Source organism: Chitinophaga oryziterrae, assembly GCF_009758125.1.
Classification (GTDB): domain Bacteria; phylum Bacteroidota; class Bacteroidia; order Chitinophagales; family Chitinophagaceae; genus Chitinophaga; species Chitinophaga oryziterrae.
On the sequence record NZ_WRXO01000017.1, the window covers coordinates 1 to 57671 of the forward strand.

Annotated in this window: 50 protein-coding genes (1 of these 50 running past the window's edge); 15 read left to right on the forward strand and 35 right to left on the reverse strand. The window is 42.3% G+C overall.

Annotation, left to right across the window (positions count from 1 at the left end):
- Positions 1-390 precede the first annotated feature (390 nt).
- Positions 391-756 carry a helix-turn-helix domain-containing protein gene (locus GO495_RS31430; protein ID WP_157303925.1) on the forward strand — a complete coding sequence of 122 codons (366 nt, stop codon included), beginning with the start codon at positions 391-393 and terminating at the stop codon, positions 754-756.
- A gap of 279 nt (positions 757-1035) precedes the next feature.
- Here GO495_RS31430 and GO495_RS31435 read toward each other — a convergent pair whose 3' ends face one another.
- The 9 genes from GO495_RS31435 to GO495_RS31470 all read right to left on the reverse strand — a co-directional run bounded on the left by GO495_RS31435 (position 1036) and on the right by GO495_RS31470 (position 8282).
- Positions 1036-1266, reverse strand: a complete 231-nt coding sequence (locus GO495_RS31435) for a DUF2283 domain-containing protein (protein WP_157303926.1) — start codon at positions 1264-1266, stop codon at positions 1036-1038.
- 313 nt (positions 1267-1579) lie between these two features.
- Positions 1580-2068: a hypothetical protein gene (locus tag GO495_RS31440; protein ID WP_157303927.1), complete on the reverse strand. Its 489-nt coding sequence runs from the start codon at positions 2066-2068 to the stop codon at positions 1580-1582.
- Between the two features lie 7 nt (positions 2069-2075).
- Positions 2076-5177 (reverse strand): RHS repeat-associated core domain-containing protein, encoded by a 3102-nt coding sequence (locus tag GO495_RS32570; RefSeq protein ID WP_157303928.1) that lies wholly within the window; start codon positions 5175-5177, stop codon positions 2076-2078.
- Positions 5177-5458, reverse strand: coding sequence for a HEPN domain-containing protein (locus tag GO495_RS31450; protein ID WP_157303929.1), 282 nt, complete (start codon positions 5456-5458; stop codon positions 5177-5179). The genes GO495_RS32570 and GO495_RS31450 overlap by 1 nt, the downstream gene beginning before the upstream one ends.
- 501 nt (positions 5459-5959) lie before the next feature.
- On the reverse strand, positions 5960-6391 hold the full coding sequence (locus GO495_RS31455) for a hypothetical protein (RefSeq protein ID WP_157303930.1): 432 nt from the start codon (positions 6389-6391) through the stop codon (positions 5960-5962).
- A 2-nt stretch (positions 6392-6393) separates the two neighbouring features.
- Positions 6394-6633, reverse strand: coding sequence for a hypothetical protein (locus tag GO495_RS31460; RefSeq protein ID WP_157303931.1), 240 nt, complete (start codon positions 6631-6633; stop codon positions 6394-6396).
- 16 nt (positions 6634-6649) lie between these two features.
- On the reverse strand, positions 6650-6775 hold the full coding sequence (locus GO495_RS32490; protein ID WP_276611848.1) for a hypothetical protein: 126 nt from the start codon (positions 6773-6775) through the stop codon (positions 6650-6652).
- 177 nt (positions 6776-6952) lie between these two features.
- Positions 6953-7186 (reverse strand): hypothetical protein, encoded by a 234-nt coding sequence (locus tag GO495_RS31465; protein ID WP_157303932.1) that lies wholly within the window; start codon positions 7184-7186, stop codon positions 6953-6955.
- Complete coding sequence (locus GO495_RS31470; RefSeq protein WP_157303933.1) at positions 7173-8282, reverse strand: RHS repeat-associated core domain-containing protein; 1110 nt, start codon at positions 8280-8282, stop codon at positions 7173-7175. The genes GO495_RS31465 and GO495_RS31470 overlap by 14 nt, the downstream gene beginning before the upstream one ends.
- Before the next feature lie 404 nt (positions 8283-8686).
- Between GO495_RS31470 and GO495_RS31475 the strand changes: the two genes are divergently transcribed.
- Positions 8687-9076, forward strand: coding sequence for a hypothetical protein (locus GO495_RS31475; RefSeq protein ID WP_157303934.1), 390 nt, complete (start codon positions 8687-8689; stop codon positions 9074-9076).
- Between the two features lie 366 nt (positions 9077-9442).
- On the opposite strand, the gene GO495_RS31480 is transcribed toward GO495_RS31475, so the two are convergent.
- The 9 genes from GO495_RS31480 to GO495_RS31520 form a co-directional block, all read right to left on the reverse strand.
- The gene (locus GO495_RS31480; RefSeq protein WP_157303935.1) at positions 9443-9796 is read right to left on the reverse strand and encodes a hypothetical protein; all 354 of its coding nucleotides are present in this window, start codon (positions 9794-9796) and stop codon (positions 9443-9445) included.
- Positions 9797-9800: 4 nt separating this feature from the next.
- The gene (locus GO495_RS31485; RefSeq protein ID WP_157303936.1) at positions 9801-10067 is read right to left on the reverse strand and encodes a hypothetical protein; all 267 of its coding nucleotides are present in this window, start codon (positions 10065-10067) and stop codon (positions 9801-9803) included.
- 2 nt (positions 10068-10069) lie between these two features.
- The gene (locus GO495_RS31490; protein WP_157303937.1) at positions 10070-12472 is read right to left on the reverse strand and encodes an RHS repeat domain-containing protein; all 2403 of its coding nucleotides are present in this window, start codon (positions 12470-12472) and stop codon (positions 10070-10072) included.
- A gap of 41 nt (positions 12473-12513) precedes the next feature.
- The gene (locus GO495_RS31495) at positions 12514-12885 is read right to left on the reverse strand and encodes a hypothetical protein (RefSeq protein ID WP_157303938.1); all 372 of its coding nucleotides are present in this window, start codon (positions 12883-12885) and stop codon (positions 12514-12516) included.
- 33 nt (positions 12886-12918) lie between these two features.
- Positions 12919-13398, reverse strand: a complete 480-nt coding sequence (locus GO495_RS31500) for a hypothetical protein (protein ID WP_157303939.1) — start codon at positions 13396-13398, stop codon at positions 12919-12921.
- Positions 13399-13559: 161 nt separating this feature from the next.
- Positions 13560-13979: a hypothetical protein gene (locus GO495_RS31505; RefSeq protein WP_157303940.1), complete on the reverse strand. Its 420-nt coding sequence runs from the start codon at positions 13977-13979 to the stop codon at positions 13560-13562.
- A gap of 368 nt (positions 13980-14347) precedes the next feature.
- On the reverse strand, positions 14348-14662 hold the full coding sequence (locus GO495_RS31510; protein ID WP_157303941.1) for a DUF6984 family protein: 315 nt from the start codon (positions 14660-14662) through the stop codon (positions 14348-14350).
- A gap of 117 nt (positions 14663-14779) precedes the next feature.
- Complete coding sequence (locus GO495_RS31515) at positions 14780-15142, reverse strand: hypothetical protein (protein WP_157303942.1); 363 nt, start codon at positions 15140-15142, stop codon at positions 14780-14782.
- The gene (locus GO495_RS31520) at positions 15123-15422 is read right to left on the reverse strand and encodes a hypothetical protein (protein WP_157303943.1); all 300 of its coding nucleotides are present in this window, start codon (positions 15420-15422) and stop codon (positions 15123-15125) included. Before GO495_RS31520 ends, GO495_RS31515 begins: the two co-directional genes overlap by 20 nt.
- A gap of 446 nt (positions 15423-15868) precedes the next feature.
- Here GO495_RS31520 and GO495_RS31525 point away from each other — a divergent pair, with 446 nt between their 5' ends.
- On the forward strand, positions 15869-16474 hold the full coding sequence (locus GO495_RS31525; RefSeq protein WP_157303944.1) for a TetR/AcrR family transcriptional regulator: 606 nt from the start codon (positions 15869-15871) through the stop codon (positions 16472-16474).
- Positions 16475-16496: 22 nt separating this feature from the next.
- Here GO495_RS31525 and GO495_RS31530 read toward each other — a convergent pair whose 3' ends face one another.
- A complete protein-coding gene (locus GO495_RS31530) occupies positions 16497-17321 on the reverse strand; it encodes a LamG domain-containing protein (RefSeq protein ID WP_157303945.1) in 825 nt (274 codons plus the stop codon).
- 131 nt (positions 17322-17452) lie between these two features.
- Between GO495_RS31530 and GO495_RS31535 the strand changes: the two genes are divergently transcribed.
- Positions 17453-17692, forward strand: coding sequence for a DUF6965 family protein (locus GO495_RS31535; protein WP_157303946.1), 240 nt, complete (start codon positions 17453-17455; stop codon positions 17690-17692).
- A 42-nt stretch (positions 17693-17734) separates the two neighbouring features.
- On the opposite strand, the gene GO495_RS31540 is transcribed toward GO495_RS31535, so the two are convergent.
- Positions 17735-18883 (reverse strand): putative sensor domain DACNV-containing protein, encoded by a 1149-nt coding sequence (locus GO495_RS31540; protein WP_205691369.1) that lies wholly within the window; start codon positions 18881-18883, stop codon positions 17735-17737.
- 141 nt (positions 18884-19024) lie between these two features.
- Here GO495_RS31540 and poxB point away from each other — a divergent pair, with 141 nt between their 5' ends.
- Positions 19025-20752 carry a ubiquinone-dependent pyruvate dehydrogenase gene (gene poxB, locus GO495_RS31545; RefSeq protein WP_157303947.1) on the forward strand — a complete coding sequence of 576 codons (1728 nt, stop codon included), beginning with the start codon at positions 19025-19027 and terminating at the stop codon, positions 20750-20752.
- A gap of 2 nt (positions 20753-20754) precedes the next feature.
- Here poxB and GO495_RS31550 read toward each other — a convergent pair whose 3' ends face one another.
- Positions 20755-21831, reverse strand: a complete 1077-nt coding sequence (locus tag GO495_RS31550) for a 3-oxoacyl-ACP synthase III family protein (RefSeq protein ID WP_157303948.1) — start codon at positions 21829-21831, stop codon at positions 20755-20757.
- 150 nt (positions 21832-21981) lie between these two features.
- Between GO495_RS31550 and GO495_RS31555 the strand changes: the two genes are divergently transcribed.
- Positions 21982-22422, forward strand: a complete 441-nt coding sequence (locus GO495_RS31555; protein ID WP_157303949.1) for a nucleoside deaminase — start codon at positions 21982-21984, stop codon at positions 22420-22422.
- 7 nt (positions 22423-22429) lie between these two features.
- Here the strand turns inward: GO495_RS31555 and GO495_RS31560 are convergent, their stop codons facing one another.
- The 3 genes from GO495_RS31560 to GO495_RS31570 form a co-directional block, all read right to left on the reverse strand.
- The gene (locus tag GO495_RS31560; protein WP_157303950.1) at positions 22430-22921 is read right to left on the reverse strand and encodes a sigma factor; all 492 of its coding nucleotides are present in this window, start codon (positions 22919-22921) and stop codon (positions 22430-22432) included.
- Positions 22922-22962: 41 nt separating this feature from the next.
- The gene (locus GO495_RS31565; protein ID WP_157303951.1) at positions 22963-23421 is read right to left on the reverse strand and encodes a NanQ anomerase/TabA/YiaL family protein; all 459 of its coding nucleotides are present in this window, start codon (positions 23419-23421) and stop codon (positions 22963-22965) included.
- Between the two features lie 75 nt (positions 23422-23496).
- Positions 23497-23766 (reverse strand): hypothetical protein, encoded by a 270-nt coding sequence (locus tag GO495_RS31570; RefSeq protein ID WP_157303952.1) that lies wholly within the window; start codon positions 23764-23766, stop codon positions 23497-23499.
- A 105-nt stretch (positions 23767-23871) separates the two neighbouring features.
- Here GO495_RS31570 and GO495_RS31575 point away from each other — a divergent pair, with 105 nt between their 5' ends.
- On the forward strand, positions 23872-25134 hold the full coding sequence (locus GO495_RS31575; RefSeq protein ID WP_157303953.1) for a cytochrome P460 family protein: 1263 nt from the start codon (positions 23872-23874) through the stop codon (positions 25132-25134).
- Positions 25135-25184: 50 nt separating this feature from the next.
- Here the strand turns inward: GO495_RS31575 and GO495_RS31580 are convergent, their stop codons facing one another.
- The 9 genes from GO495_RS31580 to GO495_RS31620 form a co-directional block, all read right to left on the reverse strand.
- Positions 25185-26354 (reverse strand): DUF5009 domain-containing protein, encoded by a 1170-nt coding sequence (locus tag GO495_RS31580; RefSeq protein WP_157303954.1) that lies wholly within the window; start codon positions 26352-26354, stop codon positions 25185-25187.
- Positions 26355-26456: 102 nt separating this feature from the next.
- Positions 26457-26753, reverse strand: a complete 297-nt coding sequence (gene trxA, locus GO495_RS31585; RefSeq protein WP_157303955.1) for a thioredoxin — start codon at positions 26751-26753, stop codon at positions 26457-26459.
- A 237-nt stretch (positions 26754-26990) separates the two neighbouring features.
- Positions 26991-29666 (reverse strand): alpha-L-rhamnosidase, encoded by a 2676-nt coding sequence (locus GO495_RS31590; RefSeq protein WP_157303956.1) that lies wholly within the window; start codon positions 29664-29666, stop codon positions 26991-26993.
- A 110-nt stretch (positions 29667-29776) separates the two neighbouring features.
- Positions 29777-31645: a hypothetical protein gene (locus tag GO495_RS31595; RefSeq protein ID WP_157303957.1), complete on the reverse strand. Its 1869-nt coding sequence runs from the start codon at positions 31643-31645 to the stop codon at positions 29777-29779.
- Positions 31642-37152 (reverse strand): hypothetical protein, encoded by a 5511-nt coding sequence (locus GO495_RS31600; RefSeq protein WP_157303958.1) that lies wholly within the window; start codon positions 37150-37152, stop codon positions 31642-31644. The genes GO495_RS31595 and GO495_RS31600 overlap by 4 nt, the downstream gene beginning before the upstream one ends.
- A gap of 11 nt (positions 37153-37163) precedes the next feature.
- Positions 37164-40478, reverse strand: a complete 3315-nt coding sequence (locus GO495_RS31605; RefSeq protein WP_157303959.1) for a hypothetical protein — start codon at positions 40476-40478, stop codon at positions 37164-37166.
- Complete coding sequence (locus GO495_RS31610; protein ID WP_157303960.1) at positions 40475-43858, reverse strand: DUF6603 domain-containing protein; 3384 nt, start codon at positions 43856-43858, stop codon at positions 40475-40477. The genes GO495_RS31605 and GO495_RS31610 overlap by 4 nt, the downstream gene beginning before the upstream one ends.
- A 14-nt stretch (positions 43859-43872) precedes the next feature.
- Positions 43873-45927: a S8 family serine peptidase gene (locus GO495_RS31615; RefSeq protein WP_157303961.1), complete on the reverse strand. Its 2055-nt coding sequence runs from the start codon at positions 45925-45927 to the stop codon at positions 43873-43875.
- A 283-nt stretch (positions 45928-46210) separates the two neighbouring features.
- Entirely contained in the window at positions 46211-46726 is a 516-nt protein-coding gene (locus GO495_RS31620) for an alpha-ketoglutarate-dependent dioxygenase AlkB (RefSeq protein WP_157303962.1), read from the reverse strand.
- A gap of 76 nt (positions 46727-46802) precedes the next feature.
- Here GO495_RS31620 and GO495_RS31625 point away from each other — a divergent pair, with 76 nt between their 5' ends.
- A complete protein-coding gene (locus GO495_RS31625; RefSeq protein WP_157303963.1) occupies positions 46803-47534 on the forward strand; it encodes a proline and serine-rich protein 1 family protein in 732 nt (243 codons plus the stop codon).
- Positions 47535-47621: 87 nt separating this feature from the next.
- Here GO495_RS31625 and GO495_RS31630 read toward each other — a convergent pair whose 3' ends face one another.
- The gene (locus GO495_RS31630; RefSeq protein WP_157303964.1) at positions 47622-47819 is read right to left on the reverse strand and encodes a hypothetical protein; all 198 of its coding nucleotides are present in this window, start codon (positions 47817-47819) and stop codon (positions 47622-47624) included.
- A gap of 188 nt (positions 47820-48007) precedes the next feature.
- Here GO495_RS31630 and GO495_RS31635 point away from each other — a divergent pair, with 188 nt between their 5' ends.
- The 5 genes from GO495_RS31635 to GO495_RS31655 all read left to right on the forward strand — a co-directional run bounded on the left by GO495_RS31635 (position 48008) and on the right by GO495_RS31655 (position 53993).
- On the forward strand, positions 48008-50212 hold the full coding sequence (locus GO495_RS31635) for a hypothetical protein (RefSeq protein ID WP_157303965.1): 2205 nt from the start codon (positions 48008-48010) through the stop codon (positions 50210-50212).
- A 101-nt stretch (positions 50213-50313) separates the two neighbouring features.
- On the forward strand, positions 50314-51129 hold the full coding sequence (locus GO495_RS31640) for an endo alpha-1,4 polygalactosaminidase (protein WP_157303966.1): 816 nt from the start codon (positions 50314-50316) through the stop codon (positions 51127-51129).
- A 382-nt stretch (positions 51130-51511) separates the two neighbouring features.
- The gene (locus GO495_RS31645) at positions 51512-52450 is read left to right on the forward strand and encodes a pentapeptide repeat-containing protein (RefSeq protein WP_157303967.1); all 939 of its coding nucleotides are present in this window, start codon (positions 51512-51514) and stop codon (positions 52448-52450) included.
- Between the two features lie 12 nt (positions 52451-52462).
- Positions 52463-53224 carry an ABC transporter ATP-binding protein gene (locus tag GO495_RS31650; protein WP_157303968.1) on the forward strand — a complete coding sequence of 254 codons (762 nt, stop codon included), beginning with the start codon at positions 52463-52465 and terminating at the stop codon, positions 53222-53224.
- 1 nt (position 53225) lies between these two features.
- Positions 53226-53993 carry an ABC transporter permease gene (locus GO495_RS31655; protein ID WP_157303969.1) on the forward strand — a complete coding sequence of 256 codons (768 nt, stop codon included), beginning with the start codon at positions 53226-53228 and terminating at the stop codon, positions 53991-53993.
- 97 nt (positions 53994-54090) lie between these two features.
- Here the strand turns inward: GO495_RS31655 and GO495_RS31660 are convergent, their stop codons facing one another.
- Positions 54091-55707, reverse strand: a complete 1617-nt coding sequence (locus tag GO495_RS31660) for a hypothetical protein (RefSeq protein WP_157303970.1) — start codon at positions 55705-55707, stop codon at positions 54091-54093.
- A gap of 106 nt (positions 55708-55813) precedes the next feature.
- Here GO495_RS31660 and GO495_RS31665 point away from each other — a divergent pair, with 106 nt between their 5' ends.
- Together GO495_RS31665 and GO495_RS31670 are read left to right on the forward strand one after the other, a co-directional pair.
- Positions 55814-56089: a DoxX family protein gene (locus tag GO495_RS31665; RefSeq protein ID WP_157303971.1), complete on the forward strand. Its 276-nt coding sequence runs from the start codon at positions 55814-55816 to the stop codon at positions 56087-56089.
- 154 nt (positions 56090-56243) lie between these two features.
- A protein-coding gene (locus GO495_RS31670; RefSeq protein WP_157303972.1) for a TIGR02556 family CRISPR-associated protein crosses the window boundary here: on the forward strand, positions 56244-57671 show its 5' portion. It continues 444 nt past the right edge of the window; 1428 of the gene's 1872 nt are visible here — the first part of the coding sequence; it begins with the start codon at positions 56244-56246; the stop codon falls past the right edge of the window.

Genomic DNA, 57671 nt, shown 5'->3' on the forward strand with positions numbered 1-57671 from the left:
AAGAAAAAACAGTTGAACTGATTAACTTAAACTCTTATTATTGCATATGGAAAGTGGCCCAATGACTCCCGAAATACCTGGCCCAGTATCCTCCGTTTTAACTGGCCCATCATCACCGTTATAGACATTAGATGCTAACATCAAAGCCATCCTCTCAAAGACCACCTGCAAAAGATGTCACTTTGCCTATCAGCGTGTATCAGAATAAAGACTCAGTATTTCCTGGTAACGTCCGTACTCTTTACCCAGCCTGATTCTTCACTTCCATTCAAAAATAAGTTTCTAATTTATCTACTGTAAATATATTAATTTGTTTCCTTTAAATCAACTTAAAAGTGTTTATTTTATCCACATATTGGCAATAGTTTCTTTTATCTATACTTTTAGAGCATGAATTTAGCTAACAACATTAAAACTATCCGCGAAGAAAAAGGCCTCATGCAAAAAGATGTTGCTAACCATATCGGCGTGGATAAATCAACATATAGCAAGATTGAAAAAGGATTGCGTGAGATCACTGTAGCTGAACTCCTGAAAATGTCGCAGCTATTTAATTGCTCCATCGATCAGATCGTTAACAATGAAGGGCAATTGCCGAGAGAAGTAATACTCGAAGATAAAAGTACTGTAGAACAGATGAGGCTTATTCAACAACTGGAAGAAGAAGACAAACAAATAATCTTACGCCTTATTGATAAAATGCTTACCAATAAAAAATTTAAAGACTTCTTTCAGAAAAATATTACTGCGTTATAATGAGAAAAGCGTGGCCTTTGAGACCACGCTTTGAGACCATAAAAAATAAGTAACCCTTCAAATACTGGATCAGCTGGATTTGGTTCTAATGTCTCTATGGCTGGTAATCATTGTGACCGTGGTTGATTAATTTTATAATATTCAATATTAAAGCTAAACCACTTACACTGATGTCCAAATCCACTTCCTACTCCATGATGTAAATATACTTTTAGTATTACCCTCATTATGTCTAGCAGGCCTTACATTCTTATTAAAAAGTATTATTTCTAACCGTTTCTACAAGTAGCTTTCTTTTGCTATTTGATTCAATTTTTCATCATCGAAATATTTAGATGCAGGTTGAATTTCCAGTCCCATAAGTTTGCCCCGATTATCAAATAACAACCCTATTTCGTCTTTTAATTCGCTAGGCCAAATTTCCTTTTCATAATTTATTTTATCTTTTTCAATATCATTTACAAACCAAATGTAAAGTCCATCAACTTCTTTGTCATATTCGTACTTCATATGTTTAAATTTTAAGGGAGGTGAAATCCTGTTTCAGGTCTAACACTCATTATTAATTTTCGGGTATCGTCGACAGCGACTTTAATGCCATTATAGTTAAATACCTTTATTATATTTCCAGCGAACTTACCTGTGCCAGTTTCATTAACTATAGTTCCTGCCTGTTGAGCACCATTACTTCTTTCCCAGCATTCATCAAGACAGTAAGCACAGACCATAAAGCATTTACTCATAAACGATAAATCCAGTCTACACAGACAGGGCTTATTCGTTTATGAGTAAATCAAATACTTTCAAATCTAATAAAGCTGAATTATTCTTTAGGAAAATGATCTACCCCTTCAATTATCCAATACTTTTCAGCATCCGGAATTAACGAATAGAAATCCTCATATAATCCTGTCCAATACTCTGGAACATATCTCTCAAAAGCCAGGCTTTCAGGAAAAAGAGAATAAAGTATGTTCTTATCAAAATCTAAAAAGAGCGCAGGAAATAATTCACCTTTTTCGTCCCAGCTTGTAATAGGCAAATTAAATTCAATGAGCCTTCTTAATTCCTCCCTATTTGTCGCTAATTCTACATTTCGTTCTTTAAACTCCAACCAATTATCCCTATTTAAAATATCAAGCCCTTCTCTTTCCGGAATTGTTGCTTTTTTGTTTGAAAAAGGATAAAAGATTTCCATCCATTTAGTATAATTCATGACCCAAATAGTCTTCTCACTTAGATACCAAAAGTATTCGTTATCATATCTAATTAACACTATAATATCATCTCCATATAGAGGATTTTTAATCATATAATTTTTATTGAGGTTTTATAACTTCGCCACTCCCTTTTACAGCATTTTCATTTATCCATTGTGTCCATATAGGTGGTAATTCGTATGAAGTACCAGGAGTAGTCGGATCCACTAATTTAGGTGCTAATCCACCTTGATTAGCAGGGTTTTTAGAATACTCGGCCTGCGGTATTGCATATTCTTTCAAAAAATCATCAAACCAGCCCGGTACTTTAAATTTAACAACGCTTGCTTCGGGCCTAAGTTTCAAGAAATGTTCCACATGCTCCCCATCTCCTGCACTAATATTTAAAGTAGTATTCTTCACTTTTACATTTCCAATTTCATTTACCGAAATGAGATTCCGGCTTGCTTTAGGAGGGGTGCCTCCTTGAACTCTAAAATATGTAACCTCACTACTTATCGCTTCATCTCTTGCTGCTATTTCATAAGTAGCAATCCCCACTCCTGTTGCGCCTGCTGCGCTTGGGCCAAATGCGGCAGATGCATCTCCTGTAGCCGCAGATACCATAGTATGCCCACCATTTACATACCATTTCCATCCAAATGATATGCCTCTACCTACAGCACTAAGCACTGCCGGCGCCTTCGCAACTACAAATACTGAACCCACAATAAACATTCCAGTCTGTGCACCATTTTGTGCACCGTATTCAGCGGCACCCAATGATGGTATATATGCATTTGCTGGAATCTGATGTCTCAAATTATCTGAAGACATCGATTCTGCCCATTTTCTCCCATTTTGGATTATATAATTAGCTTCTCCACCATCAAGATCTACTGCCTGCATAGGTGTATTACTTGCAAATTGGTATGGTGTTAACTCCGGATACTTAGGTGCCAGTGGATCCACACTAAAAAACCTCCCTAACCGCGGATCATACACCCGCAATCCATAATCCTGTTGGTTGCCTTCGCCTTTCACCTCATTGTCATTCTCCTTCCCGTTAAACCCATAGCGGTATTTACTACTACTGAATCCTCTCTCAGGCATCTGCATCCCAAACGGATAATACTCCTGAGAAGAAACAATTGCAGCGTCATAATGGTCGAATACACTTCCCGTAAAAATGCTGGTCTTCTTATCTGATACAGTTGCCAACACATTACCCAAATGGTTACTTAACTCAAAGAACTTCTTACCCCGAATAAAATTAATATTAAATCCTGAACCTAGCCCTGTTAAATTGACAGTCACTGGTGTTACACCGGATTCCATATTGGTATTCAATGTATTAATACCTAAACGGCTACTTCCATACAGGTGTGTTTCTGTTTGAGATAAAGTACCACTGTTAATTGCATTATCTCCCTTAGTATACACACTCATGACATTTCCGGAGGCATCACGCACATACCAGGTTTGTATGCCATTCACAGTTTTGCTAACACGGTTACCAGCCACATCGTAAGTATAGCTAATTGTTGTACCATCCGTTTTAGTGATAGCCGCTATCTTTCCATAAACATTCCATCTGATATTTTGAATACCTCCAGCACTGTCTTTTACAAGGTTTCCTACAGCATCATAGTCATAGTTACCAATTAACTGGTTATCAATGTCATTATCATAATTGGTAGCAGCAATATCATCTTTTATGAAATCAAGTTTATTCGTACCTGTCCTGTAGTTGTAACTCAGGCTATCCATTTGTTTGTTTGGAGCAGCCTTGTTACCGTAACGGTCATAAGTAAGAATATTACCATTCGCATCATAACTGATAGACTCTTTGTAATCAGATAAAGCGACGGGTGTCCATGTATTGGTAGCCTTATTCAACCCATTAGACGCCTGCATCTTTTTCAGCCTGTTAAGGACGTCGTAATTGTAGGAATACAGCAAAGGATTACCTAAAGAAGGCAGATTTTGACTGATAGCAGATATATTACCATTAAATAAAGAAGTTAAACCAGAGACAGCAGCAAATGGCGTTAATGTATTATTAACAGGTGAGTATTCATTGTTACCATAGTAGTGTAGTGCCAATCCAAACACATCTTTCGCTACCATACTTCCAGCAGCACCATCATGTCCCATGTCGAATGCTGACGTAACAGCGGTACTGTTTACGCCTTTTAACCAACCTTGTAATGTATATGCATAATCCAGTCCTTGTACCTGTTGCTGGCCTATTACCGCACGCGCCAGTGGTCCATGTTTATAGTATTGGTAAAATGCATCATTCTCCCAATAAATACTATCCTTGCTGGTCTCTACATTGGTTATTCTATTTTCTGCATCATAGCTATAACGGTGATAGAACGCATCCGGTTTTCCGGGTTGATAGGACACTGTATTTACTTTACCACTAATAAGATCATATTGATAAGCTATCTTTTTCCAACGGTTTCCATTGCCTGCATCGGCCATACCCCCTAGCTTGTAGTCCTGTAATAACAGGTTCACATTTCCATGGATATCATAGCTGTAGAAGGTACCTGCACTATAATAACCCGAAGCCTGTTCGGATGCTGAATTATAAATCGCTGACCAGGATACACGGTTGCGCAGATTTGTCGCATTCCATAACTCTCCTTCAAAAGGAGAAATAGATTCATCATACACGGTATGCGAGATCTCTCTTCTACTGCTACCGGCAGCATTCATCCAGGCAGTAAGTACAGATTCCTTTCGGCTAATGCTGTCTGATATGGGAGTTACACTAGTCAGTTCTCCTACTTCTGAAATACGCCCAAGAGGATCATACATCGAATAGCTATATGCATTTACTCCAGCTTGTTTAGCATTCTGCGAAACAGCCACCCTTCCTAATCGGTCATACCAGAACTTACTACCTCCTGCATCAGGCGTTTTTTGCGCTACTACCGCATTCAAAGTATTATATCTGTATTCCGTTGCCATTTTATGCTTAGGCACCAGCTTAACACCATTCAGCCTTGCTGTCTTCACACTGTCCAGCCACGATGCTGAACGGTTCTTGATCACACCAGCAGGTGGTATTGTTTTCACCAGGTTACCCGCCTGATCATAGTAGTAAAGTGTATAGTGATATTCGCTGGTACTATAAGTCACCGCAAACTTCTCTAAAGAAGCTGCTGTTAATGCAGTACGAATGTAATCCTCATTAAAAGTATTCTTCACTATACCAATACAACAGCATTATACGCACGCTCCGCGGCTTGGTACAGGTAAAAGACCGCGTTTTTCAGGCTGCCCCTGTTCAATACGTTTTGTGCATCTATGTAAAATTCCTGTGCGCTCCTATACCACTGGTCATAATATTTCTGCGCAATAACTTTGGCTTCTGCCGCACTTAAAGGCTTGCGCTCGGCCAGGGCTACGTTACCGCTGTCGTACAACAGGATACCTTCTTTTTCTATATCAGTAAAAAAGTATTGCCCCTCTGCATTCCTGACACACAAAACGAGTCTTTATCGTAAGTACGATACAGGCTTGTTTTGTGTGGTGGAGATTGTCAGTCGTTTAAGTGATCATCAGGGCCTTTATTTATTTTTAACACAACGTCCTCTAACTAACTGACATACTATTTTCTGAGAATTTTAATTGAATCGAATAATAATGATGCAAACATTACTCTTAAGGAAAACATTTCAGGCTGACGGTGTGCTTACCTTCAGGTTGTTTGATATATAAGTCTCCCGCTGCATGGTAATAACGTAAAAGCGTATTCGAAAAAACACTTTTTACATCATATAATTCATTCGACCTCTTTTATTATTCCTGCAATATGAAAATACTGCTTAAATTATGATACGCACTAATATCCAGCAAATTGGTCAATACCCCTTTCATTTAGCATCCGCCTTTATTTTATCTATTTCTGGTTGTCATAGTAATTCTCCAGCATTCTTAAATGCTTCTAATACATCCCCAATATTATATGGTTTTGTGGATCCATCCACTTATAAATATAAAGGCAGATTAATCTTTACAGGAACAGACTTATTAAGACAAGCGCCAGGTTTCCATTTAGGCATTTTACATAATACTTTTAATAATTCTTTTTCTACCAACGTTAATTCATTTTTATTCCGGCCCCTTACCCTTGCTGCGATAATAGAACCATCTATATCTACCACAAACTGAATTCTAAAGGATGCCTGAAAATCTGACTTATCAGGATACCTAAAGTTTTTAGCAATAAACTTTAACATTGCAGGATTTCCACCTGGATACTCAGGCATTTCATCTACATATGTAAACACATTCATCATGGCTAAAGAATCAAATTCATAAGGACAATTTAAATTCATATCCTTTTTGTAATCTACTCCTCTATTATAAGAAGATATAGATATTACCATTACACATAAAGCAATGTAAATCTCTTTCACAGTTATTTTTTAGTTGGAACAGCTTGTCTTGGTGGATTAAACCAATAATCATCATAATACTGCATAGCTCGTTTTTGATTAACTTCGTTGCTAGATTTACTGTCATATTTAGGTTGAACTCCATACCCTTGCATCTGCAATCGAATTTCATTCAGAAGAAACTTAACCTGATCACCCGTTACTAGAGTTGCCTTCTTACTTTTCCACAAATCACCTAAACGAGTCCCATTAATACTAATCATTCCATAATTCATTATATTATAGAAAAGTAGCGCCCGCACCGTCACCCTTGTATTCAACTTGTTTACCCACATAGTAATCACCCGTCTTTTTATCTTTTCCTATATCACCACCACCATGAAGCACCTTGTAAGCAAAAGCCATAAACTTAGACTTAAAATCACCATTAGGGTCATTGTAATAAATAGGAAAGCAAGAAAGAACAATAATGCCTTTCTTGCCTTCGCCCCTACAACATGGATATTTTAATCTGACTTTACAACCAAATCTCAATTTTTCAACTTATTCCTAATACGCCTAGTTAGAGTCAGACAACCTATCTTACTCTGGCTTATAGATAATAGGATCTTTATCAAAGCCATTCCAGAAGACATGTAATCTTCCACAAACCTTACACTTCGCTACTATATTAAATTTCTCATATAATTTATCTGGATCTATGCAATCAGCATAAACTTCGTCAAAATTCTCATCAGATATAATAAGTAATTGGTTGGGGCTAGGAATTTCGCTCAGCCCGATTATATTTCCACAAGTACATTCAATTTTTGGCATTTTTTGGCAATATTACAATGTCTTTAATATTTTTTGCTGTACTTCGAACTCTTTGCAAAACATTTCCTCCTAAATCCTCCGCGGTAACCGTAGTTTGAGACAAATCTAGTACAATACCTGTTGTTTGAGAGTTCTTCTTCCTCATATTTGTTATAATATTATTCACCTTATCTGACTTTGGAGTGAAAACATCATAGTTTGTTCCATCGACTACTAAATCTGAAGTCCCTCCTTGGGCCCGTGTCCCCTTTGGTGAACGTAACAACACATCATATCCTAATCCTTTCATATATTTAGCTGCATTAATCTCGCTTTCGGAAAATTGACCTCCCTCTTCAATCCTTAAAGTTCCTATACGCGGCGCCTGTACTCGTGAAACGAATGGAGTAGGCTCAACATTAACTCGTTCTGGAAAAACACTTGAATTTTTTTCAGGAATACCACCAAGCGACAAAGCAATATCATCTACCGCCCCCCACTTAATAGCTCCATTATCACCAGAAAGTTTATACCCTAGAGCTCCAAAAGGGCCTTTGGCTATACTTTCGCCAACAGCGGCATCATGCTGATTTTTAATATATGCAACCCTCTCTCTAACAACTGATGCTGGCCCCATGTAACCATTGCCATATATATCCGCCAATAGTATATGTCCCTCAGGTAACCTTGTACTTTCACTTGCAACCTTGTCTGCTTGCGCCATCTTTATTTCAGCCTTTCGCTTCAAGGCAGAAGCCTGAAGCTCTATCCACTGTTCAGCTCCATCAAGATCAATAGCTTGTATCGGCGTATTTCCTGCAAACTGATACGGCGTGTACCAGGCAAAATCCTTTGTCAATGGATCCACACTCAAAAATTTCCCACTCCTCGAATCATACACACGCATCCCATAATCCTGCTGATTTCCCTCTCCTTTCACCTCATTATCATTCTCTTTCCCATTAAACCCATAACGGTACTTACCGCTACTGAATCCTCTACCTGGCATCTGCATGCCAAACGGATAATACTCCTGAGCAGAAACAATATCAGCTTCATAATGATCAAATACACTTCCAGTGAAGATACTAGTTTTCTTATCTGATACTGTCGCCAATACATTACCCAGATGATTACTTAACTCAAAGAACTTCTTACCCCGAATAAAATTATATTAAATGCGGAACCTCGTCCAGCTAAATTAACCGTCACTAGTGTAATACTGGGTTCCATATTGGCATTCAGTGTATTATTATCAGAAAGAGTTAATAACAGAGAGCCTATACCCATTAGCCGTCCTTAAAACATTCCCGGCTATGATTTTATTACGTTAAGAATATATATATTTGAAGGAAGCACGGGATACTCTGAGTTGTATATTACATTATATTTCCAGAAAATAATTATACCTATGATCAAGTATGGTTTGGTATTGACGCATGAACTCAAGCTACCAGTACTTTGAGCTAAAGAAATGCAGGATTCGATATTTCGTCTTTGTGAAAAGATAAACCAGAATATATGATAGATGCATCTATTTTACCTTTTTTAATTGAAAAATTTGATAAACTAATTATCAAATATAATTTGGCGTTGGATGCTTATAAAAATGGAGGAGGAGCAACTTTAAGCAATAAGAATGTTAAAATTCATGTAATAATATATTCATGGCGGGATGAAGGAGGTGTGAGTATTGTTATTGACATTATTAAACCTGATAAAAAATATTATTTCTCCGATTTACTGGCAGAGATAGGAGTTGATACTGAAATCGAATACAACAATTTAGAGGAACAAGGCTTACTTAATTATGAAAATGATGAGAAGAAAATTATTGCGGGAGCGGCCATTATATTAGAAAAGTACTGCAGTAGGATTCTTACAGGTGAACTTGATTTAGCTACTGGTTAAAGGTTCTTTACCTAATTAACGACTGAGTGATTATGTATAATTGTTCCGATTGTCGCGAGTAAAATTTTAGACAGCTGGTGGTAAATTGTCCTGGTGTTTTTCTACAGCATTACCAGTTCATTTTTATCATACGAATAAATCGAACTATCAAGAAAAAGACGACTTTTTATCTTCTTGATTATCATATTTATTATTTCTTGTAGCATTATCCTTAAAAGCAATCAATCATACTTATATTCAATTAATTACAGTTTGTAAATTTATTTATGTCATAATTACCCAATAAAAAAGAAGGTGCATTGAAACACCTTCTTTTTTATTTAGATTGCTGATTGTTCTGGTTTGTCTGACTATCTGACCAACAGATTAAGAATTATAAATATCATGCATGAATTCTACATCCTGATTATTTAAAATATGAGCTTGCCCGTCATTGTCATTCTTGTACCATAATTCTAATCTGCCTTTATCTGGCCCATCTTCGATAGCCCTTACTCCATCTAAAACACAGAAAAAACCAAAGAGAGCACTTTGTGCTGATTCCGTAATTATTTCTTTTAAAACCTCTCTATCTTCCAGACTCAATTTATTATATAATAATGACATCCTTTTCAATTTTTCACTTGGAAGCGTGGTTTCATCTAATTCCTCCAATAGATTGCTTATTGTAGTATCCTCTACTACTTTTTTAATCGTGAGTATAAATTCTTCAGTATTCATTGATTTACTTTTTAAATGACTCAGGATATTTTTTTCTATTCAGTTCAATTATCTTCAACAAAACATTAATTGGAATCAGTGAATGTTGGCGTAAGTTCCAAATTTCTTTTGCCATCAGATCTCTTGCACTAAACACATCTTCAAATCTTGCCATCTTAAGGTTTTGGTGTGCTTTGAATCGTAGCGCAATGGCTACACCAGTTTTAACATTAAAATTTTTTATCAATCGCTTACTATCTCTAATATTAGGTATATGATGCAGATCGTACATATTTATGGTACTTTAGGTATTCTTGGAGGTCTAATATACGAATTAGGATGTTGCTTTTTAGCTAAATCTACTATCCATTGAATAACTTCTCTTGGCACTGCTACTTGTCGCATATTTTGGGCATCTCTGGCTAAAAGCTCTCTGGCAGAACCTAAATAAGACCCTTTTAAACGAGGTATTAATCTATGAACTTTTTCATTCAGGGCAACTGCTGTCCCAGTCGCTCTGGTATATCCTGGAATTATCTGATTTGCGGCATGCGCTTGTGGAACATGGTGCAAATCCAGTTTATCACCTGATACAGAATTCTTTTCCAAATCTTTAAACTCTCCTACGTCATATTCTTGGACAGGAGCAGCAGGAGGCTTAGTTGCCTTTGCCAATAAACTTACTGCTGTTTGAATTTGAGTTGCTGCTTTAACGGCAACAACTTCGCTATTACTTACCATTGCAAGTTGAGGTGCCACGCCACCTCCGCCGCCAGGGGTAGGTGTTGCATATTGTGCTACTGTACTTGCTGCATCATACCAACCAGCATTCTGCTCATTTATTCCAACGCTTTCAGCAGATCGATGAATAAGTCCCAAAGAAAGTGCTCTGTTCGCGCCGTCCATCATTCCAAGACTGGAGGCTCCAAGTTGGTCCTGCGTAGCTTTAAATCCAGCACCCCACCCCTTAAAGCTAATGGTAAAGAAATTTGCTTGATATACTATGCCGTTCCACAACTTGCGAAACGGGCTAGGATTATCTTCGTCACCTGGACCTCCCGGAGTATTACCTAACAGATCACTATACAGTAAAGGGCTATTATTTAATACAGCGTATTCACTTATCCCCATGGTTGGCTTAGGATCTAAATTCCATCTTCTTCCTGTCCTCGTATCATACTCCCAGAACAAAGCTGTATTATGATTTCCTTCTATTTCGTCAGACTTCTCTTGTCCATTAAATCCATAACGATACTTAATACTACTAAGTCCTCTACCTGGCATTTGCATACCAAATGGATAATACTCCTGTGCAGAAACAATATCAGCTTCATAATGATCAAATACACTTCCAGTGAAGATACTATTTTTCTTATCTGATACTGTCGCCAATACATTACCCAGATGATTACTTAACTCAAAGAACTTCTTACCCCGAATAAAATTAATATTAAATCCTGAACCTAGTCCAGTTAAATTGACCGTCACTGGTGTTACACCGGATTCCATATTGGTATTCAATGTATTAATACCTAAACGGCTACTTCCATACAGGTGAGTTTCTGTTTGAGAAAAAGCACCACTGTTAATGGTGTTATCCCCTTTAGTATACACACTCATAACATTTCCGGAGGCATCACGTACATACCATGTCTGAACCCCATTCACCGTCTTGCTAACACGGTTACCGGTCACATCGTAAGTATAACCAATGGTAGTACCATCCGTTTTAGTAATAGTAGAGATCTTTCCGTAAACATTCCAGCTTATATTACGAATACTACCAGCACTATCTTTTACTAGATTTCCTATAGCGTCATAATCATAGTTACCAATTAACTGGTTATCAATATCATTATCATAATTAGCAGCCGCAATATCATCCTTTATGAACTCAAGTTTATTCGTACCTGTTTTGTAGCTGTAAGCCAGGCTATCCATTTGTTTATTGGGCATAGCCTTGTTACCATAACGGTCATAGGTAAGAATGTTACCATTTGCATCATAACTGATAGATTCCTTATAATCAGATAAAGCGACAGGTGTCCAGGTATTGGTAGTGGTGTTTAAACCATTAGAAGCCTGCATTTTTTTAAGCCTGTTAAGGACGTCGTAACTGTAGGAATACAGCAAAGGATTACCTAAAGACGGTAAATTCTGACTGATAGCAGATATATTACCATCGAATAAAGAAGTTAAACCAGTGACAGAAGCAAATGGTGACACAGTGTTGTTAACTGGTGAGTATTCACCGTTGCCATAGTGGTGAAGCGCAAGTCCAAATACATCTTTTGCAACCATACTTCCAGCAGCACCATCATGTCCCATGTCGAATGCTGACGTAACAGCGGTACTGTTTACGCCTTTTAACCAACCTTGTAATGTATATGCATAATCCAGTCCTTGTACCTGTTGCTGGCCTATTACCGCACGCGCCAGTGGTCCATGTTTATAGTATTGGTAAAATGCATCATTCTCCCAATAAATACTATCCTTGCTGGTCTCTACATTGGTTATTCTATTTTCTGCATCATAGCTATAACGGTGATAGAACGCATCCGGTTTTCCGGGTTGATAGGACACTGTATTTACTTTACCACTAATAAGATCATATTGATAAGCTATCTTTTTCCAACGGTTTCCATTGCCTGCATCGGCCATACCCCCTAGCTTGTAGTCCTGTAATAACAGGTTCACATTTCCAGGTTTTGGAAACGATGTAGGTTCTAGATTACAATCTATTCCCGTCCTTCTAAAAAGAAGTCATCAAACGAGTATTTAAGATCCAAAGAATCTACTGTAACCAAATTCACTAAACCAGAAGTGATAAATTCAAAGTCAGCATTCAAATCAACTACTCTAGTAACAGGTTCTAATATTTCTTTATTCTCCTCTTTATAAATTTTTATTTCAGCATTCTTCCACGAAAATGGGCCTCTAATATAATCGCAAGTAATTCCAATAATATATAAATCCTTTTTTTCATTATGTCGCGACAACCGAATTGCTAAACGTTTATGGGAGATATGAAACAACCAGACCTGCGCATTTGCGCCACGATATTTTTCCAACACTTCATCAAAATTATTACGATCTATGACTTTATCCATTTATCTTTCTATCTGACAACAATGTTTAAATTATTACTTATGATTACCTAACTCAAATATTTTATTTTTAGGAAGCATCTCCTCAGATAATCCATTCACAGTTAACGGCTCTTTGCTTACATAAAATGAAAAAGTATTTATAGAAGGTCTATATTTATTATAACCGGAACTCCCAATAGTTCTTTCAAAAATTACGTTGGTTTTAGGGAACCCTCCCCAACTTAATTTTATAATGGTATCTGTATTGTAATAATAACAATTCATATCATACTTCCCCGCAGGGAATTCATTCGTTTTAACCTTAAAAAATTGAGGATCTTTTGTAATTAAATAAACATATCCATTATTAAAACTTAAAGGTTGAATGGAATTATTACTACTGTCATTAAATATAATATTTACCCATCCGGTATAATTTAACGGAATATAAATATTTACGCTCTGATTACTTCCCCTATCAGAACAACAAAGAAAAAAAGGAATAAAGAAAAGTACTATAATTAGACGTGTCATTATATTTATTTATGAAATGTGCTATTCATTCTTGCGAAACAGCCACCAGACAATAAAAAAATTAAGAAATTATTTTTATTCGAATTTGACTAAATCAAGATAATTGATTTCTTTATAAAACTTCTATTTGAGATAATCACGTCAGATTATATAAAATTACTTTACTTAATAGGGAAGTTACTATGTAGGGTATAGTAAGAGTCATCAGTAAATTCAAAAATTAATTCTCCATCTGTACTTATTCCTGAGACACCAAAACTATTCTCATTGACAATATCCTCCCAGTTGTCTGAAAACAAAATACTTGACAATTCAATAATTGGACTACCAGGATTTAATTCCAAAATTATTTTCCTTTCTGGATTGCAAAGTTTACTTCTTTTTAAAAGAATTGTTATATCATCGTTGCCAATATAATCATAAAAAAAAGAAAAACCTTTCATTGATTTCCAATCCACATGTGTCCGATAAATATGTTGACTTTTATTGATTGGATATCCAAATGATAATAATTTTTTTTCAAAAAATGTATTATTATATTCTGATAGAACTTTAATATCATTATTTTTAAAAAATTTCATTTTACTATTTTTTTATAATTCTCTATGCTGTTTTAACTAATGTTTATCGGCTTTAACAACTTCATTTTTTTTTCATTCTTTCTACCTGTTCCTGACTACTGTTAAACTGAATTGCTCCTTTTTGTTTTCCATTTTTCCAGTTATAATGAGCCCCTTTTTGAGCGTCATAATCCAATCTTAGCTATTTATACAATCCGTCCTCTCCAACCCAACGAAAACCGGTAATACCATCTTGTCGAGAACCAAATTTACCGCTCATTACTTCCGCATCTTTAGGTATATCTCCTATTATAGACTTCTTTCAAAAAAATATCGCTACTCTATAATATAATAAGCGTAGCCAATAACGACTACGCTTACTATAAGTTTTATTCGATCATTCCAGGAATTTTAATCAAAGGGCTAAAATCCGTCTTCCAAATATCAAGTTCTAGTAAATACCCTTTGCAATCTATATTTAAAGATGCAATTACATCTATTCCGTCTTCGTCTGTAAACTGATATTCACTAACTTGCTCGCCAAATAATCGGTCCTCATCTATTATTCCAGAAGGGAATAAATGCAAACTACCCATCCCTGCATCCTCCATTGTTTGTACTAGTAAATCAACTTTCCAATCAAATAGAAACGCTTTTGAGGCTTTTTTAATTAAGATTTCAAGAAGCCTCTCTTCTTGCGGCAACGGCCGTCTTTTTTATTGAACTCCATGGATATCACATGAAATCTTATTACGAACAGTGTCGATCCATAGTGCAAGATATATTCACATTATGATAAAAGTTGTGGGCCACTAATAAGTTTAATGATACACAATTTCGTCTTTTAATTCAATTGTTTTCGCAACTATATAAGTAGGTAAAGTGTCTTCACAGTTAAATTTAAAAATGCTAAGATCTTGTTGAATCCAATATCCCATATTTAACTCTTTCGCAGCTTCATCTGATATCAATTCCAAGCACAACTTGCCTGGAATAATTTGCCAATTTAAAGTACCTAGGATAGCATAAACATCATTAAAAACAATTTCAAAATTATGATAATAAATAAAATCTTTACTTCCGGCAACTAAAAGGGTTTCCTTTTGAAGAGATAAAACCGAGAATTCAAAGAAATAAAGGTCCTTTACTTTATTATTAATTATATCAATAACCTCTGAAAACATATCTTATTTTTAAGTGAAAAATCAATTCCTCTTTGTCTTTTGTTTTAGATTGATAATAAAGGTCATACATCACATTCCCGTGTACCGCCAGTAAAGGTTTACGCTGATTAACAAATACAGGTAATTGCCTTTCTTTCCGGATATGCATCACATAACCGGTTACGGTATCATACGTCTGGCGGGATAATGGAATGAGAACAACGGTAGCAGACTTACATCCTCCCGGCGTATAGTAGATAAGGTTATCTGTAAATTTTTGCGGGTCCCTGAAATAAGGCATTGTTATATTCCATCGGGTACAGTATCCGGAAATCTCCCTAGACAATGCCGATTGACAGTATACATTGCATACTGCAAAAAGAAAAATAAGCACGAGGGATACAAAAAATTTCACGGCAAGTTCTGGATTCTAATGTTGGTATAAGGAAGTTTAAGAGGGAGTAAACCGGGCATAAACATATATTCTCATTCACTTTTGATGAATGATAAACATGATAATAACAGATTACGGGGGTATAAATGCTTAATGCTGTACAATTAAATCTAGCACATGACGAAATACTTGTCTCAAAAATTGTCCCTTAAATTACCCTGCAAACATAACTGTTTTTTCAAATAATTACTATTAATAAATAAAAGAAAAATCTTTACGTGTACTTGCATTGTTAAAAGATACAACAGTATTTCATTTTTATCCTTAATTTTATGTACCAAATGGTCGGTACTATGAATGAATCAAAGGAGCACATTTTAGTCACATCACTGAGACTTTTCCTGCAGAAAAACTTCAAGGAAGTAACCATGAAACAGATCGTGGAAGAAACCGGCATGTCCAAAGGTGCGTTCTATCATTACTTTAGCAGTAAAGAGCAGGTGTTTGAAGAAGTAATACAACACTTCTTCATGGATATGATGTCTATAGATTTCAGTAAAATTCCATTCCATTCCTTAAAACAATTCTATACGGAAATACTGGCAGAATCAGAAAATAAAAGGAAGAAGTCCATGAAATTGATCGGTGGTAATAAAGAGCTGACCTTTACAGCCAACCTTTACTACCTCATTTTTGATGCGATGAAGATTCTCCCCGGCTTCAAAGAAACGCTCCTGCTTTATCAGAAAGAAGAAGTAAAAGCATGGACAGCGAGGGTAAAACATGCCCGGGAAAATGGTGAGATTGAATCTGAAATGAGTGATGCCCAGCTGGCCAAATTATTCATCTACACAGGTGATGGTATCGGCATCAGCAGGATTATGGAAGAGAACAGCAACAAAATAGGAAGCGAACTAAAACCCCTCTGGGATGGGTTATATAAGGCGATAAAAGTATAAAAGCCACAGGTTCCCTCAACCATTAATAGGTCCTTGTTCTTCCGATATAAATATTACGGGCATTGAAATAAGTATCAGCCGTAGGCCCGGGAGCCCCGCTGGAACCTTCCATCTGCATATTAATGATCACATACAAAGGCTTGCCCACGAAGTTGGCATTATGCACCGCCTTCCATACACCATCAATATAATAATGGATATCTACGTTGGTAGCACTCACTTTGGTGATCCATGCCCGGTAAGTATGCCAGCTGCCGGGAGAAGATACCGTCGTCAGCGTACTGGATACATCAGAAGATGTTCTGAAAGTATTCTGCCAGTTGGTAGCGCTGCCCTTAAACTCCATAATATCACTTTCAGGAGGCCAGCTGTTTACGCCTGTTAACCAGAATGCAGGCCAGGAACCGGTTACAGTAGGTACCTGAAAATCACATTTCACTTCCCAGTTGGGAAACTGATCGTTTACAAGTACATGTTCTTTTGTATTGATAGCACCGGAATGATAATGAATGGCCAGGTGCGGATCAGAAGTACTGGTGCCTTCATCCCAGGTAATTTTTGCAGCTTTTATTGTTAATATACTATTGTTTAAATAAATATGATTATGATCCGTACTGCTGCCATACATACGTGCGCTGCCGTTATGATCGGATCCCCAGGGATACAGATAATTCCAGGCAGCTTCAAAAGCGGTGTAATTCGCAAAACTACTGCTGTCTAAAACAGTTTCCCAGGTGTCTGCTGCTACAGCAGCCAGTTGTTGCTGCTGTAAAGATGGCTTGATGCCGGCAGTTTTCTGACAGGCAAACAAAAATGGGACGAGAAGGATTGTGATGATCGTTTTCATAAAGCGGATTTTTGTATTAAAGAATATAGTTGCGAAACCTGTGGCCAGTGTTGGGTTATTGATAATTGTCGGATTAACACTTACAATATAATAAAAAAAACTGGACAGATATTTGCTATACGCGGTTTAATATGAAATATGCCGACAAAGACATCCAGGAGATGGAGGATTTTTTTTCTACTGCCGAATTGCCACAATCAATTGAATTATCAAAGGGAAGTAAGATTATCGACCTTAAAGCATTTGTATTCAGCCACCTGGCTATTATCAAACTGAGGAAAGGAGTAGGTATCTTCGAAGTATTTTACGAGCGTCTGCTTTTCGTAAAGAACAAACTGACACAGAACGATACGGCTAACAAAGCAGCATAATGAGAGGGCTGACCTGGAAACAAACAGGTCAGCCCTCTGATCTTACAGTAATAAAATATCAATACGGTGCGCCTGCACCATCTGTGCTTTTTCCGACCAGGAGAACACGGTGAAATATCCATCCTGAGATGCTACCAGCGCTAAAGCCCCATTCTGATCATGTATAAACTGCGCTGCTGAGAAATGCCTTGTTCCGCCAATACTGGAAGGATGCACCAGCATCGGGATCCCTCCTACCACCGGCTCTGTCATCAGCATCTGATCTACCGGAGTAGACCTTGCAGCGCGTGTAATCTTCGCTCCAAAAGCCATCAGCTCATGCTGATCATTAATAATGGTAGCGCCATCCACGGCTGTCAGTCCCGTCACATTTTCCACTTCACGTCTTAATGCCGTCTGCCAGTAGATCTCTGTCACCTTGCTGCCGTCCTGCCGTATTAAGTCTGCCACACCGCCAAAGGCAGGGAACACCGGGTACTGTAAAGGATGTATGATAGAGTCCCGCCAGTGATCATTACCTGATGGCGTTACCAGCAGAATGCCACCCCGCATATGTGAACGCATGGATACGGCAATCTGGATCAATACATTCACGGGATCATTCCATAAAGGAGAAGAATTCAAGCCCAGTAATGAAGTGAGGATAGCAGGAGTATCGGGTAGCAGTCCGCTGTTTTCGTCCACCACCTGCACCTGGTCGCCTTTCAGTACCGCTACATTGGTAAACTTACCCAATCCTACTATACGGCGGTGTTTCACCACCAGTAATCCCGGTTCGGATACATCCAGTACAAAACAGTAATTGGGTAGTCTCATGGTGGTCCCCCAGATATATAACTCAGTGCCATCAAACCACACGCCTATATGAATACCCGCCCGCCCTACACCGGGAGCTAATTTCGTCAGCACTTTCACTGTCAGTGGCAGGCGTTGTTCAAATAGTAAAGGTCTTCCTGCCTGGCAGGGTTGTAAAAATGCAAGAGAGATACGGGTAGGATTTCCCTCTTCCCTCCGCAGGCTTGCCCAAAACGCTACATCAATCATTTTTTCAATGATCGCCTCATCGGGCATTGTTGCCAGGTCTTCTTCACCATTTGCCTTTGCTGCTGCCAGATGTTTCTGAAAATGTCCTTCTATTGTGCCAGCTACCTTACTGGCAGCCTGATAAGTCGATTCGTTCGTCAATTCCATAAAGAAGCCATTAAATAACTTCAAAGCTATAGAAAAACAAAATAGTGTTTGCCCAATTACGTAAAATGATGTACAATCTATTGATGGCAAAGAATTTGTAACAATTATTACTCAATTTCCACTCACAAAACCCAATTCAGAATGTCAAAAACCATAGCAGCCAAACTGGTAGCACAATTGGTACAGGCTGGTGTAAAGCGTGTACATGGCGTAACAGGAGATTCGTTAAATGGTATAGTAGATGAGATACGCCAGTGCGGAAAAATTGAGTGGATCCATTACAGGCACGAAGAGGCGGCCGCTTTTGCAGCAGGTGCGGAAGCTCAGCTGACAGGCGCACTGGCCGTATGCGCCGGTAGCTGTGGCCCGGGAAACCTTCACCTCATCAATGGTTTGTACGATTGCCATCGCAGTATGGCCCCCGTACTGGCTATCGCGGCGCATATTCCCAGCAGTGAAATAGGGACCGGCTACTTCCAGGAAACACATCCCGAATTAATCTTCCGGGAATGCAGTCATTATTGCGAGATCATCTCTTCTGCCAGGCAGATGCCCCGCGTATTACAGATCGCTATGCAAAATGCGATCGGCCTGCGTGGTGTAGCTGTTATCGGCATCTCCGGGGATGTGGCGATGGAGAAAGTGGAAGACGATTACCTGGAACATCCCATCTTATTAACACGCCCTGCTATCCGCCCTTCAGATACAGAGCTGGATAAACTGGCCACACTTATCAACCAGGCTTCCAAAGTGACCCTGCTATGCGGCCGTGGCTGCGCCGGGGCGCATGATGCCCTGATACAGTTTGGGGAAACCGTCTACTCTCCTATGGTACATGCGTTAAGAGGCAAGGAACATGTGGAATATGATAATCCTTTTGATGTGGGCATGACCGGCCTCATTGGATTTTCTTCCGGCTTCCGTGCCATGGAAGCGGCAGACCTTATCCTATTATTAGGTACAGATTTTCCTTACTCCAATTTCCTGCCTACAAAATCCAAGAAAGTTGTACAGCTGGATATCCGGGCAGAACGCCTGGGCAGAAGATGCCGTATAGACCTGGGACTGGTGGGCGATGTGAAAGAAACACTGGAAGCCTTACTCCCGCTGTTACAACCAAAAACCGACAGGGATCACCTGGACCAATGTGTAGATCATTATAAAGACAGCCGCAAATCACTGGATGCTCATGCTACCGGTAAGGAAGGTACAACTCCCATCCACCCGGAATATCTTACAAAAATCATCAGTGAAACGGCGGCTGATAATGCCATCTTCACCGCAGACGTAGGCGAACCTACGGTATGGGCTGCCCGTTACCTGAAAATGACCAAAGAACGCAGACTGCTGGGCTCTTTCAATCATGGATCCATGGCCAGCGCTATGCCACAGGCTATCGGCGCACAACTGGAATTCCCCGGAAGACAGGTGATCTCTCTATCCGGTGATGGTGGTTTTGCGATGATGATGGGCGATCTGCTCACTATCTATCAATATAATCTCCCTGTTAAAATAGTGATCTATAATAACGGACAACTGGGATTTGTAGCGATGGAAATGAAAGTAGCAGGTTTGCCTCCTTTCGGTACAGACCTGAAGAATCCAGACTTTGCAAAAATGGCTGCTGCTATAGGCATTAAAGGTATACGGGTGGAAAGTCCGGAAAATATTCAGGAAGCCATAGAAAAAGCCCTCGCGCACGACGGGCCGGTGTTAATAGATGTAGTAGTCAATCCCAGCGCATTAACAATGCCGCCAAAGATTGAATTATCACAGGCAAAAGGATTCGGTATCTATATGCTGAAACAGATCTTTAATGGTAACGGCAGTGAAGTGTGGCAAACACTTAAAAGCAATTTCCTGGAATAAAACTAGAGTTTATAACAAATAGCATTGATATTCATACCAGCGCCGACAGAAGCAAAGAGAACGATATCTCCCTGTTTTAATGCATGGTCAGTTATCGTTCCTCTTTTTACCATGTCGAACAGGGTTGGAACCGTGGCTACAGAACTATTACCCAGCTCCTTAATATTCATCGGCATAATATTAACAGGGATCGTACTGATATCATAGAGCATATAAAATGCTTTGATAATAGCGATATCCATCTTTTCATTTGCCTGATGTATAAAGATCTTCTTTACGTCTCTGATATCTACCTTACTTTTTTCCAGACAAGCCTTCATGGCTTCAGGTACATGTTTCAGTGAAAACTCGTATACCTTACGGCCCTGCATCTTGATATAACGGATACGGGGATCTGCTTCCGGGAAATAAGATTTTCCCATGTAGATATAATTGAGTTCATCCATCACAAAAGACTGTGCAACGGCGCCTAATATGCCAGGCCCGGCTTCGCCTTCCTGTGCTTCTATGATCACGGCTCCTGCTCCATCACTGAAAATCATGCTGTCGCGGTCATAACAGTCAATTACACGGCTCAGGGTTTCGGTCCCGATTACCAGGCATCTTTTAGCCTGACCGGATTTAAAGAATGCATCTGCATGGATCAATCCCTGTATCCAGCCCGGACAACCGAATAAAAGATCGTAAGGTATGCAGGAAGGGTTTTTGATACCCAGTATTTGTTTAACACGCGATGCCAGGGACGGTACCGCGTCAGATTGTATCGTATGTTTACTAACGTTCCCGAAGTTGTGCGCAACAATGATCTGATCAATGGACTCAGGATCAATGCCTGCATCTTTAATGGCTACACTGGCAGCAATAGCCGCCATGTCTGATGCATTCATTTCCTTGTTCGCATATCGCCGTTCATGGATCCCCGTTATCTGTTCAAACTTCTTAATGATGTCTACAGCAGCATTAGGGATACGTTGCTGATGCTCATCATAAAAATCATGGATGGCAAATTCGCTGTTGATCTTTTTATTCTCTGGTACAAAACTACCGGTACCTGTTATTACTGTTCTTATCGGAAACATATCTTAATTCGTTGTTTATACTCTAAACGTATACTTTGCTATTTTTTCATAAGCCAAAGATATGAGATATGAAGGTAAGCCAAATTGATAACAATCAGCTATATATATGATCTGAATAATTCATACCTTAACTTCGCATAAAGACAGGTAATGAACAAAGATCATGAGTTTTACATGCACAGGTGCGTGGCACTGGGCATACTGGCCGGTCACCGGGGGGATAGTCCGGTAGGATCAGTGATTGTAAAGGACGGACATATTATAGGAGAAGGCATGGAAGGTGGGAAAACCAATATGGACATAACATTCCATGCTGAAATAGAGGCCATCAGGCATGCTACTCATGCTTTAAAGAGCCAGGACCTTTCTGATTGTACCCTATACACCACGCATGAACCCTGTATCATGTGTTCCTATGTGATCAGGCATACAAGAATTAATACGGTCGTGATGGGACTGACTACAGGGGAAATTGGCGGATACAGTTCTTTATATCCCATATTAAAAGATACTTCTATAAAACATTGGGATAATCCTCCAACTATTATCACGGGTATACTGGAAGATCACTGCAGAGGATTACATAAATAAGCTGAGATCATGACAGTCCTCCATCCAACTGTTTAAAGGCCTTTTTCATCTTCGGTATTAATACATCAAGGGGGACCTCTAATTTCTCAGCAGCATCCTGCAGGCTTAATCCTTTAAAGAAAACAAGAGAGATGGCATCATTCAGGTATTGAAGGTCTGATATACCTGTGTCTGCCTTATTGACCGTACCTGTTTCGGGCAAAGCATTAATAGAAACCCTCATTGTTATCTTCAGCATCCAGGTTAACAGCCGTTCCTTTTCAGGCTCGTACATTGCCAGACCTTTCCATATTAGTATAAAACTATGCTGTAAAACGCTCTCTGCAATAAAAGGATCATCTACGATCCTGTTAATGAAACCAAACAGCACACCCGCATACTGATCGTACAGTTTGGAAATTGCTTCCGGGTCGCCCTGTCTGATAGCAACTACTATGTTATGTCCTCCATTATTTCCCGGAGTATGAGGCACGTTGGAATCGTCTTTAGTCGGTAGCACTGTAAATAAAGATAATTTATTAATCTCACATAGTAATAAAACTATATACCAACCCCTATCTTTATCACAACCTTCTTTACAGAAACCGGTGTTCCAACACGAATATTAGGCATGTGCAGGTCGGTAGGAAAGAAAACCGCAAAGTTCCCCTGATTCAGTTTTGAGAAGAATAAAGGCTTTTCCGCAAATAACATAAAGTCGGTCTCTGCTTCATAGGCTTTGGATGGGATTTGTTGCTGCAGGAAGTCGTGCCCGATCAGTTCCTCTCCCTTTACGATGTATTGCACATCAATATATTTGCGGTGGGATTCCATCTGTTCCCCTTCTGTATCTATCGTATCATATTCATTTACAATGGCAAAGATATTAGTACCTTCTATTTCATACCGGCCTTTTTCTACTTTGTCGAAATCAGTGTTTGCCAGGTATTCAAATGCTTTTATAAAGCGGGGGCCGAGGCCATAATAAAGATGTGCGTTTTGTAATGTATCCAGTATCATATGGCCGCAAAAGTAATTATTTGCGGCTATAAGTACGAACAGGATTTTATAACCCTCCCTGCTCCGGGCACCATATTACCGGTTGATCTCATTCAACAGTACTGCGAACCTTTTCATCAGTTCCATTGTTTCAGGGATATTATTCTCTGATTCTATCAGCAAGGGCATAAAAGCTTCCATCCGTTCTATCAGGGTAGCGGGTATGTTCGGATATTTCCTGAGTATGCCAATACTTTCTTCTACCTGTAGCCTGGCATACCCTGATAATTTGAAAGAATAAGGAGGCTCCCTGAAGTAAATCCTGATCTCTGTCAGTCTTGTAATATCCTTATTATTGAGTTTCATCATTACAAAGTTATCACTTATCCTTTAATTCATTACGCTCAACCTTTTTAACACTCGTGTATGCATGGTTTTCCTATAATTTTATAAAAATTAATACATCATATCATGTCTAAAAGGAAATGGTTGTTAGGTTTGTTATTCCTGCTTATCTGTTTCACAGGTATCCAGTTCATTCGCCCGGAAATAAAGAATCCACCGGTAACTGCTGATATACAGGCGCCGGATGATGTAAAAAAGATCCTTAAAAAATCATGCTACGACTGCCACTCCAATGAAACCGAACTGAAATGGTTCGACCAGATAGCTCCTGCTTACTGGCTGGTAGCAGACCATGTTAAAGAAGGCAGGGAAGATCTGAATTTTTCCAACTGGGACAGCCTTGCTCCCGGAGATAAAAAGGGTAGTCTCTTTCTTTCCATGAATCAGATCCTCTTTAAGGAAATGCCTCTCAGCGATTATACGATGCTGCATCCGGAGGCAAAGATCTCTGACAATGATATCACAATTCTTAAGAATTATCTGATCAGTCTCACGCCTGTTAAAACATCCGATTCTGCCAGGTTCAGCGCGGCTGAGAAACAATATAACGACTGGATCAATAAAGCTGCCATAGCGGTAAATCCTGCCCTTAACGGCATTGAATTCATAAAAGGATATGGTCAATGGAAAGCTATCAGTACTACCGACAGGTTTGATAACAGCACCTTACGCGTGATATTCGGTAATGCTATTGCCGTGAAAGCGATTGAAGAACATCATACCAATCCCTGGCCTGATGGTACCACCTTCGCTAAAGTAGCCTGGGAACAACTGGTAGATGCGGATAGTGTGGTACATGCAGGGGAATTTAAACAGGTAGAGTTTATGATCAAGGATGCAGATAAATACAAAAAGACCAAAGGATGGGGATGGGCAAGATGGAAAGGAATGGACCTGAAACCTTATGGGAAAACAGTATTATTTGCCAATGAATGTGTAAGTTGTCACAAGCCTTTAAAAGATAATGACTACGTATTTACAACACCGCTTGCACTGGAAACTGATACGCTGTTACAATGGAAAGTCATCAGTACCAGGGTAGATAAACAACATAAAACGATGTCTACTTTATATGCGAATGATATTGCTTACCAATACGCACGTACGCGGGGAGACAGTAATTATCCTGCCCAGGCGCAACTGACCCTTGTAACGTGGAACCAGCAATCAGATGCTCACTGGTTTGGGGCAAATACACCTGCACAGGTAAAGTCTGTTGAACTCGTGAAGTTTGATCCGGCACCTGGTTATAAAGTGATTAAAGGAACACCTGAAAGAGATAATATGAATGCGATGATCCATCAGCGGTTATCGGTAACAGCGGAATAAGATTTTTTTTGTGGATGGTGCTTCGCACCATCCACAAAAAAAACCGATAATTATATTTTCAAACGTAAGTTTTTCTTTTCCAGCCAGCCTGCTATCAATATCACTACAAAAGCAACTGCCAGGGAACGGAGAATCCCTCCTATCCCTTCACTCAATACGGCGGGGAAATGAAAGTGTACCAGCACAAAGATGGAATATAACAGGTAAGGGATCAGGTAACAGGTGAGTGTACTGGTCCCTGCCGGACGAATGATACTGAACCAGTTCATCTTTCCCTTCACATCTACCAGCCAGATCATCAGATTAAACAGCAATACACTGATACCGGAACAGATCAGCACCCAGGCTGGTGTGGAATGTATTTTTGAAATCCCGGCCGTATAAGGACGTAATATGAATCCTGCGGCTATCATTCCTATTCCAATTACTGTAAAAATGAGCATCTGGGTACTGCGTTTGCCCTCCTTCATCAACCTGAGATACAGAGATGAAACTACGACACCTCCCATAATCAGCGATACAGAACCACCGTCCCCTATGAGAAATAAATGAGGAACGAACCATTCCCCGTGATGCAATATATTGATCAGCAAAAAGATACCATAAATAGCCACCAGCAGAGGGAACTTTCCCTTTGCCACCAGGAACAGGGTGGCACATACCAGGTACGCCCAACCAATAATCCCAAGGATACCCCACCATTCCGGCTGCATACCATGAGGATCGTCCCTGCTGCCACCTTCATACAACAAGGCCATTAACAGCAATAAAGCTACGCCTACGCCCATAATAGCGTATTTACGGGTACGGTTCATCGTTTCAGGATAATCCAGCCATATCATGAAAAAGGCTACGGTAATCAGGAGCTCCCAAACGGCATGGGGTAAGACTGCCAGACTGCTGTAACTCTCCAGGTTTACGTGGAAGAAACCCATTACTATCAGCGCAAAGGAACGCACAATGATATGCCATTCAGTACTGAAGAACGAGTCCTGACGACTAATACGCTTGCCAATGGCAATAGGGATGGAGAGTCCTACAATGAACAGGAATGCCGGAAAAACAGTATCAGCGAAGCCCATACCATCCTCATTGCCCTTTACATGGTCTATCCAGGCGGGAATATTACTGACACCACTTACATCGTTCACAAAGATCATAGCCAGCATGGTAATAGCGCGGAAAGCATCAATAGATAACAGGCGTTGAGATAATTTCATAAGTGAACTTTGGTTATGGCTACTAACATACAAATATTATAACAAAAAGAAAAGCCGCATTGCTGCGGCTTTCTAAGGACAAGCATGATTAAGTCTATGCAATTATGCGTTTTGTTTAATAACCTGTTCCAGGCTATTGGCGGGAACGACCCCGGACTGTCTCCAAAGGACTTTCCCCTTCTTAAACAGGATCAGTGTTGGTACGCCCTGAATCTGGTAAGCAGATGCAGCTGCGGGATTCTTATCTACATCAATTTTTATGATCGTTGCGTCAGTGCCCACTTTTTGCTTTACCTGCTCTAAAATCGGCGCCATTGTTTTACATGGCCCACACCAGGTGGCAAAAAAGTCTACTAATACCGGCTTATCACTATTGATTACTTCTGAAAATGTAGCCATGCCATTATGATTGTATCTAAAGTTACGCTTCTTTTACCAAAAATGTATGGTTCAGGCAGGCTAGGTAACATAATCTTCGTGTCAGCTGTTATTGCTCATAAATACACCTTATCTGACGTGAATATTAGATGAAGTTAAATTGAAAAACAAATCCTGAACCCATATTCCAATGCTAAATCAAAGAACTAAACAGTCAGATCCAGTGTATTTATGAGCAATAACAGCTGACAATCTTCCCTATTTCCAGTAAAATTCGTACGTACCCGACCCTGTAGACACCATCTCTCCCTCCACCGGTTTTCCGTCCAGGTAGGGCTTTAAACCTGCTATTACAGGCAACACGATGGTTGCCGTGGAATTGGCCGGGATGATGACCGTGTAATTCACCTTTTTGCCTTTCTTCGTCCAGGAGGAAGAGATCGTACCTTGAGGTCCTTCATGCGTGGCTTCAAAATGATCAAGTCCCTCTACGAAATGAGGCATGAGTATTACATTCCTGAAACCGGGATGGGACGCATCCGGGTAGATGCCACCAAGACCTTTATACATCCAGGCTCCTATCTCTCCGAACATAATATGGTTCAGGGACATATCACTGGATGCATCAATCTTCCAGTTCTCATATAAAGTTGTAGCGCCATTCTCTATCCACCAGCCCCAGGACGGGTATGTTTTCTGAGAAGCTACTTTATATGCTATATCCGCATAACCATTTTCACTTAATGCATTCAGGATAGCTTTTTGCCCCAGTAAACCTACATCCAGGTGAAACAGGTCCGCTTCCACACGTTTAGCCAGGTTAGCTGCTACCTTACTTTTAAACTCGTCCGGTACAAGCCCCCAGTAAAGCGGACAGCTTAATGCGGTTTGTACACCCTCTCCATAAATACCTGTTTCCTTATTCAGGTATTTATTGTTAAATGCGTTCTTTATTTTAACGGAAAGCGCCAGGTATTTTTCATAGTCCGGCTCATTCCCTAAAATCTTCGCGGCATTGGATAAGATCAATGCATCGGCATAATAGTAGCAGGTAGATGTCAGTTCTACCGGAGTTACTGATTTTACAGGTACCCAGTCGCCCAGCCCCCAGGTAGTTAAACCCGTAGGACTGATCAGATCAATATGGTCTACGTAACGTTTGATGTTGTCATAACAATCAGACAGCAGCTTTTTATCTCCGTAGAAAAGATAAATATTCCAGGGGATGATAGCAATGGTGCTGGTCCAGTCCGGGCCATTACCCCATTCATATCCCCAGCCATCTGTAGGAATGATGGAAGGTAATACACCATTGGGCTGCTGCTCATCTCTGTGATCTGCCAGCCATTTTTCATAGATGGTAATGCCATCGAAGCTGTATAATCCTGTTTCTATAGCTATCTGTGCATCGCCTGTCCAACCGTTCTTTTCCCGCTGAGGACAATCTGTGGGATAACCAAAAAGATTAGAGAGATAAGAGTTATTGGTGGCAGCCCAGATCTTATTAATAACAGGATTGGAAGAGTTGATATGCCCCACTGATGGTACATCACTATGCATAAAATAACCTGCCAGGCTTTCTTTATTCAATACAACCGGATTAGTACTATTGATTTCAATATACTGGAATCCTTTATAGTCGAAGTGCGGCATAAAGGTTTCTTCTCCGTTGCCACTGAGAATATAGATATCTGTCTGGAAAGGGTCTTTATCATCTGTTGGACGGTAGTGTACATCTATATTGGAAATATCTGCGTGACCGTTAGTATATAACCTTTCTGCGTGTTTGAGACGGATGACCGTTCCTGCGGGCCCTTTCACCGTAATCTTACTTACACCGGCAATGTTCCTGCCAAGGTCAAAGATGTAATTGGAATCACTGAATTTCTTCACGCTCTTGGCAGGGATCTCTTCAATATTCCTTACCGGATGCATCACCTGGGCTACAATATTGGCAGATGGCGCTTCACGATAGATGACATGGCCCCATGCGGAATCATTGTATACAGGCGTATTCCAGCCTTTCTTTTCCAGACGGGCGTCATAATGTTCCGCAGTATAAATACTGTTGAATATAACAGGACTGAGCGCTGTTTTCCAGTCTTTCCCCGATCTGATGATCTCTGTAGTACCATCTTCATAAGTAATCCTTAAGTCCAGGCAAAAAGCCGGACGGTTACGCCAGGGTGCTTTGTGGAAGTCCCATACGGCGGTTGACTGATGATTATACCAGCCATTCCCCAACAACACACCGATAGCATTTTTACCGGATTGCAACTGTTGGGTAACGTCGTAGGTGAGGTATAATGTTCTGCGGTCAAAACGGGTATACATAGGATCTAAACGGTGATTACCTATCTTTTCCCCATTGATGTACAACTCATATAAACCCGCAACGGCGATGTAAGCACGTGCGGATTGTACCTTTTTAGCAGTGGTAAAGGTTTTCCTGAAATAAGGGGCCGGTTTCATGTTCCGGTCGTCATTATCGGAAATCCAGGCGCCACGCCAGTTCTTCATCTCCATCATACCGGTCTCGAAACTGGCTATCCCTGCGGATGTTTGATTGTCGCGGTCTTTGACCGCTACTTTCCAGTAATACTTAGTGAACGGCTGTAATGGCTGACCTTTATACACGATGAGGGTACTGTCTGATTCTACCCAGCCGGTACTCCACACACTCCCTCTTCCTTCTGCCACGGCGCTGGAATCAGTATCTACCAGGATGTTATAGGCGCCCTGAAGGCTATTTTGACGTGGATCAGACAAGTGCCAGGATAGGCGTGGGTTACGGGTATCTATACCGATAGGGTTTTTAAGATATTCACTTTGCATACCTGCAACAACCACCTGAGCCAGGGAAGCTGTTGCGCAGCATGTAATAAATAAAAATACAGAGGCAAAAGCCCTGAGACCTGATGTGGATTTTAGCATGACAAATACTTGTTGAGGAGACGAATATATAGTTTAGATGAAAAAAATCATAACGGATAGCAATATAATGCCCTAAAATCTATAAACTGTCCCTCAGTATCTTATCTGCTTTACTCGGCCTTTTTCACCGGAATAGTCTGGTCAAATGCCAGTCCGCTATGCCCTTCTCCCCTGCCGGTCTGTTTACGGATACCCAGCCAGGTACATACACCGCCATTGTACCAGCGTGAGCGCTGGTAAGACTGGTACACATTCGTACCGGCACGGGGTACTTCTTCTTCATTAATAAAATAAGGCTTGCAGAGGTCTATATCCAATCCTTCCCGCAGCAGTGTAGTCCGCGGACGGATCTTTTCAGGTTTGGCAGCATCGCCGTTTAGAATCCTTGGCATAGCGGCACGCTGCAGGCGGATACTCCTGTTACTGCCTTCCATACGTGCAGGAATAAACGGGATCCAGTTTTCAGGAACACCGTTCATCACCTGGTAACGGATATCTGCTTTATATACAGGAACCGGACTTACAACCGTTCCATCTGAAATATCCTTATCCAGTAACTGCTGATAACGTTTCCTCAGTTCATCGGCGGCTTCACTGCCACGTTTGGAAGCACCAGTCATGAGGGGAACAGTATGTTCGATCGCCCATACCATATTGGCCGTTTCATCCCGGATAAACCGTATCTCTTCCAGCGGTTTGCTTTCCAGTATCTTAGGCGTTACGGGTAACACCAGCAAACCGGGATCTGTTAATTCTCCCAGGTTGCCCTTTGTATTCAATGTAAACATGCTCCACTTGTTCCAGTCATCATCCAGCCCTTTCCCCGCAGCTTCTATCCAGTACCTTTCTCCGAATACATTGGTCACGGACATGCCCTTTATATTGGCAATACTACCCGCATCAAGGGTAAAAGGCAGCAGGAACCAGTCATTGGCAAACACCAACCCGAACTCCATCAGCAGCAGTTTACCCAGGTCTGTAGTACCCGGATTAATATTCCCGAAATTGGTACGCCCGTTTTCGAATGTCCACCAGCGGGTATCCGGCATACCATCAAACGTAACAGGTACGGGTATAAATGAGCGGGTATATGTTTTGGGAGGAGCTACCGGCACACCGGTGTCTCCTAATGTAGTCGACAGCGGATCTATGTCCACGCTGTACCAGTCCAGGTGACCATCACAGTACTGATCTGCTGTAAGTACCTTCTCCCCGCTGCCCTGCGGTGCAGAACAACCAAACTGGTATTCCAGGAAATCAGGCTTCCAGGCATTGTTTTCGGGGTCTAAAGGTTGATAGTATAATTTCTCATACCAGATAATGAACTTACCGGCTAAGATATCAATCGCATCCTGTTGCACAGGCGTCATAGGGATCGTATCATAAGCGTGATGGGCAGCATCTGATTTCAGATAAATATAGAGTTCATAACCGTCCATACAACGCTGTGCAGTGGCCGCAACCTGTTGCCAGGCTTCTCTGTGAGCGGTAACCATTACGTCGTTTTTATCTGTTATATCAGGTATGCTGATCGCATATTTCGTGACGTAAGCAGTTTTAAAATTACCGGTAGATGCAATCATCTTTAACCATTGACGGCCCATTAACAACCTTATATCCAGTGATACTTTCTGTGTATCGATGGTAAAAGGAATTGGCCGCTGCTCTGCCTTAGCTTCCAGCGGAACAGTATCATCAAATACCTGCACATCATGGTTCCCCGCCACATATTTGGACAATTTGGTAGTGCTCATATGAATCTTCGACGTAACAGGAGATCCCGCATCATCTCCCCGGAACTCTCCCATCTGCCATTGTTTGGTCAGCATCCACAGCGCATCCCGTACTTCCGCTTTCAATGCACGGTCGAAGTTATCCGTACGCGGACGGGCTTCCAGCCTGTTCCACAAAGTGATAGCAGGAATTGTTCTCAACGTCAGCTCCTGACGGATATTATCTAAAGCAACGTATTGATTCATGATTTGCTAAGTATTTCCTGAACGTTATTGTTAAAAGCAAAATTCAACGATGCTGTCAGCGGATATACCGTCATGGACGAAACGACCGCAGGCAGGAAACGCGCGTAATCCCATTTGTCAATATCATCAGGCTCTATCGCACGCTTCTTTGTCATATCCAGTGTTTCATGCAGAATATTCACCAGGTCCTGCCATTGCCAGCCACCCCTGAAATCGGAAGGCATGGCTAATAACATTACCTGCGGTGGCTCTGAATTTGGCCGGTCGTAATGGAAGGCAACACCTATCGTCTCTTCACGGGCAGGGATCACTTCCGTCCATTCATCCAGTAATAACCCGCACTGCTGTTTCGTCTTATCAAAAGGAACGGCATAGTGGGCAGTATATAACAAACGATCGCTTTCTATTACATAAGTTGACGGATAGGCCAGTGCCAGCCAGCTATCTGCCGTATTAAACGGTAACTGTACGGGGTGTAATACCCGTTCAGTACTACCAAAGGCTTCAGACAGGATCGTTGTATTCTCCCAGTGATACATTTTTTCACGTACACGGGCTACACCATATAACCATTCGTCTACGGGGAAATCAACTTTCTCCGTATTGATAAGATGATCTAACAGTTGAGTAGTAGCGCCATAGGAATTCGCCCATTCATCTGCTTTATCTGCAGGCATCGTAAACGAAGGCACTATCTTAAAATCTTCATGGAAGAGTTGTTTCCCCGCCTGTAATAACAAATCAACAGATGCTTTGCTTTCAGTAGCAGCAGCGGCATCCGTGAGCAAAGAGGCTGCGGTGGTCAAACGTGTTTTCAGGTCTTTTGCCAGTCCGGTTGCCCTGGTAGCCATATCGGTTGCCAGGACAATGATCAGTTGCTCTACATCCGACACATCAAATGATATCTGGTCAAAAGTAGTGATGGGCAACAATGCTTTGATATTAGTAAGGAAAGTAGATAAAGCCCTTTCATTGGTATGATACAGGTTATTGAAATCATCCCGTTTATTCTTAAACGTTAAACGCCCTGCTATCAGGTCATTTTTTAGATCATCAGGATTGACCGGTAACAATACTTCAGGATCGGCCGTAATATCCCTTCTGGCTTTCAGTAGTAAATCAAACTTCTCATCATCAGTGGTTAAACTTCCATAAGTGGCTATCAGGCCATCAAAATGTACCAGTCTGTCATCCCAGCGTTTTATCAGTTCATCCAGTTTATTCAATAGATTAATGAACAGCTGTTTTTTCCTGTCATGAATAAATCCATAGCCAGCCTGGGGTATACCCGACTGCCCAACCGCAGATAAGATCTTCACCAGGTCTGTCATCAGGACGTCTATGGTATTCAGGATCTGTGCTTTGTTAGTAACAGTATCTGCTACCAGCGGATCAATGACGGCACTGTAATTCGTCAACTGGGTTGCACGCAACCCTTCCAGCCTGTCATATGCCATCTGTAACCTGCTGCTGTCAAGCGACTGGGCCTGATCTGCCTGCTGCTGTGCATTATTGGACAATACGATATCATTGGCAGTAAGCGGTCTTGAATGCAATAATAAATGACGCAGGCTATTCATCAGCGGGGCCAGTTCAAAGAAACTCACTTTGCCCGCTATGCGTTTCATATAGTTAATGGTAATGACAGTATCTGGTCTTACCGTTACTTTATCCAGTACGAACCTGTTGATGCGATCATCCAGGTCCGTCATCGCGGGTTCGTTATCTATGTTTACGAGGTATAATAAATCGATAGGTTCCAGTCCAAGTGTAGCGGCACTTATTTCCTCATCGGTCACCGCATTATAACTAACAGTGCAGACTATATTATTCACAGCGGGAATCATGCTCTTCAGCCACTTGTTAACAGCTGGTTCTGCTTTGGCCCTTGGTGTTATCTCTACAGCAGGATTCAGTCCTGTTTCAAAATGAAGTCCGACGCGATGCGTGAGATTCACACCACTACGTGGTGTCTGGATCACATCCGGTACCGGCGGAAAATTACCTTTGCTGTAGGTATCCAGCGTAGCCGCCCCCCTGTCATAGTTGCCCTGTACTACCTGGTGTACGCTCTCTGCCAGTGCAGTATCTGCTATAGCATCATTCAGGTCCATGATCTGCTGTACTTCTGCTGCAATAGCAATTCCCTGGGCAGTATTGTCCAAAGGGTCCAACACCTTCCCGAAAGGATAAGTACTGATGCCTGTTACACGTATCTGCTCTAACAGTGCCAGGCCGTCTATTACATTATTTGCTTCAATCGCTTCCACACTGCTGAGTGCAGCATCATCCAGCAATGTTTCTTTGTTCTTATTGGCAGCCAGCGGGAAAGCTTTCCTCAACTGGTAAATGAAATAATCCAGCTCTACACCGGGATGCCCTTCATGTAACCCTCTTTCAAAATAATATCCCAGCAAAGCGCCTAATGCCTGTCCGCCACGCATGCCCTCAATAAGGGATAATGCTTTGCGTACACGCTCTGAAGAAAGGTTGATGCGCAAAGCGTCCGGATTAGCATTTGTCATGTATCCGTTGCGTAATACGGAAGCCGTTACGGCATGGTTTAAGGAAGGTGCCAGTATATATCCGCCGTTGGTATTGTCTTTTACCAATGTCGTTTTCTGGTCTTTAATGAAGAGGTCTTTCAATACCGGATCATCTTCAAGGTTTACTTCAGTTAATATTTTATTCTCACTGCGTACGTTTTCCAGCCAGCCATAGGCGCCAATATAAGTTCCTTTTTTATAATCAGCCTCCCCATTATCATTCACGCTGCTGCGCATTAATGATAACTGGTAATTGAGGATACCATTCTTCCAGGCATCGAGACGGTAACTACAGCAATCTATATGCTCTGCAAAAATCCTTTCCAGTCGGGCCGTTGGAATCCCTTTTAATAATTCCACGCTTTTTAACTGTTCGTTCAGGTATTGCGTAGCAACATCTGTTTTAATGATCTTCGGGATATAATCCCCTACTAATAACTCATTATCACCTGTGACCTTAGATTCCGGAGCATACAGGTATTGCCAGCGGCTTTCTGTTTTTGTGGCCTTCTGACTGATATGCAGAAAAGCAGGTTCTGTTTTAGAAGACGTTACCTGCTCCGGAGTAAGTAATGCAGCCCGTTGGAACAACAGCAGGCTTACTTCCACATAGCTCAGGTCCAGCGCATGATGCAGGACATGATATAACAAAGCAGCAGGGATCTTTCCATCTATAAACCCCTCCTGCTTACGTAATGTATCATGAGAGGTTTCTGCGGCAGTAATCAGCCATTGCAGGTAATTCACTCCATTGGGGTCCGGGGTATATTTCCTTATTAACTCCTTTTCAGAAAGCGGACTGTCATCAATCAACGGACCTTTTAAAAGATTCTGACTCTGGATAAAGAATTTATTGAGGATATCCGGTAGTACCGGGCCTGTATAACCAAATTTCTTCAACAGGTCTATACCGGATTTCGCATAGCCTGCGACGATAAGAATAGCCGCTATTGCACCCCCGAATCCCATTAAATTAAGGCGGTTATACAATTCTTCCACGCTCTCGGCATTACGCTGATAATACTCTACAGAATCAGGGTTTAAGCCTACTACGTCCAGCAATATCTGGTGTGCATCCCCCGTTTTACCGATCCAGGATACCTGGTTCACCAAAGGCGCCCAGTCTGCATCTATTATCTTCAGTACTTCATAGAGGCGGGAAATATAACTGCGGGAAGCAACGGCTATTCCGGGGACCGGACTGCCACTCAGCCAGGGCAGGTTAGAGAATGTCGCCACCGGCAGAATACCATAAGGCTGTTTGCCTATCTTAATAGCAGGCACGGTACCACGCCCTGCTACAAAGCGGTTGAAGAAGTCGCGGGTACTGATGATATCACTCTCATTAAATACCGGCTGCATCATGGTTTCCATCATATACCCCATGGTTGCCGGCCATAATGCCACATTCATTGCTTTACCTTCCAACTGATCTGTAAAGCCGCTGTTCTTCACTTTATACAAAGATTCATAACTGATACCCAGGCTTTCCGCCAGCCATTGTCCGTCTTTCTTCAGGAACGGGTCTGTCTCTACAGTGAACAGCTGCGATTGTTTCATTTCATCGAAACTCTCATCCGCATCATCCAGGTTCTGATGACCGGCAGCCGTTGTATCAGTATTATTGGTAGCAGTCCCCTGCTTCAGGAGGGATAATCCTTTACGGCTTAAACGATGATGGTCCAGCAGCTCTTCCAACAATTCAGCACCTTTCCGTTCATCGTTACTCAGTCTTACACCTAACGCAAAGATCTTATCAAAACCGGCCTCCGCCTGTGCTGGTGTCAGATCGATCTTAAATCCTAACCCTTTTGCAATCGCCTCATCAAAATCAACCATCCAGCGGATATCGTCCCCTACTACCATCTCCCCGTTTGCATCCTGTGTGAACTCATCTCCCGGTGTTGCGTTGGGATCCGGCCCTACTACCAACGGAGAAGGGACCTGCGAACCCGTTACTTCAAATACCACACTACCGTTCTGATAACCACTCACGACAAAACAGTCGGGCATTACGTTTACATGTGGCGCCTGTGACCAGGACTGCAACTTTGTATCCGTTGTACCCGGAGCAGGCAACTGCTGGAAGACCACTGTTACCGTTACAGTTGTATCCGATTTGTACAATAATGACAAAGCCGCAAAATCCATCGGCAGGTAATCTTTTACACCCTGCGCGGCGTTGTCGGCCCCAACTACCTTTACAAGATCTGTATAGGCTTTTGTTTCTGCTGCTTTATTCCCGGCAGATTTCAATAATGCGGTCCAGTAATCACGCCATGTATTATCAGGCACCGCAGGCGAACTTACCACCAGGATAATATCCGTCTTCTTTACCTTCACCGGCTTATCCGCCTCATTCACCGGCCTGTACTGACTGATTATATAAGAGGCCCTTCCTGAACCATGACTGGATACCAGCGTTCTCCACGCAGCCCGTTCATCATCTTCCACACCACCCGCCTGCCATAAACGGTTCCAGTAAGACACCGCATTCTTTACCTCTGTCTCTGATAATAATTTCTCAAAAGTATCTACGGCACAATCATCCGGAAAAATCCTTATCCACAGCTGATTGTTACTGTCTATTTTCTTAAATCTTGTCTCTATTCTTACCGGCAATAGTAAGAACGGATAAGCATCATCCAGTCTGCTGATATTTTCCTTTGGGTCTAAAAACAGTTGGAACTGTTTGGAGATATCTGCTACGGTTGTACCGGCAGTTATTAAATTCTTTTTAAGCGTATTTACAGTATCTGCTGTACTGGTCTGCAACTTATTCAGCTCTTCCAGCTTTTTCACATGTGCAGGATTACCGGCATCATAACTTCTCTGCAATTGCTCCTTCTCCCTGTTAATCCTGCTTAACTTCTCTTTCGCAGCAGTCAGCGATTCCTGTGTTTGCGCCTTGCTGTTACGCGCATCCGTTAGTTGTTGTCTTATCTCATTAAACTCAGCCATGGAATTCTGTATTAAGGTTTGGGAAGCATTTCAGATGCATGTACTGCCACCAGTACCGGCGCCTGATAAAGAATGTAAGCCACTTCTGCCGCGTTCATATCCTTGTTCCAGGAAACGAAGTTGTCATCTGCACGCTGCTCTGTTTTTTCATTGTCCGTGACATCGAGCGGACTTAAAGTGATCGTAGGCGTAGCATCTGTTATCTGCATAAAAGAACCGGCCGCTCCACCAGGTAATACATCCTGCCAGGACAAATCATTCCATACATTAGGTGTGGTATCTTTATCTATATCTAATCCAAAACGTGGTTCACCCGGACGTTCCTTGATACAGAAGAACCATCCCGCATTATTCAGGTCCGCATTCGTTTCTCCTGTACCACCTCTTGCTTTCAATGCAGTCAGATCAAAGCCGAAGAAATAAATATCGGGATCTACCTTAGCTTCGTACAATGGTGTTTTAACGATTGTACGCGGTGGATTATCTTCCTGTGCCGGCGTGAGTGTTACCAGCTCTCTTTCCACTTGATTATTGATGGTGCCATCATCATTCAGCTGCCATTTAGCCTGATGTGCATAGATCACGGCATTGGGGTATTTCTTCAGTAATTCCCCACGGATCACCAGTACCAGTTCTTCCTCTTTATCACCATATGCTTCGCGGTTATCATGATCTTTCAGTTTGGAATGTTTAGACCAGGTATGTATCGGGGTAATATCCCTTAATCTTTCTTTCAATGCAACAGGGTCTGTTACACTGCCATCAAAGAAACTGCTCACATCCCAGAACTGCCGGAAATAACTGCCCCGCTGGTCTGTAGGATATTCTCTCCAGAATAACTCTCTTGAAAATTCATGGTTCAGTCCTACCATGTAAGCCTCTATGAATTTCTGATTTGTTTCCAGTAAGGAGATCGTGTTTTCACTGATGAAATTGATATTGGGAACGAATAATTCTGAGGATATTTTCGCCAGTGGTTTATACATGGGAATATCTATTTCAGGATAAGCCCATACTTCTGTAAACTCTTCTGCCAGCAGTACTCGTATCCTTTCAGGTATCAGCACGCTGCTGTATATCAGGCGGGGAATAGTTAATACGGGATTAATGCCTTTAAACGTCACATCTACAACAGCAGGTAAATCAATTTTAGGTCTTTCTGTTATCTGTCCGCTTTGTTTTGTCACTTCCAGCATATTCAAAGCATCTTTCAATGCACTCTTATACTGTACGGCTTCTTTGCTGTCCGTAGGGCCTTTGGAAGGTCTAAACTGATCACTGGGTTTGCTCAGTACGAAATCCGGACTGGTAGGCAATGCATCCACCGAAGAAGGTGTCTGATCTGTCAATGCTTCCGTAGCATCCTGTTGTTTCTTCCATTTGCCCGTAAGAAGGAAGAAGGCTATCAGCAATGCGACCAATACACCCAGTATGGGTATAAAGAACGCCAGGATGATAAACAACAATGCCAGTAATAAAGCAGCAATCCTTATCCAGGGAGCAGTCTTTAATGCAGACAGCAATAACGGTGGTACGTCTTTAGGCCCTAATGCATCTGCCAGTTGTTGAGGAGTAGGTAAGGTGGCCGGGATCACTTTAGGCGGCGCTATCACTACGGCAGCATCGTTTATACGCTGTGCCAGATTGGTAGGTGTCACAGTTGCCGTAAAGGAAAGTCTTTTCATCACTCTTCCACCCGGGCGCATAATTTTACGCATCGGAGAGGATATGACGGACGATGTTACACGGCTTTGATTCACCTGGTAGTATACCGTCATGTTGCTGTCAAGTACTCTTTTCTGTACAGGAGCCAGCAGTTGTAATGACCGGTCATCTGCATTTTGCACCAGCGGGGCAAATTGTTTCTGGTACCAGCTCCAGGAAGCCGCTTTAGCCAGTTGTGCCAATCGCATTTTACGGTTTGCTTCCAGCACATCCCCTACCTGTTTCCAGGCAGCGCTCATATAATCCTCCTGGTTATCCTGTATAACTTTGGTACCATACCCGGCGGCTACACGAAAACGTGGATCGAGGTTGAGCTGATGTACCCAGTTCTCATTATCGGCATCGCCGCTCTTCAGCAAACGGTTCACCAATGCATGCCAGCGGCCGTATAACGGCGCTGTAATGAGAGGGTCACAGTCCGATTGAATAGCAGGGTCCAGTGAAGTAGCACTGTTGGCAGTAGCGGCCGCAGTAGTGCTGTAATCGTCTGCCAGGTTGATAAACGCGGCAAGGTCCTGCTGAAATGCTACCGGGTAAGCAGGATGCTGGTCCCACTCCTCATATTTCGTTACCTCATCTTTATCCGGTTGAGTCATTGTATCAAATGGCACCTGTAAAGCACCACCCAGTTTGAGAATCCCTCCCGGTGCAGGAGTTACGATCCCCCGCAGGTTACTGCCGGGGTCCTGTACGTCCATATCTTTACGGCCTACTTTTTTATCTACCGGTCTGGGTTGCAGCAGTCTTACCAGGTATTCAAAATCCCCTACAGATCCTGTTCTGAAATACCAGCGGTGATAATACGGGAAGCTGGCTGGTTCATCCTTTCCGGTATAATCGGCCCAGGCAGAAAGAGTAGCATGCACAGGAGCAGGTATGTCTGCGGGGTTCATGCTCTTGCCCAATCCGGCTAACCTGCCTGTTTCAAATGAAGGAATAAGAAACGCATGATAGGCTGTATTTTCTTCCAGTTTGATAGGGCACATGATACGGCTGCTGGCGATATCAGGATTACTCCCCACCTTCTGTGTGAAATTATTCAGTATCTGGTCTTTATTGGCTGGTAAACCTGATATCTCTGTCATCAGGCTATCACTTACATGTACGTGCGACCAGGCCCATAATTGTTCTGCGGGCGGGAACTTCGTAGCCGCATTATCTACGGTGATAAACGACAGCGGTTTTCCCTGTATATTCTTTCCCTCTTCAAAATCCCCTTCTTTTATAATTACCAGCGCTATCCAGGGACGTAGTCTGTCGCGCGTAGTATCCGGAGCAGCGGGGGTATATCTCCAGGGGAAATCTTCATCGTAAAACTCAATATAAGGCAGGTAATTCGGCTCAAAATTAGTGATCCAGTTATGTGGTTCATTTTTTACGATAGCCCTGGAATCGATCCCTATTATATCACCAGGGCCATACAACTGTATATCTTTGGAGATAGCCTCTGTAATAGCGCCTCCATCCCCGTCGATCTTCAACGCCACATTGATGGTAGCGCGAACCTTTACGGCAGGGTCCATATCGGCCGCAGTGATCTTGTTTGCAACGCCCTGCCGTAGCCAGGGGAGAAAAGTATATGTGGCTATAGTCTCGCTCATGCTGCGGTGTTTAATTCGTGTTGTGGAATAACATGTAATGTTTCCTGTAGGTTAGCGCTTTGTTGCTGCATATATTCCCTTGCCTGGGCTTCACTGGCAAAAGTGGCCACTGCTTTATTGTTCATCACACTGGCTACAGCGTAACCGCCCTGTACCACCTGTACTTTCTCATCAAAAGGCTGCAATTGTTTGCTGCTCTTCATCGACAGCGAAGATTTTGCCACGGCATTTCCTTTGAGGAAATGATTGAACAGGGCACCACTGAAGAAGTTGAAGAAGCGGCGTAAGAAGCGTTTGTAATTGGTATCTATCACTATTAATTCATACCGTACGATGCGTTTCACTGCTTTACCACTAGCTACAGAATGACCTGCAACAGAGAGTTCCAGTCCGCCGTTTTCTTTTTCAAAAGACGGGCGGGATAATTTGGTAGCGTTATCCATGTCCTGGAACTGCGCCATGGCAAATGCTTCCTGTACATCATTCTTTTTATTCAGTCCTGTTGCGCTAACGGTAAATATCGTCGCATCGCTGGGTTTCTGTGTACCAACCTTATTGAGTGTTAATCCCAGTGGTACATAACGCTGGCTTACCTGTAATGTACCAACCGGATGTAATACCAGTTCGGCAGCAGCATCTATTGTACGCAATGATACCAGGATGTTATTACCGGCAGGTAATTGAGCCTTCCAGTTTACCAGCTTATCGAATTCGGCCTTCAGCAATGGCATAACAGCTATCGGAGGCAGTACTGTATTTTGTGTTTCACCCCATGTAAAGTCGAAGTCAACATCCACATCAAAGAACAGCAGGGAAATAGAACCTGTTCCTTTGGCCCTGTAAGGCGTAGGCCCTTCCAGCGACATTTCCACTCTTACGCTCAACAGTCCTATTCCGAATACTTTCACAGAAAGAGAAGCGGATAATGATATGATAAAATAAAAAGGCGAGAACTGGAATAATGCATCAAACGCAATATGTCCGTCTATGTTCAGCGCACTGAATCCGAAGTATAATTCAGCTCTTGCGCCAAACTGCACGGTATTGGACGTAACAGCAAAATAAGCCATCACACGTATCCTCCCCCAGTCCTCATTGAGAACATTGAGGGAGAGCCTTGCAGGAGAAGGGAATGGTAAAGGCGGAGGATTAAATGCAGGGTGGAAACCTCCTACACTCACCACGAAATTACCATCACTACCCCAGGCTACCAGTAAGCCCATTTCCCCTTCCAGTGTAATGAACAGGATACGGGAATCGTACAAACTGGCAAAGAACCAGAGCCTGCTTTTATCGAATTCTATTGCACCAATGAAATTGATCTGTAGTTTTAATATCGCAGCTTCGTCTGTTGGCAGCGCTATTTTTAAAATACCCAGGATAGCGATATTACCGGGGATCTCGATGATGATGCCTAATGATACCGTCACCAGCGCCGGTGTCCCCCATCCCAGTTTAGCCATAGGCCCTATCAGGAATTTCCCTTCTTCCACCGGGAAAAAGGTACGCAGGTCACTGATGATGCGCGGCGCGTTCTCTACGATGTTCGTAGGGAACATGATGCCGTTTACAGCACCGCTGCGCACACCTTCGGCCAGGGGTTGCAGGTTCATTCTCCTGTTGAGCCCCAGTAAGCCGCCTACGCCCAGTAATACAAAGCCGAAGCCCAGTTGTATACCGGTACCGAATTCCGCTGAAATGATGATGAGTAAAGAAAATCCCGGTGTACCATCCGGCATTTTAGTATTGATGATACCGATGGCTTTTAAGGAGACGATCTCACTGAATGTCAGTTCCAAAGCACCGGCATATTCGCCTTTATCATAATCCAGGAAGAGATATCCGCCTCCTTTCACTACACCGGCATCCACGGCCAGTCCCACCCCGTTAGGTGGTTTAAAGCCCGGCGTTACATTAAACATCCCGAACTTATCACTGTTACTATCTGAGAAGGAGAAGTCTATCTTAGCACCTATACGCTCCACAGCCGCCGATAAAGGGCCCAGCATGGCCTTAAATCCTGCGGAGGCTTCCAGGGACAGCGTACCATCTGTCAGTATCTTTAAAGCCAGGTAAATGGTATCTATTTCCAACGGACCTAACTGCTTATGTATAGGCAGCGCGATTTCTATACCACCACTGGCTTTTACACGTAGTCCTTTACTGGCCAGCCATTCCAGTCCGAGGTCGAAATTGCCTTCTATATCTGCGCTGGCCAGCAGTTTTGCAATGAAGCCATCGCCATCTGCAGAACCAATGCGCAGGGTAGCGCCTGTGATTTCCGCAAAGATCATCGGTTCTACGATAGCAGCGTGTTTCCCGATATCCCAGCTGGCAGATAATCCTACACCTGCTGCTACATTGGTAGCAGAGAGATTGATCAGTCCATTGTTGCCGATGATATCAAAGGGTCTGGCAGATTCGTTACGGTCGAGGAAGAGTTTTATATCACCGGATACATCTGCGCCGGGAGGTGTCAGTTCAAAGTTCAGTGGTGGAGCCACCTTTAATGCAATCTGGCCATCCAGACCAAAGTGAGCGGAGAAACCTATGCCCCATTGATCATTGAGGTTTATCCTGGCGCCAACGCTTTCTGTAAAGGATAGTTTAAATTCGAATTGCAATCCGCCGGAGAGTCGTCGCACCCGGAAATTCCCATATTGAAAATAAGGATCTCCATCTACCACGCCTACAACTACTGCATCTTCTGCGTCAAAGAAATCTAACAGTGTATTAAAGCTGTTGGTAGGATCAAAGGATGGATCTCCCCATTTCACATAATCTTTGAAATGCTTAGCGGGATCATTGATCAACCCCTTAATCCTTTCCAGGTACAATCCCTTTTTCACATAGGCGTTACTCAGGTTATTGCCTGTATCTGCGGGGGTGAACTGCCATTCGGCCAGACCTAATATTTTCAGTCCGAACATCACCTGTGGCACAGACCCTTCAATAGCAGAGATGATAATACCATCGGCGATCTTTTTCCCCAGTATAGCTATCAGTGCAGTAGCAGCTGCGCGGTCATTGCTATCAGGGATAGTACCGGCATTAATACTCCCCGAAACAGCAGATACCAGGTTACCAATAGCAGAGAAATAAGCCACGAGATTTTGTCCCAGATCAAATATGGCTTTAATGATAGCAGCCGTATCATCAGCCGCCACGGCAGTTTCCAGGTCAGTAGCCGCCTTGGTGAGCGCGTTTGCTGCAAACGATCCCTGTTTCTGCGCACTGGTCACCGCGGATGTCTGTAACACGGCATCGGGTAATTTCAGTCCCAGTGATTGGGTGCTGAAATCATCAAAGAAGGAAGCGCCGCCACCCAGGGCTTTAGCCAGGGAAGTAGCGATGCGTACGATAGTATCTTTTCCTGCCATAATTGAATGCTTTCTTAGGGTACAATAATGCTCCATCCATGATTTGCATCTACCTTACCGCTGCCGGCTATACTGGCAGATACCAGCGGAGTAGCCGGCAGCGTACCTGCACTTGTTTGCGGACATGTCTCTGTTGCAGGGAATGTCTGCGGACGGGCGCGCGCAGTAGACTGTAAAGCGGTTTTGATCTCGGCCACTGTCTGGGTAGACTTCTTTTGCAGCATCAGCGCCACTACGCCTGCAATATGCGGAGACGCCATACTGGTACCGCCTTTTTGAGTATACCCGCCCAGTATATCACGTATGGCAAAGAATACAGAACCCATAGGCTCCGCTGTTGTATGATAACTTTTGGCAGACCAGATCTTTACACCGGGCGCTGACAGTTCTGGCTTGGCTGCCAGTACTCCGGAGCCGGAGTAATCCACTAATGGCCCCTGTGAAGAAAAGCAGGCCATATGACCATCTGCATCATCATAAGCACCTACAGTCACTACACTGGGTGTATGTGCCGGCCCACTGATCGTATTGGCATCCGTCACATTTACTCCGGCGGGAATCGCCGCATCCGGAGCCAGCTTTATCTGATATCCTCTGGCTTGTCTGCACCATAAGTGGATAACAGCGCCCGCAGGACCGGTAAGTTTAACCGTATAACGGCCATTCCGATGGATAAGTCCATTAGGAAAGATCGTAACAGAAATGTGCTTGCGCGACAATGGACTCGCATTACGTGTAACATTTGTCGTTGTATGACTGATTGAAAACTCCTTGTTTGCAGCACTAGGATGATTGAATAAAGCAGCTCCCACTGCCACTCCGGGACTGGGATGAAAAGCAGCATCCGGAGGAGGTTGCTTCATCCCGATGGTTACACCTGCCACACTATTATTGTACCACAAATCAAGTCCCAACGGTAAGGTATTCTCCACCGTGGCGCAGGTATTAAAATCGCTTCTGGAGCTACGGGGATCATCTAAATCAAAGGGTATTTCTATAGCCCCCCCCGCAGGTATTGTAATAATAGCATGTTGTCTGTGCCTGGCGCTGTTGCCTGCAGCAAACACACAGATCTTACCGGTAGCTGCGGCAAATGTAGATTCCAGGAATATCTCCTGCCCATCTATACCATCTTCCACCAGACCATCATGTGGCCCTGTATCACGGCCAAAACTGCAATTAATCACTACCGGTCTGGCACCTGCAACATTCAGAATATAAGAAACAGCATCTTTAAAACGCTTTACCTGATTAACACCTGGATCAATCTCCGGGTAAAGCATCTTTACAATTACCAGCGTTGCTTTCGGTGCTACACCTGTAAATACAAAGCGGGGATCTGTTGAAAAGTTCTTCTGCTTACCGTTACCCGCAGCAATGCCTGCTACATGTGTACCATGACTGTTACAGTCTCTTGTACGCACATTGAAAGTAGCCGGCGTAGCCAGCGCTCCGTTAATATTGCCTTCTGTATATTCAACACCATAAGTAGGACCTGCAGATAATAATCCCACAGCTGGAGAACTTTCTCCGGCTACAGGTACTAACCCCTGGTCCCAGATCCTGAAGATCCTGGTATCTGTAGAATTCTCTTTCTGAAAAGATTCATGCCTGTAATCAATACCGGTATCTATAATACCTATCACTACTCCCTCACCTGTCATTCCGGTAAATACACCGGTAGATGGTACTACAGACCATATACAACCGGTACCCGCCGTAGTTCCTCTTGCCAGTATTTCCAGCGTACTGGTATCTATATTGGGGTGCATTTCATGTCCGTACACCAGCTTTATGACATCAGGATGAGCCGACAAATCTCCCAGTTGTTCATACATCACATGACCATTTGCCACACCTTCCCTTTCAACAGAAGCCGTTTTAAACCCTGCAGCTTCAATCGCCTGCAGGCTCCCTTTGTATTGCAGCGTAAGGAAAATTTCTTCCGGGTTATTTTTTAAAGCAGTATGCAGATATTGTCCGGGAGTAACGGGCGTGGATTTAAGTGCCAGATAAGTACTGTAGATATCGGCAAGTTCATTATCGAACTTTGACCAGACAGGTTCCATCGTTTATTTTTTAAGGTCTTAAACAATAAAGGAATCCTTCACCGGAAGATCCTTCCGGCAGTAAAGAGCTGTGATAATAAAAAAACAATGTTGTACTATGTATTCATAGCCGAATCATTCAATGGGCGTTATTCCTTTGGGGTAAATGTTTATTGATTCTTACATTCTGCTGGTGGACCTTTTGGGGGGCTCGTTCTTTGGGGTATTTACTTTCGATTATCAGGTTTTGCGTACTATATGAAAAGTAAATTAATTCAAATATCTGATATAATCAATAAATTTGTTACAATTTCATTTTCCGGAAGGTAAGGCTCATCCTCCCTTCATTGGTATCTGCAGCAGGGATGGAATGCTGCCATACATGCTGTACTTCCTGTGTCATATAGATCAATGATCCGGAAGGTAATTCAAAATCCACCACTTCATTTCTATCCTGTATATTTCTGAACCTGAGCGTTCTTGTTTCTCCTACAGATAAAATCGCAATGCCTGTATTATCTTCTAATATATCAATCTGATCTGAATGAAATCCCATTTTTGAACTTCCGTCCAGGTAATAATTAATCAGACAGTTATTGGGCTCAAAACCCAGTTCGTCGTCAATCCTGTTCAGGATATTGATCAACTCCGGAATGAATGGCGTATCAGGATAATGGATCTGGGAATAGTTATAGGCAACGCCAAAACTAGCCGTTCTTCGTGCAGCCATCCGGGTATCCCATATCACATTATCTCTCAATAATCTGAAAAGGTCTTCCGGTGAGCTGATAAATTCATCTATATACCTGATTCCATGCATTTGCGCAAAATAACAATAAATCAGGTAAAAGGACTACTTTAGCATATAAATTTTATTTAATACCTAAACCTATACCATGAAAGTTAGTTATGTCCCCTTGCTATGCCTTTTTCTGACTATTTCTATGGCCGTGCAGGCACAGAGTAAATTAAGTATTACGATGGTTGGCAACGGCGCTATTCGTGCCGTAATCGATGACAGGAATTATATTTGTCAGGATAATTCACTGACCATAGAAGATCTGGCTCCTGGTTATCATTCTGTAAAATTGTTCCTCGTAAGAAAAGAGAGATGGAATAATGCCGCTTATGGACAACAGGTGTATAATGCTAATCTGCTGATAAAATCTCAGTATTATACAGATATTGTAGTGAACAGGTTTGGTAAGACACTGGTAGATGAACAGCCTTTAACCAGAGGGGATTATTATGATAATATGGATCGGGGGAATGGCGGAAAGGATTGGAATAATCATGATAACCGCCCCGGGCAGGGGTACAATAACCCACGCGCGCCACAGCAGATGTCTGATGACGCTTTTGCTATGGCCAGAGAAGCTATCCGCAAAGAGAGCTTTGATAATACCCGTATGACAGTAGCACAGCAGATTGCGGATAATAATTATTTTACTACAGCGCAGGTAAAAGAACTCGTTAAACTATTCGCTTTTGAAGATCGTAAACTGGACTTTGCTAAATATGCTTACGCCAGAACATTAGACAGGAATAATTATTTCACGATTAACGAAGTGTTCAGTTTTTCCAGGACTAAAGAAGATCTGGCAGATTATATAAAGAACTTCAGATAAATAAAAAGATCAGCTTAAAGCCCGGTTAGGAGTTGCCTGTTTCTACAAACAAGCTAATCCTAACCGGGCTATGATATTGAGCGCGCATTACTCTCTTCTTGTAAAACCACCCACCTGTTTTTTCTCTGCCGGTTGTTTATATATAATAGTAAACAATATAGAAGCCCCATGAGACTGATCCGTTGATACGATCTCTATTCCTTCGTTGGCAGCAAAGAAAGTATCCAGCTTCTCTGTAAGTTCTGCCGCGTTCCCTGCTTCTGCCACATATGTTTTGTAAATCATGTTAATTGTTTTGTCTAAAGTGCAGGATTTCACGTAGAAAAACAAAAATCATTTGTAAGAAAACGTATAAATACGTAATAGATGAAGTATTTATACCCTACCCTTTCATTTATATCCCGCCTAAATTTGTGTCCATTACCCCAAATCATAATTCCATTTTATTATCAGTTACCTCCAAAAAAAAAATTATGGAAAGTTTAAAAATTCCCGATCAGTCTCCGGAACAATTATCACAACTCCTCTTCAACCGGCAGACCTTCCTGTTGAACAAAGTATTTTCACAGGACATTCAGATTAACAGTATCAGCTACTGGGAAGAAATTACCTGTGTAGGTTACAATCCCGAAAAAGGCAAGCTGGAAGCGATTGTCAGTATCAAGCAGTCTACCGGTTACAGTGGCGGACTTTGCTCTAACGGCTCCAGGGAATACGTGCGTTTCTTTGTTGATTTCAAAGATGGCAGCGGATTCCAGGATATGGGTTATTCCAGCTTTAAAGTAGCCGATATTTCAGAGGCGCCTCCCGGTCCTCAGCATCCACTCAAATACATGACCCACTTATTCATCAATGATGAAAAGTACCGTAAATTCCTGGACTGCCAGACAGCGGTAATTCCAACTGTACGTGCAGTATTATCATGGAATACGATCCCTTCTTCCAACCCGAATGCTGCTCCATATTATGGTAATGTAAAAGATGTGAACATCCAGCTGAAGCGCAGGAGTTTCATCCTCTGGGGCGATATCTTTACAGCTTTGAATGTAAAAGAGAAACCGGATTTCCTGGCGAATATCGATCTTAAAGAACAGGTACATATTCCAGTTCCACCGTTGCCGCCAATAGAGACCTATTATAAAGCGTACAAACGTGCGGGTGTTCCGGATCACCGTACCTTCTTTTCTTCCATTGCGCCCGCTATTGCCAACGGTACTAAATTTGTACAGGCCGCCAGTTATAACCTCTATGACATCCAAAAGCTAAAAATTGATTTTAAGGCGGCTGCAGAGTTCATCCTGAAACCTGTTGACCAGGCAGATGTAACTTTCGAAGAACTGCAATGTGTAGGCTTAAATACCGCATTAGATACGCTCGGCGCTGTTGTGAAGATCAAGAAGAATAGCGGTTTCAGCGGAGATCTTTGTCATGCCGGTTCACAGGAACATGTAGCTTTCTGGGCCGACTGGGACAATAACGGTACATTCGATCAATACCTGGGTACTTCCAGCATTACGGTACATGATATCAGCAATATTCCGGCTGATGGTCTCTGTTATAATATAGACCTGCCCATTGACCTGAAAGGACATATTAAGAGCTGTACCCAGCCAAACATTATCCGTATACGTGCGGTGTTGTCATGGCAGTCGCTTCCATCTACGACCAACCCCAACCTGCTCAATACCTGGGGTAACCGTAAAGATGCGGTAGTACAGATCCGTCCGAGCCAGTCGCCTCACGTAGACGCTGAACTGACATTCGTAGGGGGTGTGGACCGCGATTTAATCAGTGCCAGTACCTTCCTCGTTAACTCCGACCTGACCAACCCAACATCCTACAACAACCGTCCTTACGGTGGCTGGGTGAGCTTCAATGGTCTCATTGACCGCAACGGTTTTAATGGTATCATTAAATACAAGATCGAATACAAGAAATACGGTGCATCAGACAGCACTTATGCTTCCGTTTCCAATACGGAAAGCTTTCCGATGATCGATTTCACACCTAATCCGAACCTCGAATTCACCGATACACAATCTGCTGTTGGCGGCTGGTACATTTATAAAGCGAATCCTGCTATCGGCCTTTATAATGAAACCAACTACCTCGCCGGCTGGAGTACGGACGGGTTGGACGATGGTACTTACACTATCCGTTTTACGCATACAGATGCAAATGGCAATGAAATAGTGAAGGATGTTTTCTCCCTCATTATCTGTAACGTACACATGACCATCAACCCACTCGCCACAGCGACTGTCGATTTTACCAAAACACTCGACCTGGTAATTGATGGCGGAGATTGTCATTGTTATGATAAAACGCCTTCCAATAATATCATCAATGGTCATTTACGGGCAGTACATCCGTATTTTGCATCATGGGGACTTGATCTGCAACCTACTTCTCATACACATGGGATTGTGCCCAATCCGGTGAGCCGTTATTACGATGCATTGCCCAATGCAGGCGATATAGGCAACCTTGGCAATAACGCCGATGATGGTGACGCTAATGCAGTATGGAGCCTGAATGTTTCCGGTTTGGATAATTGCGGGTACACCGTAAGTCTATATGCACATTCACGTGTTATCAGGGACAGTTCTACCCTGTTCCCATGGTATGGTGTAAAGGCAGTAGGATTTTCAGTAACGGATGTTTGTCCGAATAAGTAGTGGTTTTTTTTAGTTAGTAGCCCCGGCGTAATTGCCGGGGTTACTTTTTTTATATCTTTGCCCCGACATATCTTATAAAAACCTGAGTTACTTATTTTGTTATGAAACCTATGCATTTTATTGCTGGTCTTATTATCTTATCCGGCTGTAGCAAAACATCTTCTGTCCCTGATCCTGAAAGGAATGCTGCTACCTGGTGGCAACCTGTTGCCGGTGTCACCTTCGACTGGGACCTGAGCAACATTTCGTCCACAGACACTTTCTCTACAGACGTTGTAGATGTCGACGCTTTTGAAACTTCCAAAGCTACGGTTGATGCCTTACATGCTAAAGGCAGGAAAGTCATTGCTTACGTCTCCGTAGGTACACTTGAAAACTACCGTCCGGATAGTGCGCTTCTTCCGCCGTCTGTCATTGGTAAAATCTATCCCGAATGGCCGGATGAAAGGTGGCTGGATATCCGCAAGTTAGATAGCATGAAACCATGGCTGATATCCCGTTTCACTATGATCCGGCAGAAAGGCTTTGATGCTATTGAACCGGATAACCTGGACGCTTACGGGAACGAAACCGGCTTCGACATTTCTATTACAGACACCAAAGCCTTCTGTACTTACATTATTACGCTAGCACATTCTATGGGCCTTGGCATTGGCCAGAAGAACGTCTCCGAACTTACCGGCGACTTCTCTTCTTCTTTCGACTGGGCGCTAACAGAAGATGCATTTGACCAGGGCTGGCAGGATGATATGCTGCCTTACATCGCGAAGAACAAACCTGTGTTCGTAACGGAATATACGGACAAAATGACGCAGACAAAGTTCCAGTCTACGGTGTGCCCTGCGGCGAAGACGAAGAAGTATAGTGCGGTGCTGAAGAAAAGGGATTTGAGTAAGTGGAGTTATTTTTGCCAGTAGGCGATAAATAAGGCGGTCAAAATATTGACCGCCTTATTTATTATCATAGTATCTGCCTTTACGATTCCGCTGTAGTCCAATTGAAAGGAGGTCGAACCCCTCCCTCTTGTCAATGGTTCCTTACTCGTCCGGGTAGTGATTGTTTCTACCGTAAGAGCCGGCCAGCTTTCCCCGAATCCTACTCTGGCTAACATGCGCTTTTTTTTTGCCAGGCCCTGCGACATGATACAATTTTTATAATTTGAATCCATATACTACTACAGGTTGTTAATAACAACAGTAAGTAGTGGAATCACAACTAAAAGGTTCGGCGTTTTTGCTGATTTTGGGAACGACCAGAATAACTTTGTAATGTCTAAAGAATAAAAAAAAGACAGTATATATGGATATTAAAATGATCGGCAGCAAAATTGCCAAAGTACGAAAGGAGAAAAATATGTCTCAATCGCAACTTGCCCAACTTCTGTTTATTAGCCCACAGGCTGTCGGGAAATGGGAACGCGGAGAATCCATTCCGGACATCGTCACAATTAACCAGCTCGCGGAAATTTTAGGTGTTGACCTTAACTATTTTTCAGAAAACTTCCAATCCACGTATGATGAAGCGGCTTTTAAGGCCATTGACGATAATGAGGACATTGAGCAAACGGACCAGGAAGTCGCCAACCCCTCGCGGGAGGAACGCCAGTTGCTGACGAACTTCAGCGGGAGCAGTCTCTCGGAAAGTGACTTCGCCGGTGTTACCGCACATAAAAGGAAATTTAATGGGAGTGCATTGCGCGGCTCCGACTTTTCGGGCGCGGACCTGACTGGCAGCTCATTTACCGCCAGCGACGTACATGAAGCCAATTTCGACGGAACGAACCTGACAGACTGTACCCTGTCTGCCAATGACCTTACAAATGCGAGCTTCAACAAGACCATCCTTATACGCACCACATTCAGTGCATCAGGACTTGCCGGGGCAACATTCACCGATGCAAAATTGATCGATGTAAAACTGGCCAAGACAGACCTTAGAAAAACGGTCTTTAAAAATTGTGTCTTTAACGGCGTGGATTTTAAGTATTCCGATCTGCGGGGACTATGCCTTGACGGACAGACCTTTATTGGCGTCAAGTTCGATAAGGCGGCGCTGAACGATGCCACGTTTAATGGCGCGACCCTCAAAAATGTATCTTTCCGTCCGACCTATGCCTTAACTAACAAATATTACCGTGCCATCAAAACTATCTGCTTTGACGGCGCGATGATGGATAAACTGACCTATGCCGAACTCAAAGGCCTGGGAGCCGAATTGTCAAAGGTTACATTTATCTAAAGAGCGAAGTATATGCAAAACAACTCCATTCAGGTGAAAGGGCTTCAAAAGTCCTACAAGCAGCTTAATGTGCTGAAAGGCGTGGATTTCGAGGTGGAAAAGGGCAGTATTTTCGCCCTGCTCGGTTCCAACGGCTCAGGCAAGACAACGATCGTTAAGATCCTCACCACACTGCTAAAACAAGACAGCGGGACCGCCGTCGTAAACGGACTCGATGTTTTGGCAAAACCCGCCAATGTGCGGCAGTCGATCAGTCTGACCGGGCAGTTTGCCGCCGTAGATGAGATATTGACCGGGCGTGAAAATTTGATCATGATCGCCAGGCTGCGGCACCTTAGTAATCCGCGTCAGGTTGCGGATGATCTGCTGAACCGCTTCGGGTTGACCGATGCCGCCCACCGCAGGGCATCAACTTATTCGGGTGGTATGCGCCGCCGACTTGACATCGCCATGAGCCTTGCTGGAAGATCGCCGATTATTTTCCTCGACGAGCCGACCACCGGACTTGATCCTGAGGCTCGTATCGAGGTTTGGAAAATGGTCAGGGAACTTGCTACTAACGGCACCACCGTATTCCTGACCACCCAGTATCTGGACGAAGCAGAGCAACTCGCAGATCAGATCGCCATTCTTCATGAGGGTAGGATCATTGTGAGTGGCACGCTCGCAGACCTGAAAAAGCTGTTCCCGCCCGCACAAGTAGAATATATTGAAAAACAGCCGACTTTGGAGGACATATTCCTTGCGATCATCGGCAAAAAAGAGAAAAATTAAAATGGAAACAATAAAGAATTATTTCTTCAGTGATATGGGAGTTATGCTTGGACGTTCCATGCGCCATATCTTTCGCAGCCTGGACACCATCATCACCGTTACTATCATGCCAATCGCGATGATGCTGTTATTCGTCTATGTGTTAGGCGGCGCCATTCAAACCGGCACGAGTAATTATGTGGATTACCTGTTGCCCGGCATACTGCTCATTGCCATTGCAAACAGTGTAGGCTATACGTCTTACCGCCTGTTTACTGATGTACAACGGGGAATATTTGAGCGTTTCAACTCCATGCCAATTGCACGTTCGGCCGCGCTCTGGGGACATGTGCTGACCTCTCTGGTTTCCAATGCGATTTCACTTGTCGTGATCATTCTGGTAGCGCTCCTCATGGGCTTCCGCTCACCGGCAGGAATATTGTCATGGCTTGCCGTGGCCGGTATACTCGCGCTGTTTTCGCTGACCCTGACCTGGATCGCCGCGATCGCCGGGTTGTCCGCAAAATCAGTGGATGGCGCCGGTGTAATTGCCTATCCAATTCACTTCCTGCCATTGATTAGCTCCGCATTTGTGCCCACCAGGACGATGCCATCGGGTGTTCGCGCCTTTGCCGAATATCAGCCGGTGACCCCGATAGTGGAGACTATCCGTGCACTACTTTCAAATCAACCTGTAGGTAATGAAATATGGATCGCTCTTGCATGGTGTGTCGGAATTAGCTGTATAGCTTACATCTTTGCGATGAGAGTATATAAAAAACGGGGGTAAGAGGTTGTTTTTGCTGAAGTGGTATAAAGATATGCCTCTCTCTTTGAGTGGGGCATATTTGTAATAAGCAGTAATGCTAATTAAACAAAACTATTCCTCATTTATCCTTCACAAGCGGGTTATTAGCAGCAGCAACACTTGCCATAATATTAATCATAGGATTTAGTTTTGACGAATCTATATCCAGGTCAAGTTCCCAGCCACTCTTACTCTTGATTCCCAGGGTATTCTTAAATTCCTGGCTGTCCTCGAAGTATTTATATAATAGCGCCAAGCTTCCCACTGAACCCAAATCAGCAGTTCCGGATGCACCCGGATAAGCATTCTTCATTGTTATGATATGCTGAGCAATTGCCCCTACCATTCTTCGTTGATAAGAAGTCCAGGTCTCCATATTCTCAATATCAAAGTCATCAACGACCTTTTTCTTAGGTGCTTTACTTTGCGGCGTCAGGGCTATAAAGTTACCTGAGGGTTTCTTCGAATCCACTTCAGCATATTCAGTAGCGGATTCTGCGTCAAACAGGCACCATAATAGTCCGCATGCATATGCTGGTGCGGAGAGCTTTACTCCTTGCGGAATAGCTTTGTCCTTTTCAAATTCCCATAATCTATCATTAATGTTAGACTCACCTTTCCCTTTATTATCTTTAGTTGCCACGGCAGTTAAAGGAACTGCATTTCTTGCTTCGAGGTACGCCATCACCAAATCCTGCAAATACCGCGTTCTATTTGTTTCAGCAATATCTACTATTGAAATAAGTTGTTTTAGTTTTTCGGAAGTCTTAGTATATAAATCTTCATACACCCCGAATAGGTATCCACTCCTGAGATGGCCTGGCAATGAAAAAAAATTAATCGCAAGTGCTTTCATTTTTTCAATAGCAGTAGTTGTTTTCATTCCAGGATGGATGGCCTGGGCTATTTCTGATGTAAACGCAACCCATGCTGTAAGATGCCCTCCGTGTTTCTCTCCGGACGTACCTTCTGGTCTTGCCGGAGGAATGATCACATGACTTATTATAGGGTCTGGATCAACCGCACCGTAGCCCTCTTGTGCAATCTTTATTGAAACTGCAAATTCTGATACAGGTTTTACGGCATTCGTTTTCTTTTCTGGTTCTTTTTCTGTTTTAGTGTCTTTTTTACTATCAGAGCTTTCTTTTTTGTCAGGGATCTTCTGTTCAGTTTTAGTGTCTTCTTCACTATCAGAGTTTTCTTCATCATTGCTATCCTCGTCCTCTTTATATTCCTTGCTTAAGGATTCTGTGTATTTACATAGTACTCCAAAAACACAGTGACTACCGGAACCGCTTATAACGGTATAGAGATATTTTTGATCCTCATCAATATAAATAGCTTTACCTTTTTTTATTTTGTATTTTTCCTGACAATTAAGATATAAATTTCTATTCTCTTTTTCAGGTAACTTTGTAAGGTCCTCCTCTTCTTCCTTTCCATCGGGAAGCACTATCCTATGACATTGTATTATTCCTTGTGTACTGTTATTAATTCTTTCCCCGGCATTGATTGGTTTTAATTGAAATGGTTTAATTGCCGGTACTCTTCCATCATAAATCTGAACAGGGTCATCCTTTGACACCTCTTGATATGGCTGAACCGCTGGCCTGGATATGCCCGAAGATCTGGGGCTAAATGAAGCGGTAGAGGAAGTAGGATTTACAGGTTCTGGATGTTTACTTTCAATTGGCATTGTAAGGGAACGGATGATGTTAATAATTGAAATATACTTATTTTAATTAAAACTATTACCGTATATTTATTGTCCTTTGTAGCTTTTTGTAAGTATTAACTTTCTAATGGCACCAGCTTTTAGTGCATACTTCGTTGCCTTTACTGAAGCAACCGGAGTCATATTTCTGATCCTGGGACTGGGTACGAGGATAATTGCTATCCCCCTTATGATTACTATGCTGGTAGCCATCAGGACCATCCATTGGGCTAACGGTTTCGAAGCAGGCAATAACGGATTTGAAATACCACTGTACTACCTGCTCATGCTGTTAGTATTGCTCATTTATGGAGCAGGGAGGTTCAGCCTTGACAGGATCATTGACAAAAAGTTAAAGAAATGAATGACCTAAATAACAAATCCTACGCCATTAACATCATATTAACTTTCTTCTGATTTCCAATGCATATCTTGCAAACGCTGATACCATCACATAGTCCTGTAGATATGTTATGATAAGGACTGTCTGTACCTAGTTAATATACCAAAGAAATCAGATGCAGGATAAAGCCATTGTACAAATAGGGAAAATAGCATTAAAAGAGATGGATGATAAAGAGCCCTACGAGCTTTTCATTCAAAATATGTTTCCTGATAAAGATAATTACAAAATGATACTACCCGTTTTTGAAATAGCTACAGGGGACGATTCCTGTAAGTGTGTTTATAAAAACGTAGATATACAAAATGTAAGTACTCAGAATTATCTAAAATATGCATACCGTAAGGGTTCAGCCCGTGGTGGGGATATCACATTTACTACCAAATTCGGAGACATAGAAAAGAAATTCCCTACGCTTGCAGGTAATCAATTCAAAGCACTTATTTCCCATTTTAAAGACAAAAGCGTTGAGGAATTCAAAATATTAAACGCCGTTTATCAGTTCCTATTGCTAAAAGAGAATTATGACCGTATCAAATCTGATCTTTCTGCTGTTTATGATACTATAGGCAAAGAAGACAAAAACACTTCCGGATTAAGCTTACTGTTTATAATAAACGGTGCAGAGAAATATCTGGCCGACTTTAAAATCATACAACAGATCATCTTAAACAATGGAACCGAAGAAAAGTCCGAAAAATATGGTGTTAAATCAGAAGGCGCAAGTGCCACATGCTCTATCTGTTTTCAGTCAGATAAAAAGGTACATGGATTTGCATCTCCTTTTAAGTATGCGACTGTAGACAAACCTGGAATGGTTAGCGGATTTTTCAAACAAGCTGATAACTGGAAAAACTATCCAATCTGTACTGACTGTAGCCTTGAATTTGAATTAGGCCGTACTTATATAACAAACAATCTAAGTAGCTATTTCTATGGAAAGGCATACTATATAATCCCGAAAACACTATTAAGTAAGGACACCACTAATCTGAAGAAGGCTGTATCCAGACTTAAAGATCTTTATAAGGATATTTCAAAAACAGGAGAAATCACGGGTAAAGAAGAACTACTTGAAAAAAAGATTGCTGAGGAGGAAGACTATTTCAATGTAAATCTTCTTTTTTACGAAGAAAATCCTACGACAAAGGCTATTAAGATAAAGTTATTGCTGGAAGAAATACTACCATCGCGCTTCAAAAAACTATTTGTAGATGCTCCAAAGGAAATAAATACAAATAGTTTATATAAAGAGGCAGTATCAAATAAAAAAGTAAAGTCTGATCTTACATTTAACCTCGGGGTTCTGAAAACATTCTTTGAGCATGACTTCTATGATCTCATCCATAAAGTATTTACGCTCCAAACATTCTCTACAGAATCCTTATATGGTCGATTCATGGCCGTTATTCGCAGCAACTACAACAGGATACAAACCGGTGATTATGCTGAATCAACCAGGCTTACTGTACTAAAAGCACATCTCACACTCTCCTATCTTAAACAACTAAAGCTAATCGATAATCATTCAAATTTTACGTTC

Excerpts from the sequence above, each read along its gene's own strand:
- GO495_RS31430 (WP_157303925.1), top strand. The coding sequence starts at position 391 with ATGAATTTAGCTAACAACATTAAAACTATCCGCGAAGAAAAAGGCCTC.
- GO495_RS31435 (WP_157303926.1), bottom strand. The coding sequence starts at position 1,266 with ATGAAGTACGAATATGACAAAGAAGTTGATGGACTTTACATTTGGTTT.
- GO495_RS31440 (WP_157303927.1), bottom strand. The coding sequence starts at position 2,068 with ATGATTAAAAATCCTCTATATGGAGATGATATTATAGTGTTAATTAGA.
- GO495_RS31460 (WP_157303931.1), bottom strand. The coding sequence starts at position 6,633 with ATGATTAGTATTAATGGGACTCGTTTAGGTGATTTGTGGAAAAGTAAG.
- GO495_RS32490 (WP_276611848.1), bottom strand. The coding sequence starts at position 6,775 with ATGGCTTTTGCTTACAAGGTGCTTCATGGTGGTGGTGATATAGGAAAA.
- GO495_RS31465 (WP_157303932.1), bottom strand. The coding sequence starts at position 7,186 with ATGCCAAAAATTGAATGTACTTGTGGAAATATAATCGGGCTGAGCGAA.
- GO495_RS31475 (WP_157303934.1), top strand. The coding sequence starts at position 8,687 with ATGATAGATGCATCTATTTTACCTTTTTTAATTGAAAAATTTGATAAA.
- GO495_RS31480 (WP_157303935.1), bottom strand. The coding sequence starts at position 9,796 with ATGAATACTGAAGAATTTATACTCACGATTAAAAAAGTAGTAGAGGAT.
- GO495_RS31485 (WP_157303936.1), bottom strand. The coding sequence starts at position 10,067 with ATGTACGATCTGCATCATATACCTAATATTAGAGATAGTAAGCGATTG.
- GO495_RS31495 (WP_157303938.1), bottom strand. The coding sequence starts at position 12,885 with ATGGATAAAGTCATAGATCGTAATAATTTTGATGAAGTGTTGGAAAAA.
- GO495_RS31500 (WP_157303939.1), bottom strand. The coding sequence starts at position 13,398 with ATGACACGTCTAATTATAGTACTTTTCTTTATTCCTTTTTTTCTTTGT.
- GO495_RS31505 (WP_157303940.1), bottom strand. The coding sequence starts at position 13,979 with ATGAAATTTTTTAAAAATAATGATATTAAAGTTCTATCAGAATATAAT.
- GO495_RS31515 (WP_157303942.1), bottom strand. The coding sequence starts at position 15,142 with ATGTTTTCAGAGGTTATTGATATAATTAATAATAAAGTAAAGGACCTT.
- GO495_RS31520 (WP_157303943.1), bottom strand. The coding sequence starts at position 15,422 with ATGCCTTATTTCAGGGACCCGCAAAAATTTACAGATAACCTTATCTAC.
- GO495_RS31525 (WP_157303944.1), top strand. The coding sequence starts at position 15,869 with ATGAATGAATCAAAGGAGCACATTTTAGTCACATCACTGAGACTTTTC.
- GO495_RS31530 (WP_157303945.1), bottom strand. The coding sequence starts at position 17,321 with ATGAAAACGATCATCACAATCCTTCTCGTCCCATTTTTGTTTGCCTGT.
- GO495_RS31535 (WP_157303946.1), top strand. The coding sequence starts at position 17,453 with ATGAAATATGCCGACAAAGACATCCAGGAGATGGAGGATTTTTTTTCT.
- GO495_RS31540 (WP_205691369.1), bottom strand. The coding sequence starts at position 18,883 with ATGGAATTGACGAACGAATCGACTTATCAGGCTGCCAGTAAGGTAGCT.
- poxB (WP_157303947.1), top strand. The coding sequence starts at position 19,025 with ATGTCAAAAACCATAGCAGCCAAACTGGTAGCACAATTGGTACAGGCT.
- GO495_RS31550 (WP_157303948.1), bottom strand. The coding sequence starts at position 21,831 with ATGTTTCCGATAAGAACAGTAATAACAGGTACCGGTAGTTTTGTACCA.
- GO495_RS31555 (WP_157303949.1), top strand. The coding sequence starts at position 21,982 with ATGAACAAAGATCATGAGTTTTACATGCACAGGTGCGTGGCACTGGGC.
- GO495_RS31565 (WP_157303951.1), bottom strand. The coding sequence starts at position 23,421 with ATGATACTGGATACATTACAAAACGCACATCTTTATTATGGCCTCGGC.
- GO495_RS31570 (WP_157303952.1), bottom strand. The coding sequence starts at position 23,766 with ATGAAACTCAATAATAAGGATATTACAAGACTGACAGAGATCAGGATT.
- GO495_RS31575 (WP_157303953.1), top strand. The coding sequence starts at position 23,872 with ATGTCTAAAAGGAAATGGTTGTTAGGTTTGTTATTCCTGCTTATCTGT.
- GO495_RS31580 (WP_157303954.1), bottom strand. The coding sequence starts at position 26,354 with ATGAAATTATCTCAACGCCTGTTATCTATTGATGCTTTCCGCGCTATT.
- trxA (WP_157303955.1), bottom strand. The coding sequence starts at position 26,753 with ATGGCTACATTTTCAGAAGTAATCAATAGTGATAAGCCGGTATTAGTA.
- GO495_RS31590 (WP_157303956.1), bottom strand. The coding sequence starts at position 29,666 with ATGCTAAAATCCACATCAGGTCTCAGGGCTTTTGCCTCTGTATTTTTA.
- GO495_RS31595 (WP_157303957.1), bottom strand. The coding sequence starts at position 31,645 with ATGAATCAATACGTTGCTTTAGATAATATCCGTCAGGAGCTGACGTTG.
- GO495_RS31600 (WP_157303958.1), bottom strand. The coding sequence starts at position 37,152 with ATGGCTGAGTTTAATGAGATAAGACAACAACTAACGGATGCGCGTAAC.
- GO495_RS31605 (WP_157303959.1), bottom strand. The coding sequence starts at position 40,478 with ATGAGCGAGACTATAGCCACATATACTTTTCTCCCCTGGCTACGGCAG.
- GO495_RS31610 (WP_157303960.1), bottom strand. The coding sequence starts at position 43,858 with ATGGCAGGAAAAGATACTATCGTACGCATCGCTACTTCCCTGGCTAAA.
- GO495_RS31615 (WP_157303961.1), bottom strand. The coding sequence starts at position 45,927 with ATGGAACCTGTCTGGTCAAAGTTCGATAATGAACTTGCCGATATCTAC.
- GO495_RS31620 (WP_157303962.1), bottom strand. The coding sequence starts at position 46,726 with ATGCATGGAATCAGGTATATAGATGAATTTATCAGCTCACCGGAAGAC.
- GO495_RS31625 (WP_157303963.1), top strand. The coding sequence starts at position 46,803 with ATGAAAGTTAGTTATGTCCCCTTGCTATGCCTTTTTCTGACTATTTCT.
- GO495_RS31630 (WP_157303964.1), bottom strand. The coding sequence starts at position 47,819 with ATGATTTACAAAACATATGTGGCAGAAGCAGGGAACGCGGCAGAACTT.
- GO495_RS31635 (WP_157303965.1), top strand. The coding sequence starts at position 48,008 with ATGGAAAGTTTAAAAATTCCCGATCAGTCTCCGGAACAATTATCACAA.
- GO495_RS31640 (WP_157303966.1), top strand. The coding sequence starts at position 50,314 with ATGAAACCTATGCATTTTATTGCTGGTCTTATTATCTTATCCGGCTGT.
- GO495_RS31645 (WP_157303967.1), top strand. The coding sequence starts at position 51,512 with ATGGATATTAAAATGATCGGCAGCAAAATTGCCAAAGTACGAAAGGAG.
- GO495_RS31650 (WP_157303968.1), top strand. The coding sequence starts at position 52,463 with ATGCAAAACAACTCCATTCAGGTGAAAGGGCTTCAAAAGTCCTACAAG.
- GO495_RS31655 (WP_157303969.1), top strand. The coding sequence starts at position 53,226 with ATGGAAACAATAAAGAATTATTTCTTCAGTGATATGGGAGTTATGCTT.
- GO495_RS31660 (WP_157303970.1), bottom strand. The coding sequence starts at position 55,707 with ATGCCAATTGAAAGTAAACATCCAGAACCTGTAAATCCTACTTCCTCT.
- GO495_RS31665 (WP_157303971.1), top strand. The coding sequence starts at position 55,814 with ATGGCACCAGCTTTTAGTGCATACTTCGTTGCCTTTACTGAAGCAACC.